The sequence below is a fragment of the Campylobacter sp. RM15925 genome (assembly GCF_012978775.1).
GTDB classification, from domain to species: domain Bacteria; phylum Campylobacterota; class Campylobacteria; order Campylobacterales; family Campylobacteraceae; genus Campylobacter_A; species Campylobacter_A canis.
Genome location: NZ_LIWP01000003.1, coordinates 115,344 through 173,014, shown reverse-complemented (window position 1 = coordinate 173,014; position 57,671 = coordinate 115,344). Strand labels below are relative to the sequence as shown.

Genomic DNA, 57,671 nt, shown 5'->3' with positions numbered 1-57,671 from the left:
CTATGAAAAAAGAGTTAGCGAAGCTATGGATAGAGCAAGCGAGGATATAAAGGCTCAGGCTGTAAAAGCTCTTAATATTGCAATTTTATTAGTTATTATCATAGTTCTTTCGTTTTTATTTAAATTTATCACTAAAAAGACTATAGCTGACAACGAGCGCTTATATACGGCGAACAAATTTATAAATTTGGTAAATATCACTCTTGTTATCGTTATCTTGCTTTTTGCCTATATCGAAAACGTAACTTATCTGGTTACCGTGCTTGGTTTTGCCTCGGCGGGTATCGCTATTGCTATGAAAGATATGTTTATGAGCATGCTTGGCTGGACGGTTATCGTTTTTGGCGGTAGCTTTCACGTAGGGGATCGTATCAAGGTGCGAAAGGACGGTGAAAATTTCGTAGGCGACATCATTGATATCTCGCTTTTAAGGATGACGATTTATGAAGATGTAACTCTAAATACTTATATGTTTAATCGCCGTGCGGGTCGTATCATCTTCGTGCCAAACAACTATATATTTACTGATCTTATAGCCAATTTTTCACACCAAGGCATGAAGACGGTTTGGGACGGTATAGATATAACGCTTAGCTTTGACTCAAACCATAAAAAAGCGATGTATATCATGAAAAATATCGTGCGCAAATACTCCAAAGGCTACACCGATATCGCTAAAAAGCAGATGAGCAAGCTGAGAAATCAATACAGTATTAAAAATCCAAACGTGGAGCCTAGAATTTTTTCTCTGATCGAGCCTCACGGTATGAAAATTTCTGTTTGGTATATGACAAATTCCTTTGCTACGCTAACTCTTAGAAGCACGATAAGTGCCGAGATCATCGAAAGTTTTGCGGCGGAAGACGATATCGTGATAGCATATCCTACTCAGACTATTTATATGGATAAGCGTGTGCAGGCGGCAGAGAAAAAACCGATAGAAAATAGCGAAGAAGTAAGTTTATGAGAGAGAAAATTTACTTTAAAACCTTTGGATGTCGCACAAATATCTATGATACCGAGCTTATGAAAAGCTACATAAAAGACTACGATATCACAAACAACGAAAACGAAGCCGATATCGTAGTGATAAACTCATGCACCGTTACAAACAGTGCAGATAGCGGCACTAGAAGCTATATAAACAGCGTTAAAAAACGTGGCGCAAGGGTAATACTTACAGGATGCGGTGCGGTTAGTAAGGGCAGGGAGCTTTTTGATAAAAGCTCTGTTTTTGGTGTGATAGGGGCTAGTAAAAAGGAAGACATAAATTCGCTCTTAAAATTTAAAAACCCGTTTTTTGAGCTTGGAAATTTAGAAAGTATCGATAAAAATATCGTTACAAACTATGAAAATCACACCAAGGCTTTTATCAAAATTCAAGAAGGATGCGACTTCATCTGTAGCTACTGCATTATCCCCTCGGTACGTGGCAAAGCAAGAAGTATGGATGAAGAAAGCATACTAAAAGAGGCTAAAATTTTATCATCAAACGGCTATAACGAGCTGGTTTTAACCGGAACTAATATCGGCAGCTACGGCAAAGACACAGGCTCATCTCTTGGATATTTGCTTCATAGGCTTGGCAAGCTTAGCGGCATAAAGCGAATTCGCCTTGGAAGTATCGAGCCAAGCCAGATAGATGAGAGCTTTAGAGAAATTTTAAAAGAAAGTTGGCTGGAAAGACATCTTCATATCGCGCTTCAGCATACAAGCGAAGATATGCTTAGGATAATGAGACGCAGAAACAGGGCGCTTAAAGATATTGAGCTGTTTTTAGAACTAGCGGAGCTTGGATTTGCTCTTGGGACTGATTTTATAGTAGGACATCCGGGAGAGAGCGAGCAAATTTGGACCGAGGCACTAGAAAATTTTAAGAAATTTCCACTCACTCACTTGCACTGCTTTGCTTATTCACCAAGAAATAATACTCACTCTGCTACGATGAAGATCGATGTAAGCGGTGATGTGGCAAAAAAGAGGATGAAAATTCTCCAAGAGATAGTGGTGCAAAATAATTTGAAATTTAGAAGTGATAATAAGACAGCTTTAAATATCTTAGTTGAACAGAGAAACGGCGAATTTTATGAAGGATTTGATCAATTTTATAACAAAGCTAAGATAAAAACTAAAAAAGATATACAAAAAGAGTGGGTGGTGTTAGATGAGTATGAGATCAAAAGTGAGGCAAACTATGCGCAAATTTAAACTTGGCAAAAAGGGAATCATTTTGGCTCTAGCCTTAATACTGGCTATCTTGATGCTTAATGTGGTCTTAAGCAACAGACCTAAAAGCCTAATATATGAAAGTTACGAGCAATTACTTGACGGAAATTTGATCAAAAAAGCCATGGTGGCGCAAGATGAGATAATCATAACAACCAGCGGCGGACACAAATACTCTATCGTTAAAGATGGAATCGATATGAATAAATTGGTTCAAAAAGTGCCCGTAAGTATAGATAAAGAGTACCCTATCGTGCAAGAAATTTTAGCGATCATTTTTCTTATCGGGCTTGGTTACGGCGCGCTGTTTTTTTATACAAGATTTAAGCTAAGACAAAAAAACGAAAGCAAAAATAGCGAAAAAGTTAATGTTTATGATTCTGAAAATATCTTTGCAAGCTCGGTGATGCCTGCTATCTCAAACGTAAGCTTTAGCGATGTAGCGGGCATAAGAGACGTAAAATTTGAGCTTAGCGAGATAGTGGATTTCTTAAAAAATCCTATTAAATATAAAAAATTCGGTATCAAAATGCCAAAAGGCGTGCTTATGATAGGACCTCCCGGAGTCGGTAAGACGCTTGTGGCAAAGGCCGTAGCTGGAGAGGCTAACGTACCGTTTTTTTACCAAAGCGGTGCGGCGTTTGTGCAAATTTACGTAGGAATGGGGGCAAAAAGGGTTAGAGAGCTGTTTTTAAAGGCTAAGGCTTATGCTCCTTCGATAATCTTTATCGACGAGATAGACGCAGTGGGTAAAGTGCGCGGCGGAAGTAGAAACGATGAGCGCGAGGCTACACTAAATCAGCTTCTTACCGAAATGGACGGCTTTGAGGATAACTCGGGCGTCATAGTGATAGCTGCAACAAATAGGATCGAGATGATAGACGAGGCATTGCTTCGCTCGGGCAGGTTTGATAGGAGAATTTATCTATCGATGCCTGATTTTTCAGACAGAGTTGAAATTTTAAAATCGTATCTGAAAGATAAAAGCTCTAGCGTATCGCCTGAGGATATCGCTAAGATAAGTGTCGGTTTTTCAGGAGCCGCACTTGCCACTTTGGTTAATGAAGCGGCCATAAACGCACTTAGGAACAACAAAGGCACAATAGATATGAGTGATTTTGAAAGCGTGCTTAATAAAGTCTTGCTTGGTAAAAAACGAGTGCTTAGCTATAGCGACGAAGAGAAGAAAATTCAAGCTCTTTATCAGAGCGCAAAGGCTCTAAGTGCTTATTGGTTTGGGGTTGAATTTGAAAAAATTTCACTTGTGGAAGATCACTTCAGAGCTGCCGAGCGAGAGATAGAGTCCAAGACTCAAATGCTTTCTCGCATAAAGGTATGCTTAGCCGGTATGAGTGCGCTAAAAGAGAGTAGGGATGATGTGTTTTCAAATGCGCATAGCGACATAGCAAAAGCAAAAGAGATCGCTCAAAATATGGTCTTTGAATACGGCATGGGCAAAACCCTTGTGCCAAATCCTGCCGACGTTGAGGCTATACTTCAAGAGGCTTACGGTGAGATATCGGAATTTTTACGCGGTATGAAGGATCAAACGGAAAGAATTTGCGAATACATACTAGCAAATGAAAGTATAGACAAGGCGAGTATTAAAAATATAATACAAAGCTCTTATGAATGATTTGCAATAATATGCTAAAATCGCACATATTTTAAAAACGGAGTAAAATTTATGAAGATAAAAATAGGAATTTTAACGCTTAGCGATAGAGCTAGCGACGGTACTTACGAGGATTTATCAGGGCCTGCGATAAAAGAAGTTTTAGACGGTTGGATAACAAGTGAATGTGAGTATGTATATGAGGTGATTCCCGATGAATTTGAGTTAATCAAAGAAAGACTCATAAACATGAGCGATAACTTAAAATGCGATCTCATACTAACAACAGGCGGCACGGGTCCTGCACTTCGCGACGTAACTCCTGAGGCGACTGAGGCTGTTTGTGAAAAGATGATGCCGGGCTTTGGCGAGCTTATGAGAACCGCAAGCTTAAAGTACGTCCCTACAGCTATTTTATCACGTCAAACCGCAGGAATTCGTAAAAACAGCCTGATAGTAAATTTGCCTGGCAACCCAAAGGCCATTCGTGAGTGTTTAGAGCCGATATTTCCTGCAATTCCGTATTGTATAGACCTTATAGAGGGCGGATATATACAAACCGATGAAAATATAATGAAGGTCTTTAGACCAAAGCAAAAGAAGATTTCTTAATACAATTAAAAGAGAGGCTAAGACTCTCTTTTGTTATTTTTTTTACTTTTTATATAGATATAAATCGCTGTTATAACCGCTAAAATTACGAGTATTGATATGATTATATTTTTAAACAGCTCTTTATCGTAATTTGTCCCTAAATAATATCCCACTGCAAGTAAAATCGCCACCCAAATTCCAGCACCTAGTGTCGTATATAGAGAAAATTTAAGCAGATTCATCTTGGCAAGTCCTGCAGGAAGACTGATGTATTGACGAATTCCAGGAATTAACCTGCAATTAAATGTAGAAATTTCACCGTGCTTATTAAAGAAATTTTCAAATTTTTGCATTTTTTCTTCTGTAATTCCTACAAATTTGCCGTATTTTTCTATCAGACCTCTTCCGAAAAAATAGCACAAGTAGTAGTTAAACACAGCCCCTCCTAAAGAGCCTCCTGTGCCCGCTAAAAAGGCTATAATGATGTTCATTTCGCCTTTGCTTGCAAGATATCCCGCAGGTATCATAACTATCTCGCTAGGAAATGGAAAAAACGAACTTTCCAAAAACATCATGCAAAATATGCCGATATATCCCCAGTCGCTAACGGTCTGAACTATGAAATTTATAATATCGTTAAGCAAAAAAGCCCTTTATAATTTAAATTTAAAGAGAGATTGTAGTGAAATTTGATTTAAAACTTTATTTCAAAAGAGACTTGGTAAGTCTTTTTATTTAAAACACAGGCAATATCGCGCCTTGATAGCGTTTGATTATAAATTCTTTCGCTTGAGGGTTTGCTATGGCATCATCAAGCGCTTTTATCTTATCGCTACTATTGTATTGGTGTAAGGACTATCGATATCTTTCATAACAAGAGCTACTTTTGACGGGGTCATATCCATATCAGGCATTAAATTTGTGCTGATCGCCGCCAGATCTACATCGTCAAATGAGTGCTGGATTTGCGCCTCTTTAAGCTCTATAAATTTTAGGTTTTTAGGATTTTTCACAATATCGTGTAAAGTGGCTTGAGTAGCTTTTTTATATATCTTCATAATGCCATTTTATTGATAATTCTAAGCACTATGTTGCCGTTGCTAGAATCGTATGTGATAGCGACTTTCGAATTTTTTAGACATTTGATGTTTTTTGCAGTAAAAGCCCATCTGTTCAATATGAACGCCTACGGTTTTAATCAAATTTAAGCCTAGGTTTTTATTTTACTCATCAAAATACGGCAAAGGTTGGAATGAATTTGCATCAAGATTGCCTTGATATGTGGCTATATTTTTGGGGTAAAGCAATGAATTATCTCTTTTATCACAAATTTATAAAATTAAAGTTAAAAGCTTTTGTGTGAAAGCAAAGGAGGGCGAACCCTCCAAAAGTAAATTAAAATGACGGAAGTATAGCGCCTTCGTATTTGCTCTTTATAAAGCTTCTGATCTCATCTGAATTTATGGCTTTATTCAAAGCTTTTGTTTTAGAGCTATTTTCATTACCAGCTTTTACTACTACGTAGTTTGTATAAGGACTTTCTGTGCTCTCAAGAGCAAGTGCGTCTTTTGATGGGTTTAGCTTGGCATTTAGAGCGTAGTTTGTGTTGATAACAGCTATAGTTACATCTCCAAGCGTTCTTGGAATTTGCGCCGCTTCGATCTCGCTAAATTTTAGATTTTTAGGATTTTCCACGATATCAAGTGGAGTTTTAAGTGGATTATCGTTTAGTTTGATAAGTCCTGCGCTTGCAAGCACGTCTAGTGCGCGACTTTCGTTTGTAGGATCATTTGGTATCGCTACGGTGTCGCCGTTTTTTAGCTCGTTTAGATCTTTTATTTTAGCCGAATAAACTCCCATTGGCTCAAGGTGAACACCTACTGTTTTAACCAGATGAGTGCCTTTGTTTTTATTAAATTCGTTTAAGTAAGGCAAATGCTGGAAGAAATTTGCATCAAGATCACCGTCTTCGGTTGCTAAATTTGGGATCGTGTAGTCGTTAAACTCTTTTATTTCAAGCTTAAAGCCTTCTTTTTCAAGTAGAGGTTTGGCAACTTCAAGAATTTCTGCGTGAGGAACAGGTGTAGCGCCAACTATGATTGTTTTAGCTTTATCGGCTGAGCTTAAAGTTACTGCAAGTAGTGCACCAAGTAGAATTTTAGAAAATTTCATTTTTTATCCTTTAAATTTTAAATGCAGCTAATTCATTTAAAAGGATAGTATAGGCGAGAAGCTTATTAAATTTCTTTTTAAATGTTTAGCTTGAACTAAGCACTTAAAAAGAAATTTGTGCTTAGCGTTAGTCTTTCGACGACTTAAATTTTACACAACGACACATTTCGCACATATCTGATTTCATTTCAATCCTTTCTTTTGAAATAATTTTGAGATTGTAGATAAAAAATATTTAAAAAAAAATAAAAGTAGCACAAAATGCTACTTTTTTGTTATTTTGTAGAGTAAATTTCCGATTGATTGGAAAATTTGAACCATTATGATTAAGATAACTACGGTATAAAGCATTATGTCAGGCCTAAAGCGTTGATATCCGTAGTTGATCGCAACCGCTCCAAGACCGCCCCCACCGACCGCTCCTGCCATTGCCGAAAAGCCGACTATAACTATCAAAGTAAGGGTTATGGCAGATATTATGCCGGGAAGCGCTTCAACGAACATTATCTTAAATATGATCTGCGAATTTGATGCTCCAAAGCTCTTTGCAGCTTCAATTATACCTTTATCAACCTCTTTTAGTGCGCTTTCAATGAGCCTTGCGATAAAAGGAGCGGCACCTATAGTTAGTGGAACTATCGCAGCCGTAGTGCCTATGCTTGTTCCGACTATCATCTTAGTAAATGGGAAAAGTACGATGATGAGTATTATAAACGGAAAGCTTCTAAGCGTATTTACAAGTATGTCAAGCACGAAATATAGCTTTTTGTTAGGCTTAAGTCCGTCTTTATCGCTAAGCACTAAAAGCACTGCGGGAATAAGCCCAAGTAAAAATGCTAAAAACGTAGAAACCAAGCTCATATAAAGCGTCTCATTTATCGCAGGAAGTAAAATTCGCTCAAACACGCTTAGAAATTTAGAAAAATCTATCCCAAACATTACGCCACCTCCCATAAAACGCCACTTTGCTTGATATACTCTAGCACTTTTTGCTCGTCTTCTTTATCTATGTTTATCACAAGCGAGCCAAGGACGTTTTCGTTTAGCTTTTCAAGCTTGCCCCAGACTATGTTAAAATCGACATTTAGCGTTCGCGCCATATGAGTTATGATACTTTTTTGCGCTACTTCTTTTGGAAAAAACAAGCGTATATTAACACCACTTTGAGGCAAAATTTCAACCTCTCCTAAAAATTCCTTCATCTTCTCATCAGGCTTTAAAAATAGCTCTTCGATGCTTCCTGAGCCTATGATTTTGCCGTGTTCTAGTAGGATCGCTCTATGTGCGGTTGATTTTACCACTTCCATCTCGTGAGTAACGATAACTATGCTTATTTTTAACTCGCGATTGATCTTTTTTAAAAGCTCGAGAATCGAATTTGTCGTATTTGGATCAAGGGCCGAAGTCGCCTCGTCGCTTAGTAAAATTTTAGGATTTAAGGCAAGCGCTCTAGCTATGGCTACGCGTTGTTTTTGACCACCGCTTAGTTCGCTTGGATAGCTTTTTGATTTGTTGCTTAGTCCTACAAGATCAAGCAACTCGCTTACTCTTTTTTGAATTTCGCTTTTTGGATATTTCCAAAACTCAAGCGGCGTTGCGACATTATCAAATACGTTTTTTCTAGCCATCAGGGCAAAATGCTGAAATATCATACCGACATCTTTCCTAAAATGTCTAAGCTCATTTGCGCTGATATCTTTTATCTCTTTGCCATATACTTTAACAGAGCCGCTTTTGTAGCTCTCAAGTCCATTTATGCAGCGAAGCAGGGTGGATTTACCCGCTCCGCTATGTCCGACAAGTGCAAAAATTTCGCTCTCATTTACCGTAAAACTAACATCATCTATGACTCTTGTATCGCCATAGTATTTGATTAAATTCGAAATTTCTATCATTAAATTTTCATGCCTTATTATTTAAATAGAAAATAATAAATTACATAAAACCAACTGAGAAATCCATGTATAATCGCCCATAAAATACTTTTGTTTGCGCCCCACGATAGAGCTACCGCAACAACAGTGCCTAGTGTAAATCCACCAAATCCTAAACCCTTCATGTTCATCCTTTCTACGGTTATTATCTTTTATTTTTAATTAGCAAATGATATATCACATAAAACCAGCTAAAAAATCCATGAATTATAGCCCACAAAATGCTTTTGTTTGCGCCCCAAGAAAGAGCAACCGCTATTAGCGTTCCGAGTGAAAAACCGCCTATTCCAAAATATTGCATTCTTTCTCCTTCCTAAAAATTTATTTGCTGAATTTTTTAAGCTCAGCTTCTACTTTTTCAAACTGCTCTTTTGCGCTTGCAAGACCAGCTTTGTTTGTCTCTATGACATCAGCAGGAGCATTTGCCACAAATTTTTCGTTATTAAGCATGTTTGAAAGCTTAATTATCTCTTTTTCAAGCTTGTTTTTCTGCGCGGTTAATCTGCTTATCATCGCCGACATATCAACTCCTTCAAGCGAGATAAATACCTCTAAATTTTCGCTTACATCGCATACAGCGTCATCTATCTTGCTGCTTACAAATTCAATTTGTTCGCATTTGGCAAGTAGGGCGATATACTCTTTTGCCTCGCTTAAATTTTCGCTTCTATTTAGCTTTACATAAGCCTTTGAGATCTTTGAATTTCCTAGATCGATAGTCGCTTTTGCACGTCTTATAGCTACTATCGCTTCGATTACGAGTGAAAAAATTCTTTCGATCTCTAAATTTTGCCCTTTTATCTCAGGATAGCGCGAGATCATTATCGAGCTAGAGTTTTCTAAATTTGTACCGCTTAGCTCGTGATATAGGTATTCGCTTATAAAAGGCATAAAAGGACTTAGTAGCCTCATCGCCTCTTTAAACACACTTCCAAGCTCTTTTACGCTACTTTTATCGGCTTTGCTAAGCTCGATTCCCCAGTCGCAAAATTCATCCCAAAGGAATTTATAAAGTGCATTTGCAGCGTCATTAAATCGGTAAGCGTCGATATTTTCGCGCACCTGTTTAACGCACTCGTTAAAGCGGCTAGCCATATAAATTCCAAGCTTTGTTTTAAGCTCTATCTTATGAAGATCTTCAAATTTGCTCTCGTTTAACAGTAAGTATTTGCTAGCGTTATAAAGCTTGTTAGTAAAATTTCTTACCAGCTTCATCTTATCTTCGCTAAGCTTTATGTCGCGTCCTTGAACCGCAAGCAAGGCAAGCGTAAAGCGCAAGATGTCCGCACTATACTCCTCAATACTATCAAGCGGATCTATGACGTTTCCAAGGCTTTTACTCATCTTTCTGCCTTGCTCGTCCTTAACTAAAGCATGCAGGTATATATCGCTAAAAGGAAGCTTGCCTAGTGCATTTTGCCCCTGAAACATCATCCTTGCAACCCAGAAAAATAGTATATCAAAGCCTGTTATCAGTAGGTTATTTGGATAAAATTCTTTTAAATCCTCTTCAAACCATTTTTCATCTTTAAGCTCATCGCCGTTACCCCAGCCAAGCGTGCTAAAAGGCCAAAGACCGCTAGAGAACCAAGTATCAAGCACGTCCGGATCTTGATGGAAATTTTTGCTTTTACACTTTCTGCACTCTGTCGGTTCGCCCTCATCAGCCCACTCATGGCCGCAATCATCGCAATAAAAAACGGGAATTTGATGTCCCCACCAAAGCTGGCGAGATATACACCAGTCGCGAAGTTCTCTCATCCAAGCGTTAAAGCTATTTATCCAGTGCGGAGGATAAAATTTAGCAAGCCCTGCGCTTACGTCAGCTATAGCTTGATCGGCTATCTCGCGTTTTACAAACCACTGCTTTGAGATGTAAGGCTCTACGACATTTTTGCAGCGGTAGCAGTAGCCTACTTGATTTTCATAGTCTTCAATCTTTTCGATATTGCCGATTTTTTCAAGCTCTGAAACGATAACATCTCTTGCTTCAAGGCGCTCAAGACCCTTAAACTGCGCGCACTCTTCGTTTAGAATTCCGGCCTCGTCAAAGCATGTGATGAACTCCAAATTATGGCGCTTGCCGACTTCGTAGTCATTCATATCGTGAGCCGGAGTAACTTTAACAAGTCCTGTTCCAAACTCCATATCCACGTGCTCATCGGCAATTATCTCTATCTCGCGGTTTATGATGGGCAAGATTACTTTTTTACCTATCAAATGTTTATATCTTTCGTCGTTTGGATTGACCATTACGGCTGTATCGCCGAAGTAGGTTTCAGGACGAGTCGTAGCGACTACTACAAATTTGCTAGGCTCATCGGCAAAATAATACTTTATATGATAAAGTTTGCCTTTGTTGTCTTTGTGCTCAACCTCGATATCGCTAAGCGCTCCGTCGTGCGTGCACCAGTTTATCATGTAGTTTCCGCGAATGATGGTACCGTTTTCATAAAGCTTTACAAAGGCTTTTTTAACGGCTTTTTTAAGCCCCTCATCCATGGTAAATCTTTGGCGACTCCAAGCAGGAGTTATCCCAAGACGGCGCATCTGATGAACTATCATGCCACCGCTTTTTTCCTTCCATTGCCATACACGATTTACAAACTCTTCGCGTCCTATGCTCTCTTTTGTTATTCCTTGAGCTAAAAGCTGTTTTTCAACGACGTTTTGAGTGGCTATGCCTGCGTGATCAAGTCCAGGCTGCCAAAGCGTCTTGTAGCCGTCCATTCTTTTATATCTTGTCATTATGTCTTGAAGCGTAAAGGTAAGAGAGTGTCCTATGTGAAGAGAACCGGTTACGTTTGGAGGAGGCATCATAATGCAAAATTTACGACCTTCTTTTTGGATATCTTTGTTTGCGTCAATCTCGAAATATCCGCGCTCTTCCCAAATTTTATAAAATTTTTCTTCAACCTCTTTTGCGTTGTAAAAACTCACTTCAAATCCTTTTAGGTTTTATCAAAAATGCTCGATTTTATCAGAATTTTACTAATAGGGCGATTAAATTTATAAAAGTAGGCTGAAATTTAAGGATAATAAAAGCGGCTTTAATTAACAAAGCCGCTTTTTGTGAAGTTATTTTACGACGAATTCTTTTTGAGCTAAATCGTAGTCGCTCATACTCTCATCGTACATATTTTCGGTAATGACTGCAGGAAGCATGCATTTGCCGCTCATCACAACCCTAAGCGGAGTGTAAAGAGTAAACGGTGTCTTATCCTTTTCATTCATGTATCCTGAGCTAAGAGAGTAGAATGTAAGAACTCTATCGTCAGCTATCACGTTATGCTCTACATTTAGCGTATTTGTGGTCGCTTTGGTTCTTAAATTTGGAGCTATGTTTTCGTTTATGATCTCAAAGCAAGGGCTGATTTGCTCGTTTATAACGCCGTTTCTTATGTAATCATCGGTTTTGATCATAAGCTTAGAGTATATCACGTCATTTAGCTTAAGGTTGTTGATATCTATCTCTTTGCCGTCTTTGCCGACAAATTTTCTCGTTATATCAAGCCCTTTTTTATCAAATTTGTGATTTATCCCAAGCGGCTTGTAGGCATAGCTTGTCACTCCAAGATATACGCTTGAGCCTTTTTCAGGCACGATCGTGATCTCAGGCTTGATAGGCGTGATATTTATAGCGCCTAGTCCGTCAAATTTAAGCTCGTGACCGTCGTTGATAAGCTTAAATTTATTCTCGCTGCTTGTGTCTTTGATATATTCTCTAAGTGCTCTTAGTGTAAAGACTCTCTCTTGAGTCGAGTAGAGTTTATCAACTTGTTTGATTAGATAATCCGCCATCTCATCACTAAATGCGTTTTTCTCAAAGTGATTTGCATGTATTAGTAGCATAAATGCGGTGTTTCTTATCCTTGAGCCGAAGTTATCAGGCAGGTCGCTCTCTTTATCGTAAAAAGTTTTACTTATCTCTTTTAGCACTTTTGAGCTTTCTTTGCTTAGCCCTTCATTTTTTAAGATAGCCGCCATCAAATATCCGTCAAGCGCGCTGTTTGTATATCTTTTTTGATCGTAAAGCGCATTTAAAACCGAGCGATCAAGCTTCTTTTGTCCGCTTAAAATATAAGCTGCGTATAGAGCTTGGAAATTGTCGTTTGAGCCAAAATTTTCAAGCCATTTTATCGCTCTTGATTTTACCGCCTTATCTATTTCAAAGCCTGATTTTTCAAGCGTTAAGATAGTATCTATGGCATAAATCGAAGCGAAGTTGTTTGTATAGCTTAGCTCGCTCCAGTATCCAAAACTTCCGTCGCTCTTTTGCATTTTAATGAGGTCGTTAAGTCCTACATTTAAAAATCTCTTAACATCGGCTTCATCGGCTTTTGCCTGAGCTTTGCTTTTGTCTTTGTTTGTTAAAACCATATAGTTTAGCTCTAAAAGCCTTGAAGAGCGTTGCTCTGAGCATCCGTAAGGATAGTTGATAAGCTTATCGCTATTTGCCCCAAGCATGCTTTTTATAGAATTTGACGCATCTATTCTTATGCTCTTAAAATCACTATCAAGAGTTATCGTCTTTTGCTCGCTTGCTTGGAATGATTTTGCAAAAGTACTAAGCGGATAAGGGTGTATAGCATCAAAATTTAGCTTATGACTATAAGTTTCTTTACCGTCATTTGCGCTAAATTTCAGATACGACTTGCCTGTGTCGTTTACGTCAAGTGCAACTGCTATCTTTAAATTTTCATTTGGCTTTAGGCTTATCTTATCTTTTTCAAGTTTGGCTTTTAAATTTGTCTCAAGGATTAAATTTAGCTCCTTGGCTTCGTTTGTGGTATTTATAACTCTTAAGATGTAGTTTATGTTATCGCCTTTTATAAAGTAAGCGCTTTGCGTAGGTTTAAGGATGATATCGTCTTTTACATCAACGGCTTTTACGCTACTGCCTAATTTATTTTCAGTTGCCGCTATGACGGCTAAATTTATCTGAGAGTTAAAGTCGCTTGGAACCTCTACGTCAAAACTAACATCTCCGTTTGCGTCGGCTTTTGCTGTTTGCATTTTGATATAGGTTTTGATGTTTTTCTTATCGACAGGGCTTGCAAATTTCGCCATTCTCATCTCCATTAGAGCCATAGCGCCGTCTCCACCGAAGCTAAGAACTTTGCCTTCTTTTTTAAACCCTGTCAAATTTGAGTAGATGTCAAAGTCAAGAACGAAATCAGCAAGCATCTTGTCGAAGAATTCAAGAGGGCTTTTTAGTTTTTGATTTGTGACTTGAAGCACTCCCTCATCAACGGCAAAGAGAGTAACTTCTGCGTTTGGATCGGTCTTTACGCTTGCTTTAAATTTGGAGTTTGACCTAACCGTTTTTGGTGCATTTACACTTACGTTTAGCATTCTGTGTGATTTATCGGCTTTTGCATAAACCTTATCGTAAGTTCTAAATGGAAGCAGGTCATTATCGGCCACACGCACAATCGTAGCGCTTACATATAATCCTTCAAAGTCAAAATCAAGCTCAAATTTAGCGTTTGCGGAGTTGTTTTGGATATTTACTACTTTGTATTTTTTAACTCCGTCGCTTTCAAGAGTGATGATGCCAAGAGCGTTTTTAAGCACAGAACTTACATCAACGCTCATCACGTCACCCTTTTTGTAGCTTTTTTGATTTAGCTTGATTTGAGCTTTGGCAAGCTCTTTTGTAGGCTGCAAGGAGCTATAGTCCCAACCGCTTACGTCGATACGAACGCTCGCGCTATGTCCGCTTGAAACGTCGCTTATTATAACTTCATAATCACCACTTTGCGTAAAATTATATGTAAAATTATTTGTATCTTGAGATAAATTTTCTACTAGCTCGTAAGAGCTGTTCCATCTTAATACGCCTTGACTATCAAAGTTATAACTCCAAATTTTTCTTTTTATCTCGATAGCCTTTGGAGTATCTTTTATCTCTTCTGATGTAAAAGGATCAATGCTAATGAAGCTGAAATTCACGTTTTCATTGGTGTCTACGTAGTCTTTATCGGCTTTTATGCCCACCATCGATTTAAAAGGATATATGGTTAAATTTTCGCTTGAACTTACGTTTTTGCCGTCATCATTTATGCTAAATACAATCGCGCCTCCGACGATACTTGCGGTATATTCAGGTCTTAAATCGGATATTTTAAAAATCTTGCTTGCCTTGCCGTTGCTATCAAGAGTTACAGGTTTTTCTATCTGGTTTAAGCTGTTGTTTTTTAGCTCGTCGTTGCTAAATTTAAAGTCTTTAAATTTATCGTTTTTATACTCTGTTTGATATAGCTGAAGGCTTACGTTTCCTTGCAAATTTGAAGCAGGCGAGCCAAAGAGATAGTTGCTTTGCAAGTCGGCTTGGATTATCTCGTCTATGCCGTAAATTTTCTTTTTAAGCGCTATGCTGTTTTTTATGCGTTGAGGAGTGAATGACTCAACCGAAAAATTATATTCGCCTATGATTTTATTTGCAAAGATTATCTCAAATCTAAACGAGCCTGTTAAAGCCGAGTTGATAAATTCATCGAAATTTATTACGCCAAGTTCGTTGGTCTGAAAATTTTTATTTAAGATGATTTTATTTTGCGGATCTTTGATTTTGATCTTAACCGGCATCTTTGCAAGAGCTTTAAACAGCTCGTTTTTGATGATTATCTCGCCTTTTATATTTTCTTCAGGTCTTATGATATTGCTTGCAAAATGCACGTAAGCATCGTATTTTTCGGCTCTATCACCGGTTTGAAAATATCCGTTTGAGTTTAGCTTTTCGTTTTGAGCAAGTATTATAAACCCTTGTTCTTTTCCGAGGCTAACGGTTGCGGAAGCTATATCTTTACCTATGCCTTTTTTGTTAAATTTAAAAACACCCTCGTCGTTTGTTATACCTGATGCGATTACGTCGTTTTTGACCGAGTAAATTTTAACGTCGGCATTTGCCACTACGGCATTTTGGCTAAGTCTTGAAGCAAACAAAAACACTTCATCGTTTGAGACTTTTACGTTAAGTCCGATATCGCTTAGATATACCGCTTTTTGTGCTCTTTTATCTTTGTCGTAATAAATCGTTATGAGATATACGCCATCACCGCTATTTGGAAAATCAAGCTTTATTTTATGCTTTAAAATTTCGTTTTTAACTCCGCCCAGCTCGTAGTTTTTGCTTGCAACTTCTTCGACATAAGAGTTTAAATTTGAGCTATTGAAATTTAAAAAATATCTATAATTTTGCTCTTTTAGCTTTTCTACTACTACTTTGGCGGTAGGGGTATTTACGCTTTCTATGCCGATTTCGCCGATGTTTGAGATATAGAGCATATTGTCGCTAAATTTCAAAAACGGATTTAAATCGCCAAATTTTATATCAAAATCAACCCGCTCTCTTACAAGCGCATAGTCATCTCCAAAGCCTTCGTTAAAGCTGATTTGATACTTGGTTTGAGGCTTAAATTCATCACTTGTGATATCTATGAAATAATAATACCCCTCGTTTGCCATACTGTCTGAGTTGTAGTATGTTTCGCTTACTTGAAAGCTCTCAACGCCTTGTATCTTTATAAATTTCTTGATGTTGTTATCGTAAGTTGATATCCAGTCTTTTAAATAAAGCCTAGCAGCTAGTTTGCCGCCCTCAAGACTCTTGGCTTCAAGCATATCAAGGATGAGGGTTCTTGCCTTTGGATTATCGACGAAATTTGGTTCAGAGGAGTCTTGATTGGCGGAAATTATATAGTCATCGTCTAAATTTCCGCCCGCTATATTTTTTAAATTTTTAGATATAAAAAATTCTAAATTTTTAGGCTCTTCAAGTATCTTTATGACAAAACCCTTGTCGCCGTTTTTTGTTATTTTGTATTTTACGTCGTGTTTGGATAGGTTGTCTTTATTGTAAATTTTTACGTTTTTTACGAATTCCTCTTCGGTTAGTTTGTCGTTAAAATTTACCGAAAAATCCTTGCTTGAAAATATAAATAAAGAATCAAGTATAAAATTTCCTCCATAAAAATTAATCGAAGATTCGCTATTTTTGCATGTATAATCAACCCCTTTTCTAAAGCCGTTTTTTGGATATACGATCAGGTAGTCTTGCGCATATTCATATACGGCATCAAGCTCCGGAGTACACTCTAAAAGCTTTTTATGCGTTATGGTGCCGATTTGCGATTTTTTAAACGGCTTATCTTTTGATATGCCAAGCATTATGCTTTCGCCGTTGGCATTTTTAAGCTCACCCGTCAGGATAAAAGCATTGAGATTAAAAGCTAGCAAAAGCATAGCCAGTAAAGACCTTAAAAGCATTAAAACCTCCTTATTTCGATATTTACTTCACTTAAATTTGAATTTTCATCCAGACATCCGATCTTGTGTTTGCCAAAATCTAAAAACAGCATATTATCCATGCCGTTTTGGCTTTTTTGCCACTCGTTTTGATTTAATTTATAATAAATTTCATCACCGATATATGCGTAACATTTTAGCACAACTTTAGTTGTATTATCGTCACTTAATAAAATTTGATTGTTAAACGGCGCAGCTATCAGCGGTCTAAATTTTTTAAACTCATCATAGCAGGGGCTGTTTAGCAAATCATCTTTTGAAATTTGGTTATTTTTAAGCAAAAACGCTATCTCTTCGCTACGAATCATCTTGCACTTATCCTTTGGTAAAACTCCCTTGATGAGCTCGTCTTCTTGTTTGTTTCTGCACTCTTTAAACGCAAAAGCGTCAAGGCAGGTAGGCTCATAAGCTATATTTTCTGGTCTATTTATAAAGCTTAAATTTTCTCTTTGCGCAAGCAGCTTAAATATATCAAAAACAGCCCTTGAAGCATCGTGAATTCCGCTTAGATTGTCTGTTTTTTTACCGTTAAAATTTCCAAACCAAACAGCCACGGTATAGTTTTTATTAACTCCTATGGCGTATATGTCGCGTGAGCCGTAGCTTGTACCCGTCTTAAAAGCTATTTGCGGAGTATCTTTGGCGTATTGCCATATCATCCCAAGGTAAGCTCTTGAGGCGCTTGAGAGCATTTTAGCGGTTAAAAACGCACTTTGCGGGCTTATGAGCTGCATGTCTTTATCTATGATTTTGCCCGCTACTTCAAGCGGTTTTAGCCTGCCTTCGTTTGCGTAGATAGTGTAAAGATGAGCTAAGTTTAAAAGATTCATTTCAGCGCTTCCTAAAGCTATACTCTCGCCGTAAAATTCCTTACTTTTTTGGACTAAATTTAACCTTTTAAGTAGCTCGTAAAGAGAATTTTCTCCAAGTTTGTTGTTTAAATTTACAGAGGGGATATTTAGGCTAAGAGCGAGCGCTTCGGTAGCCGAAACTAGTCCTAGAAATTCGTTGTCATAGTTTTTAGGGACGTATTCTCCAAGGAAAATTTCCGTATCTATCATCTGCATTTTAGGCGTTATAATCCCCTCGTCAAGCCCAAGTGAAAATATAAAAGGTTTTAGAGTTGAGCCAACGTTTCTACTCATTAAAACGCCGTCGTTTTGCCCTTCAAGCGCTCTTTCGTCATGTGAGCCTACATAGGCTATAACGCTCATATTTTCATTGTCTATTATGATTCCTGCGGCATTATGAGCCTTTTTTTGGATAAGAGAATTTGCCGTAAATTTTAGATTCGTATTTAAAATTTTTTGGAAACCAAGATCTAAATTTGAGTTTGATATACCGCTTTTTAGAGCGATTTGAGAGTATTGCTTGGCCTCAAAAGGGGCGCTAAATCTTTGGTTTTTAAAAGGCTCTTGTTTAGCTCTGTTAAATCCGCTCTTATCTATCACTTTAGCTTCGTAAAGTAGCTTTACGACACGGTTTTTAAGCGAGTTTATATTTGATTTTTTATCCAGACGATTTGCGTTTGGGTTTTTAGGAATCGTGCTAAGAAGAGCCATTTGAGCAATACTTAGATCTTTTAGATTTTTATTAAAATAAAACCTCGCAGCCGCTCCAACGCCTTCTATATTGCCGCCATAAGGAGCGAGATTAAAATAAAATTTTAAAATTTCATCTTTTGTGTAGTGCCATTCAAGTTGAAAGGCGGTAAAAATTTCTTTGATTTTATTTGCGTATGTCCGCTCTTTTGGACTCATCATGCGGGCTACTTGCATTGTTATGGTTGAAGCTCCTATGCGGTTTTTGTGGGTTAAATTATGAAGCGCGGCTCTAGCCATTGAAAAAGGATTAAAGCCAAAATGGTAGTAGAAGTATCTATCCTCAAAGAGCAAAACGCTATCTTTTAGCACTTTTGGTATGTTTTTGGCCTCAAAACGCCAAATTTCATCCTTGCTTGGACGCATTGTGATTATCTTGCCGTGTTTATCAAATATAATTACCGAATTTTCTCTTTTTAAAGCGTTTCTATTAAGCGGATAGGCGTAGTCCAGTACCAAAAACAGCGCAAAGCAAACGGCGCAAAAAACTGCTATATAGATGAAAGGCTTGATTAATTTTTTATTCATTGTAAAATTATATCAGATTTTATGATTTGGATTAAATTTATAAAATATCATATATAATTACTAAAATTAATTTTTTTAAAAGGAAAGACATGGATTACCGCATAGAAAAAGACACTATGGGCGAAATTCAGGTGCCAAACGATAAGTATTGGGGCGCTCAAACCGAAAGAAGTTTTGAGAATTTTAAAATAGGCGAAGAGAAGATGCCAAGAGAGGTCATCAAAGGCTTTGCATACCTTAAAAAAGCTTGTGCCGTAGTCAATCACAAGCTAAACAGGATTGATGAGGCAAAAACTAAAGCCATATCACAAGCCTGCGATGAGATTATAGACGGCAAACTGTGCGGAAATTTCCCTCTTGTAGTCTGGCAGACGGGTTCAGGCACGCAGTCAAACATGAACCTAAATGAAGTTATCGCAAACAGAGCCACTGAAATTTTAGGCGAGGACTTTAGAGTAAAAAAACTCGTTCATCCAAACGATGACGTAAACAAGGGTCAAAGCTCAAACGACACGTATCCGACCGCGATGAGAATAGCCTTTGTGATAGAGCTTCAAAAGCAGCTTTTGCCAGCTATTAGCAAGCTTAAAAAGACTTTAGAGAGTAAGAGCGAGAAATTTAAAGATATAGTCAAAATAGGGCGCACGCACCTTCAAGACGCTACTCCGCTAACACTTGGACAAGAGCTTAGCGGATATGTCGAGATGCTAAGAAAAGCGCAGCTTCAAGTAAATGACTCGATGAAATATCTTTGCGAGCTTGCTATCGGCGGAACCGCCGTAGGAACGGGACTAAATTCGCATCCTGAGTTTTCAAATTTAGTAAGCGAAGAGTTAAATAATCTAACCAAAAGCGAGTTTAAATTTATCTCTCATCCGAATAAATTTCACGGGCTTACAAGCCATGACGGCGAGGTGTTTTTAAGCGGTGCGCTTGACGGACTAGCTGCAAATTTGATGAAAATCGCAAACGACATAAGATGGCTTGCAAGCGGTCCAAGATGCGGTATAGGCGAAATTTTTATCCCTGAAAACGAGCCCGGAAGCTCCATAATGCCGGGCAAAGTAAATCCTACGCAGTGCGAAGCGATGACGATGGTATCGGTTCAAGTTATGGCAAATCACTTTGCGGTAACTCTTAGCGCCTCTCAAGGAAATTTCGAGCTAAACGTGTTTAAGCCGGTGCTTACTTATAACTTGCTTCAATCAATCAGGCTTTTAAGCGATGCGATGATAAGCTTTAACGATCACTGTGCTGTGGGGATTGAACCGAATTTAAAAGTGATAGACGGCTATTTGCACGGCTCGCTTATGCTAGTAACTGCGCTAAATCCTTATATAGGATATGAAAATGCGGCTAAAATAGCTAAAACCGCTCATCAAAACGGCACCACGCTAAAAGAAGAGGCTGTAAATTTAGGAATTTTAACGGCTGAAGAGTTTGACAAATACGTTCGTCCAGAAGAGATGACTTATCCTAAAAAATAGACTTAATTTTACCTCGCTTAATGCTTTGGCGAGGTAAAATTTAAAAACCTCTAAAATTTCGCCTTAAATTTCCGATTTATTTGCTAGATTAAGGACTTGATATGAATATAAATTTAAATTTAAGCGGATTTAACTTCTACGCTCCTAAGGGACATCAGAATTTGAATAAGTCAAAACAGCTTTCAAGTGAAATTTTAACCTCTTCAAACGAGAGTAGCGACGAGATGATTAAAAAGCTAAAAGAGATCTTAAAAGAGCTTCAAAAGCAGCTTGAAGAGATAAACGCCAAAATAAAAGAGCTCAGTAAAAACGAAAATCCCTATGTAAAAGAGATTCTAAAGAGCTTAAGCGTCCAAAGCGCTACTATAAACGGTAAAATTTTACAGATAAACTCTCAAATTTTAAAGATTATGCAGCAAAATTTAGGCTAAATTTAAAAAGATACAGGATTCTTGAGATCAGTTTAAATTTTAATCTAAATTTTATTAATTATCTCTCTTATTCATTGTATTTGCCTGCTAAATCCATGATAACTTCAAACAAAAGCTAAAATTAAAATATGGGCTTGTAAAATAACCTAAAATTTAGGAGAATTTGATAATGAATTGCTCTTATAAAGACTATATGCACCATGAACCCATAGAAAGACACTCATTTAGTCATGGTGATCACTCTCACGGTCACTCCCATAATCACTCTCATAAAACGACAAATAAAAAAGCATTGAAGCTAGGTATTATAATTACCGCTGTTGCTATGGCGGTGCAGTTCATATACTCCATACTTACAAATTCTTTAGCGCTTCTAAGCGATACCTTGCATATGTTTTCTCATGTGTTTGCGCTATCTTTGAGCTATTTTGCCATCTGGCTTAGTGAGCAAGAAGGAGCCAAAGAAAGGACGTTTGGCTTCCATAGGGCTGAAATTTTAGCCGCTTTTGTGAATTCTATTACGACTGCGATTTTTGTCGTGTTTATCTTATATGAGGCGATTTATAAGCTAATTAGACCCGAGCCCATAGATGCTAAAACGCTCATAGTCATAGCCGTTCTTGGGCTTTTGGTAAATGCTATAACGGGCTATATTTTACTAAAAGCCGATATGGAAAATATAAACATAAAATCATCCTTTTTGCATATGATGAGCGATCTGCTAAGCTCCGTAGGCGTAGTTATAGGAGGTATTATCGTTTATTTTACGGGCGCTTACTGGATAGATAGCCTGCTTGCTTTGGTTATAGCTTTTATGATAGCAAAGTGGTCTTATTCTCTTATAAAAGCCAGCTTAAATATCTTGCTTGAAACCTCGCCTGTTAAGATTGACGAGGTTAAAAATTTGATTGAAAGCCATGAAAAAGTGCTTCAAGCTCATGATATCCATATAGTTGAAATCACGCACAATATGTATGTTTTAACCTCTCATATCGTTATAAGTAGCGACGACGCTCTTAAATTCGGTCAGATATCAAATGAGCTTTCTTGCGAACTCTTATACGAATTCAACATAGGACACTCGACGTTTCAGCCCGAATATAGCGATACCGTCTGGAAAAAACTCAAAAATACCAATGGCTCTAAAATTTTCGGATAAAAATTATCTTAATTTGTAAAATTTAAATTATCTTTTTTATTTTAGAAAAATTACTATTTTATTACTGTGTTAATACGTTATTGATAAAATCGGCTTGCAAAATATGTTTTTAAATATCTTATAAAAACTCAAAATAAAGCCTATTCTGAATATAATATAAAATATTTATTAAATTTTTTATTTAATTTTTTTAATAAATGTTAAATAAGAAAAATAGTAGTAATATTATGAGATTGCATATGTAATATTATTTTTATATTTTAGGTAATACTTACGCTCTGTAATCACCAAATTTATAACTGTTAATCAAAATTTAAGCTTTTACAAACCATAATTTAATATATGCAAATATGGCAGATTTACTAAATATCTAACTTAAAAGGAGAGAGTATGAGAGAGGATGTCCTAGCTAGGATAAACGAACGTCTTAATCTTTTGGCTAAGATGCCAAGAGTAAAGAATGATAGCTCTATCACCGAGGCTTTAAGGGCAAAAGGCTTTACTCGTCGTGATTTTATGAAGTGGGCGGGTGTAATGACTGCTTTTATGGCGCTTCCTGCATCTATGACGCCTATCGTCGCAAAGGCTGCGGAGTTAAGCGATCGCTTGCCTGTGATTTGGCTTCATATGGCTGAATGTACGGGCTGTTCTGAAAGCTTACTAAGAACAGATACTCCTACGATTGATAGTTTGATATTTGACTATATCTCACTTGAATATCACGAGACTATCATGGCTGCTTCAGGCTGGCAGGCTGAGGAGAATTTGGAGCATGCCATAGAAAAGTATAAAGGAAAGTATATTCTTTTAGTAGAAGGTGGTATCCCTATGGGAGCTACTGAGGGATATCTTACCGTAGGACCTCTTGGCTATACGGGATATTATCATGCAAAACACGCTAGTGAAAACGCCGCGGCGATCTTTGCTATCGGAACCTGTTCTAGCTTTGGCGGAGTTCAAGCTGCTAAGCCAAATCCTTCAAATTCTCAAGCTTTAAGTAAGGCTACAAGCAAACCCGTTATAAACGTCCCTGGCTGTCCTCCAAGTGAGAAAAATATCGTTGGAAACGTGCTTCATTATATTTTATTTGGGACTATTCCTTCGCTTGACGTGTTTAATCGTCCAAAATGGGCTTATGGGCTTAGAATTCACGATCTTTGTGAAAGACGCGGACGCTTTGATGCTGGCGAGTTTGTTCAAAGATTTGGCGATGAAGGCGCAAAAGACGGATACTGCTTATATAAGGTCGGCTGCAAGGGTCCATATACGTTTAACAACTGCTCACGCGAGAGATTTAATCAGCACACAAGTTGGCCGGTTCAAGCGGGTCACGGCTGCATAGGTTGTAGTGAGCCTGATTTCTGGGATACGATGGGACCGTTTGAAGAGCCTATGGGCGATAGACTTTACAATACCGTTTTAGGACTTGGCGCCGATAACGTAAGCGATAAGATCGGTATAGGAGTTTTGGCTCTTGCAGGTATTGGTATGGCAGCGCACGCAGCTATCGCTACTTTTGCAAAAGATAAAGATGAGAAAAAGGCGTAACAATGAGCGAACAAAGAATAGTAATAGATCCTGTAACGAGGATTGAAGGACACCTTCGTGTAGAGGTTGTCGTAGATGAAAATAACGTAGTTAAAGAGGCTTATTCGGGCTCTACCTTATGGAGAGGAATAGAGCAGGTAGTAAAGGGGCGCGATCCTAGAGATGCGGGATTTTTTACACAAAGAATTTGCGGAGTTTGCACATATTCTCACTATAGAGCGGGCATTGTTGCCGTTGAAAAAGCTCTTGGTATAGTTCCTCCGCTTAATGCAGAGCTTACTAGAACACTTATGAACGCAGCTCTTTATCTTCACGACCACGTTGTGCATTTTTACCAACTCCACGGACTTGACTGGGTCGATATCGTCTCCGCGCTTGAAGCAGATCCGAGAAAAGCAAGCGAAGAGGCGTTTAAATACTGCGAAACTCCGTATGCTACGGGAGCCGATAAACTAAAAGAGGTTAAAGAAAAGGTCGCGGCATTTGCCAAAAAAGGAAATTTAGGACCGTTTGCAAACGCTTACTGGGGGCATAGTACATATCGCTTCACTCCTGAGCAAAATTTGATAGTGCTTTCACACTATTTAGAATGCTTAAGCATGCAAAGAACCATAGCTCAAATGATGGCTATATTTGGTTCTAAAAACCCGCATCCACAAAGTTTAACAGTAGGTGGCGTAACCTGCGTTATGGATCTTTTAAGTCCGTCAAGACTTGGTGAATATCTAACCAAATTTAAAGAGACGGTTGATTTTGTAAATCGCGCTTACTATCCTGATATCTTAATGGCAGCTAAAGCTTACGGAAACGAGCCAAGCGTACTAAATGACGTGGGAGTGGCGAATTTCTTATCTTATGATGAATTTTTAGTCGGCAGAAATGATAATCTATTCCAAAGTGGTATAGTTCTAAACGGTGATTTAAGCAAGGTTTATGAAGTAGATGATATGAAAATAACCGAAGAGGCTACTCGCGCTTGGTATAAGGATGATAAACCGCTTCATCCGTATGATGGCAAAACAGATCCGAACTATACGGGACTGGTTGATATGAAGACTCTTGACGGACACGGTAAGATGGTTGATACTAAAGTATTTGACGCTAAGGGTAAATATAGCTGGATAAAGGCTCCAAGATATGAGGGCAAGCCTATGCAGGTAGGTCCTATCGCAAGCATCGTAGTTAACTATGCAAGAGGAAACAAAAGAGTAGTGCCTATCGTGGATAAATTCTTGCAAGAGACAGGACTTCCGATAAACGCTATATTCTCAACACTAGGAAGAACGGCTACTCGTATGCTTGAGGCGAAAGTAGTTGCCGATCACGGTTTAACCGCATTTAATAACTTGATTGAAAATTTAAAAACGGATCAAGAAACTTGCGCTAAATACGTAATAGACAATAAAAAAGAGTATAAAGGCTACTTTGCGGGCAATGCTCCAAGAGGCGCTTTATCTCACTGGTGCAGAATTAAAGACGGCGTTATAACAAACTGGCAAGCGGTAGTTCCTTCGACTTGGAATGCTTCTCCAAAGGATGCAAACGGCATTCGCGGATCATACGAGGAGTGTATAATCGGACTAAAGATAGCCGACTTAACTCAGCCGCTTGAAATTATTCGTAAAATTCACTCTTACGATCCATGTATCGCTTGTGCGGTTCACGTTATGGATACTAAGGGAAATAAGATTAGCGAATACAAAATAAATCCAAATTTGTAAGGAGGATTTATGTCACATCATAAACCCGATCGCATCAGCGAATACGAATTTTCGATAGGTCTTAGGCTTACGCACTGGATTAGATTTGTAGCGATTGCATTTCTAGTCGTAAGCGGGTTTTATATATCTTATGTGTTTATAGCTCCTGAGGTTACTAACGAGCCTACGATATTTTTAAATGCAAAATGGCGCGCGGCTCATCAAGTAGCGGGATTTATACTCATTGCGGTTACGATATTTAAGCTTTATCTTTTTTTCTTTGATAAGCTTAGTAGAAAAGAGCTTGCAAGTATTTATGATTTCTTTAGTCCAAAAGTTTGGATAGCGCAGATCAAATACTACATATTTTTAGGACCGCATCCGCATCTAAGAGGCGTGTATAACCCGCTTCAGTTTGCGTCATATTTGTTCTTTTATCTTGTGCTTTTTGTGATCTGCCTAACAGGCATGGTGCTTTATGTGCATGTTTATCACGAAGGGCTTGGCGGGCTATTTTATGAGCCGATGAGATATTTTGAAGAGCTTATGGGCGGACTTGCAAATGTTAGAACGATTCACCGCGTAGCGATGTGGATCATAATGATATTTGTTCCGGTTCATATTTATATGGCCGTATTTAACGCGGTTAAAGGTAAAAACGGCGCTATGGATGCCGTTGTAAGCGGATATAAATTCGTCAAAGAAGAGCACTGATATATGAAGGTGCTCGTACTTGGCATCGGTAATGTAATGTTCTCCGACGAAGGTGTCGGAGTTCATTTTACCGAAATGATAAAAAGAAACTACAAATTTACTCACGAAACCAACTCTTTAGAATTTGTTGACGGTGGTACCTTGGCGATAGCTTTAACTCCGATTATCGCAGAATTTGACTATCTTATAGTGGTTGATTGCATAAGCGCTGATGAATCAAGCATAGGCGATGTATATTTTTTCGACTACGAAGCGATGCCAAACAAAATTTCTTGGGACGGCTCGGCGCATGAGGTTGAGATGCTTCAGACTCTTCAGCTTATGGATCTAGCCGGAGACATGCCAAAGACTAAAATTTTAGGCGTAGTTCCAAAGCGCATAGAGCCTATGAGCTTTGAACTCTCAGGTGAAATTCAAGCTAGTGCTAAAGTAATGGAAAAAACACTGCTAAAGCACCTTGAAGAGCTTGGGTTTAGCTATGAAAAAATCTCAAATTTAAATATAATAGACCTCGCAAACGAATACAAAAACAAAGGCATCTGATGATACTAGTTTATGAATTTGAGTATGCAAACTCAAATGAAAATTTGGCGTTTTTTCTAAATTTTTATGCTAAAAAAAGTGGATTTTCTTACGGCATAGAGCAAGAAGGTTTATATACAAGGCTTTATTTAGAAGGCGAGCAAGAAGAGCTTTTAAAATTTTCTGATGAAATTTCAACTCTTATACCGCACTTTATATTTTTATCAAATTCTCGTGTTTTTGTAGACGATGAATTAAAAGGCGAGCAAAAAGAGTTTAAAAACACTCTTTCAAACATCACTCCAAAGATGATACGAGATTTTCATGAAGGCAAAATTTTAGCTTGTGAAAACGAAATTTTTAGTGATGTTAAGCTGTTTAAAGATGATATTTTTGAAGCGGTTACAAAAGAAAATTTTAAAGAGCTTTTGGATTTTGCGATTTTAAATTTTAAAAAAGGAGAAGGTTTAAAATTTAAAGATTTGGAGGGAAATTTTGAAATTTTAAACTTTGCTGAGTTAAACGGTAATTTTGATATCCTAATGCCTACCAAGCTTAAAAATTTGCCAAAAATTTTTATATCCGATCAAAATTCGCAAATCGCTCTTGCGAGTTACGAAAAGCCTGTGGTAGAGCTTAAGACAAGCACTCTTTACAGGCAAAACCACTCAAATGCACCGCATTTTTTTGATGTGAAAGCTCCTAGGGACATATTTATCTACGCGATTTGCGAAAGACTTTTTGAAGAGGGTGTAAATTTCGTCGCGCTTAAATGCGATAAAGAGCTTTTTAAAGCTACAGTTTTAGAAAACGAATACATATTTTCAAATGCTCAAATTTATTACAAAAATGGCTTTGGAGACTTCATAGAGGCTTCAAAGGATAAAAATTTAGCCAACTTCTATCTAAGTGCAGATGAATTAGGCATGAAAGATGAAAATAAACTTAGGGTTTTTTTAAGCAAATTTGAAGATGACGAGTTTAAAATTTATACTAAAAATAACGATTTTGAAGTGCTAAATTTACAAATTCCAAGCAGCTTTGAAGAGATTTTTGAAATGATATCAAAAGAGGAGGGCGGAGATAGGCTTGTGTCAAATTTTAGCGCAAATTTTCCTCTTGCAAGCGGAGATATAAATGCCACAAATAGCTTTTTTTCACTATTTTGTATAGTCGGCAAAATTTTTGGCTTTGATGACGATTTTAAAAAAGCGGGCATTAAACTGCTTCAAAACGCGATGGATTTTAACGGACCTAAGGGACCAAGGCTTGATTTTAAAATGGCTTCAAAAACCGGCTTTGACATCGTTAAATTTGTAAGAAGTGGCATGAGCTTTCGCCTAGCGGGCGTTGATGATAAGATTTTAAGCTTTGGCTATCTTGAGTCGTTTGCGCATTTTATAGCCGATTTTTGCGATGTCTTAAGAGAGGATTTTGACTTTAAGCATATCTTGCTGCAAGGATCTTTGTTTGAATGTAAGGCTCTTTCAAATTTGATGACAAAGCACTTAAGAGTAGGCGTTAGCGCAAAATTTAGCAAAGGACTTTCGCTTGAAGAGATGCGTAAAGTATGAAATTTCAGGTCTTGTTCAAGGGGTCGGATTTCGTCCTTTTGTCTATAATTTAGCTCTTAAATTCGCTCTTTTCGGCGAAGTATATAATGATGACGAAGGAGTTAAATTAACTCTTTATGGCGAAGATGAGGCGTTAGCCAAATTTGATAAAGCATTGATAGATGAGCTTCCAAGCCTAGCTAGAATTGATGAGATTTTAAAATTTGAACTTAGCGATGTTAAATTCCATGAGTTTAAGATAATTCCTTCAAAATCGGCTAAAAAGCACGCACCTATCTTGCCTGACTTTGCACTTTGCAGCGATTGCGAGCGAGAATTTTATGATGTCACAAATCCGCGCTATCACTATCCTTTTATAAACTGCACCAATTGTGGTCCTAGATTTTCCATTATCAAATCACTTCCATACGACCGCATAAATACGACTATGGATAAGTTTAAGATGTGTGAATTTTGCGGGAGCGAATACAAAGACCCAACCAACAGAAGATATCACGCTCAGCCGATATCTTGCCCAAACTGCGGTCCAAGCCTAAGTCTAAAAGATAAATTTGGAAAAATCGTAACAACAGGAAATGAGAGTGTAAAAACCGCCGCAGAGCTTATAAATGAAGGTAAAATTTTAGCCGTTAAAGGGCTTGGTGGCTTTCATCTGGTGTGTGACGCTACAAACGAAGAAGCCGTAAATGAGCTAAGAGCTAGAAAACACCGTCCTAAAAAGCCTTTTGCTATCATGTGTAAAAATTTGCAAAATGCTAAAAAACACGTATCTATAAGCCCTGCCGAAGAGCAAATTTTAACTTCAAATTTAAAGCCCATAGTAGTTCTTGAAAGAAAATTTGAGTCAAATTTATCAACTCAAATAGCACCAAATCTTAATAAAATAGGTATATTTTTACCATACACGGGCGTTCATCTTTTGCTATTTGAATACCTAAAAAACGATATTGTAGCGACTTCCGCAAATATTTCAGGCGAGCCTATAATTTACAATGAAGCCAGCTTGCTTGAAAAAATGAGCGACGTGATTGATTACTATCTTGATAATGACCGCGAAATTTGCTCTCCAAGCGATGATAGCATAGTATTTGTTATAGGCGATGAGCCTGTTTTTTTGCGAACCAGCAGGGGGGTAAATCCTAAATTTTTACATACTAATTTTAAAGATAAACGCACTATTTTAGCAGTGGGAGCGGAGTTAAAAAACCAGTTTGCTATATACAAAGATGACGAAGTGATGATAAGCCCTTATATAGGAGATCTTAAAAATATAGCGACTTATGAGAGGTTTTGCTCTTTAATTGAGCTTTTTGCTCAGGTTTATGAGCTTAAATTTGACGAGATAATAGCCGACTTGCATCCTCATTTTTTAAATTTAAAATGGGCGAAAGAGTATGCCACTAAAAACACAGCGAAAATAACTCAAATTCAGCACCATTATGCTCATTTGCTATCGGTTATCTTTGAGCATAGTCTTGATGCGGATAAAAAATATCTTGGTTTTTGCTTTGACGGGACCGGGTATGGAAGTAACGATACGATATGGGGTGGGGAGATTTTACTCATCAATGGCAAACAATATGATAGGATTTTTCATTTTGATGAGTTTTTATTGCTTGGCGGAGAGAGTAGTATTAAAAACATATATAAGATAGCTTACTCGATAATATTAAAATATCACTTGGAGGAAACTGCCGATAAATTTTTAAGCAAATTTGACCCACGTGAGTTAAAAAATTTAAAAACAATGCATGATAAGAAAATAAACTCTGTTGCCACAAGTTCGCTAGGAAGGATATTTGACGCGTTTGGTAGCATTATACTGGGACTTGATACTATAAGTTACGAAGGTGAAGCCGGAATGGAGCTAGAAGCACTTTATGGTGAAAATTTAGATGTAAGCTACAAATTTGAAATAGTGCAAAACAAGATAGAATTTAAACACGCTTTCGCGCAAGCCTTAAAAGATGATAAAGTTATAGCCGCTACAGGCTTTATAAACGGACTTTGTGGAGTGATTGCTAAAATAGCCATGTCAAAAAGATATGATGTTCTACTTTCAGGAGGGGTCTTTCAAAATAGAGTTTTCTTAAAAAAAATAATTAATATTTTTAAAGATAATAACATAAATTATTATTACAATAAGAACTTGCCTACTAACGATTCTTCCGTATCTATCGGACAATTGACGTTTGCATTAATATAAATATAAGATTTATATCATATAATATTAATATAAATTCACTTAAAGGAGTTACTATGGATGAAATTATAAGATTCAGCGTTTCTTTACCGAAACAACTGCTAGATGAACTTGACAAAAAAGTAAGCTCGCAAGGCTATGCGTCCAGAAGTGAATTTACTCGAGATTTGATAAGAGAAAAGATCATTAGCGACAGTTGGAAAAACGCAGATGAAGAGCTTATAGGAGTTCTTACTCTGATATACACTCATCATCAAAACGACCTTGTAGTGAAAATGATGAATATAGAGCATGATGCAGAAATTCATATCACCTGTACGACTCATGTTCACATAGATCATCACAACTGCCTTGAAACGCTAGTATTGCGTGGCAAAGCGGCTTGCATAGAGAAATTTTGCGAAAAGATAGCAGGTCTTAAGGGGGTTAAATTCGCAAAGCTGACCAAAGCTGCCGTTCCTCAATCCTAATTTAAAAACAGGCGAATCAAGCTACAAAATTCGCCTGTTTAAACTCCTATTTTGATATTTTTATTTTATTTCATATTTAGTAACTTAATGATAAAATCGAATATTTATTGAAAATTTATTACTTTTAAAGGCTAAATATTGAGTAGTTTTTCTTTTCGAAAATTTGTAAATCACGAAGCAAGTTCTGGCGTATTATTGATGTTTGCGGCAGTCCTTGCTATTATATTTCAAAATGGATTTTTAAGCGATTTTTATAACTCTTTTTTGCGTATAAATATGGGATTTTCATTTGGCGAATTTGAGCTTAAAAAGCCTCTTATACTCTGGGTAAACGACGGTCTTATGTCGATATTTTTCTTTCTTTTGGGGCTTGAGCTTAAGCGCGAAATAGTAGAAGGTGAGCTAAGAAATATATCTCAGGTTATCTTGCCCGTAGTAGGAGCCATAGGCGGTATCATCGTGCCTGCGCTTATATTTTATTCACTAAATCACAATGACGCTTTTGCAGTTAAGGGTTGGGCGATACCAACGGCCACGGATGTCGCATTTGCGCTTGGTATTATTATGATTTTAGGCACTAGAGTGCCTGCAAGCCTTAAAATTTTCTTAGTTACGCTTGCGATTATCGATGACGTTTGCGCCATTTTGATAATTGCTATTTTTTACAGCGGCGATCTTTCCATAGTTTCTTTTGCTGTTTCTGCAGTGGCTATCCTTGGGCTTTTTGCTCTGAATTTCTTTAAAGTAAATAGACAAGCCGTATATCTTATTTTGGGCATTATACTTTGGGTCAGTGTTCTTAAATCAGGCGTTCATGCTACGCTTGCTGGAGTTATCGCTGCATTTTTTATACCGATTAAGCCCGATACCAACGGCAAATCTATGCTAAAAGATATCGAGCACAACCTGCACGGCTACATAGCGTTTTTTGTTTTGCCGGTTTTTGCCTTTGTAAATGCCGGGATTTCTCTTAAAGGAATAGGCGTAGAGCAACTTCTTCATCCAGCTTCAATGGGCGTTATTTTGGGTCTTTTTGTCGGTAAGCAGCTTGGCGTTTTTGGATTTTGTATGATAGCTATCAAGCTTGGATTTGCAAGATTGCCTAAGTATTCAACCGTGCTTCAGTTTTATGGACTTAGCGTGCTTACGGGCATCGGCTTTACGATGAGTTTGTTTATAAATTCGCTTTCGTATAACGATACTTACGAATTTGCTTACGCCGATAAGCTTGCTATCCTTATAGCTTCTTTTATTTCGGGGCTTGTTGGATATATCATACTTTATTTTGCGGGACGAAATAGAAAAACGGTAAAAGAAAAGAAGATATGAATATACTAAATAAAAATTTCCTTGCCAACGAACTTGTAAAGTGGCAAGAAAGCGGACTTGTAGATCGTTTAACCGCACAGCGCATAGCTCAAAGCTATGGAATTGATTTGCAAAACATAAGCGATAAAAACAGCCTTGTTTTAAAGCTTGTGGCGTATCTGTTCTTTGCGCTTTCTCTCATAACTCTCGTGGGTGCTAATTGGGAAGAGATACCGCGTATAGCTAGGCTTGCTATAGTAGTAAGTGTTACGGCTTTTGTAAATTTAGGCGCGCTTTATATGCTTAAAAAAGGCAATGAATCTCAAAGCACGGCTCTTTTTTTCTTGGGAAATTTTTGTTATGGTGCGGCTATTGCGCTTATAGCTCAAATTTATCATCTTGGAGAGCATATGCCAAATGGCATTCTTCTTTGGGCTATCGGCGCATTTGCGATCGCACTTTCTTCTGAAAAATCGATAATAACGGCTCAAGCACTTATCATCGCGCTAATTTGGTTTGTTTTAGAGCTTGAGCTTAAAACGCTATCGCACGGCATAGTTATATTTTTTGCTTTATCTATATTTTCACTTTTAAAAGAAGAGTCAAGACTGCTTACTTCAGCGCTTTTTGTAGGGATTTTTATCTACTTAGTTTCAGATATCACCAACTATTACGGAGGAAGTGAATTTTGGCTGATAACTAGTAATAACCTCATCTTGCTATCTCTTGGCTATCTGCTTCTTTGTTTAGGAATTTCTTTTGCTTTGGAGCATTTTAATCGCTTTTTAACGGCAGAGTATTTAAGAAAAGCCTCCATATCGATAGGACTATTAACGCTGCTTTTTGCTATGACTACAGAAAGCATTAGGTATTACGGTTATGAACCTCAAATAAATGATGTCTTTATATTCTACAAGGGTTTTTACGGCGCTATGTATCTTGCTTTTGTCTGCGGTGCGCTTGCTTTATCTCTTATATTTAGGCGATTTTATACGGCAGGACTTTGCGCAGTGATGCTTATCTTGCCGCTTGTTATCGGATATGCGTTTGAGTATACCGATGCGATTTATTCGTTTTTAAGCGTATTGGCTGGTGTGGTTCTTATTAAACAAGATTACCTCAAGCTTGGACTATTTGCTATTTTTGCAGTGGCTATCGTTAGATATATTGATCTGATAGGCGATTACATAGGCGCTAGTTTGTTATTTTTAGCCTTTGCGGTTACCGTGCTTGTTGTTTCAAGAAAAAAGAGGGCAAAATGAAATTTAATCTTATTTTTTTAGCCATAATTTTTCAAATTTTAACTCTTTTTGGCATGCTTGGCTATGCTTACGCTCCGATTTATTTTGGAAAAGAGATTAAAGTAGATGTTAGCTTATATGATCCAAGAGATTTATTGCGTGGAAATTACGTAAGTTTAAATTACGACTTTTCAAGACTTCAAGATGATTTACAAAGCGAAAATTTAAAAGGAAATAAAATTTTTGCTATCTTAAAAGAAGATAAAGACGGCATTTATAAATTTGAAAAACACAGCTTTAAAAAGCCTGAAAGCGGAGTATTTTTAGCAGGCAGGATACCATCTTATAGAAATTCGGCTATCTTTGGGGTTGAGGCGTTTTTCTTGCCTGTTAAAAAAGCTCTTGATATGGAAAGAGATATCACTCAAAACGGCGCATTTGCGATTATAAGCGTGATGGATAACGGCAAAGCAAGAGTTAAGGATATAGTTTTAAAGCCAAGCATAGAGCTTGATTTAAATGACGGCGCGAACGAGAGAAATTCTGCACCGAATTTATAACTAGAATATAATAAAATTAAAAAAAGGAAATAAAATGTGTAAAGATTGCGGATGTTCGCTTAGCGGACACACCCATGCCCATACTAACGCTGACGGTACGAGTCATTCTCACTCGCATGATCACGCTAAAGATCACGGTCATGGCTCAAACCACGAGCATATGCATACTCATTCAGACGGCACTACTCATGCGCATTCTCACGATCATGAAGGCGAACACGGACACGGATCAAGTCATGAACATCGTCACGAGCATGCCCATCCTGCGCTAAACGACAGTAAAACAGTCGAGGTAATTACGAAAATTTTATCTCAAAACGATAAAGAAGCCGCGCATAACAGAGCTCATCTTGACGAGCACGGAATTTTGTGCGTAAATTTGATGAGCAGTCCTGGAGCCGGCAAGACTACTTTGCTTGAATCGACCATAAAAAGCGGTAAATTTAAGATAGGCGTAGTCGAAGGCGATCTTGAAACCAACCAAGATGCTGACCGTATCATAGCTGCAGGAGCAAAAGCTCATCAGATAACCACCGGACAATCCTGTCACTTGGATGCCTTTATGGTGCATGAGGGGCTTCATCACTTGCCGTTAAACGATCTTGATCTGGTTTTTGTAGAAAACGTTGGAAATTTGGTCTGTCCGGCAAGCTATGACGTAGGATCGCACTTTAACGTCGTGCTTCTTTCGGTTCCTGAAGGAAGCGATAAGGTGTCAAAATATCCCGTTATGTTTCGCTCGGCGGATCTTGTGATAATAACCAAAACTTCGCTTTTACCACACTTTGACTTTGACGTTAAAAAAGTGATAACAGAAGCCAGAAAGCTAAATCCAAAGGTCGATATCATCGAGCTTGACTCAAAAACTGGCGAGGGTGTAGAGAAGTGGCTTAAGTATCTTGAGCTTAAAAAGGAGCTTAGATAATGTGCCTGTCTATCCCTTCAAAAGTGCTTGAAGTAGATGAAAATAATGTCGCTTTGGTTGAGACCTTAGGCGTGCAAAGACGCGTTAGCCTTGATCTTATCGGTGAGCCCGTGGAAGCTGGCGAATATGTGCTTATCCATGTTGGATACGCAATGGAAAAAATCGACACCAAATACGCGCTAGAAAGCCTTGAAATTTACCGCCGGATAGCAGCCGATATGGCTTCAGGCGAGATAGACGAGGAAGAGGGCGATATGGGACTAAGCGATATGCGAGATAAAATTTGAACCTTATAAATGAATTTAGAGATAAAAATCTCATCTTAGCGCTTTCGAATTTGATTAAAAAAGAGAGCGTTGAGCCGCTAAATATAATGGAAATTTGCGGAGGACACACTCATAGTATCATGAAATTCGGGCTTTCTCAGCTTGTGGGCGAGCATATAAATTTCATCCACGGTCCGGGCTGTCCTGTTTGCGTCATGCCAAAAAGTCGCATAGATGAAGCCATAAAGCTTGCATCGCGCTCTGACGTGATACTTTGCACGCTTGCCGACATGCTTAGAGTGCCAGGCTCTAATACCAGCCTACAAAAGCTTCGCAGCGAAGGAAGCGATATAAGAGCGCTTTATTCTCCGCTTGATTGCATTAAAATAGCTACGCAAAACCCTGATAAAAACGTGATATTTTTTGCTATCGGATTTGAAACCACTACACCTATGAGTGCAAATTTGGTTCAAAAAACAGTTGAGCTCGGTATCAAAAACCTATTTTTTCATATCAACCACATTACAGTTCCTGCGCCTGTTAAAGCCATACTTGAAGATAAAGACGTAAGAATTGACGCGTTTTTAGGACCAAGTCATGTAAGCGTTATCACGGGCTGGGGGATTTACGAAGAAATAGCAAGCGTGTATAAAAAGCCCATTGCCGTTAGCGGATTTGAGCCGCTTGATATCATGGATAGCATACTAAATTTGGTTCGTCAGCAAAATAAAAGCACGCATGAAATTTACAACGAATACGCTCGCGTAGTAAGTAAAGATGGAAATTTAAAGGCAAAAGAGCTTATAAATCGCTATTTTGAGCCTTGCGATTTTGAGTGGAGAGGGCTTGGCAATATCGCAAATAGCGGTATGAAGCTAAGAGAAGAGTTTAGCTATCTTGATGCAAGGGTTAAATTTGACTGCTTTGTTGAGAGCAAAAAAGAGAGCAAAGCCTGTATATGCCCTGAAATTTTGCGCGGGCGAGCTAAGCCGTTTGAGTGTAAAATTTTTGGCAAGGCTTGCACTCCAAAAAGCCCGGTAGGGTCGTGTATGGTTTCAAGCGAAGGAGCTTGTGCAGCGTATTATAAATACGGCGGCATAACGGCTTAAAAAGCCTGCGATTTAAAAGCTTTTGCGTTAAATTTATAGAATTTAGGCTGAAATACACGCAGACCGCAATATCTGATGTATATCATAAATTTGCATTTAGATTGATTTGCAAATTAATTTATCAAGCGAAAAGATTTGCGTGTGATATTAAACTTAGGATATAAAAATGGATAAGATAATGCTAAGCCACGGAGGTGGCGGCGAGGAGATGAATTCTCTTATAAACGATCTGATTTTTAAAATTTTTGATAATGAAATTTTAAGCTCAAGCAACGATAGTGCGATTTTGGATCCGCTAGGCTTTACAAGCGAGAATTTTTTAAAAGAGCCAAAAGAATTAAGCGGGGCTGATGATAAAAAAGCTAGTAAAAAGATAGCATTTAGCACCGATAGTTTTGTCGTTACTCCGATATTTTTTAACGGCGGAGATATCGGTAAGATAGCAGCTTGCGGGACGATAAACGACCTTGCTATGGTTGGTGCAAGAGCGAAATATCTTAGCTGCTCGCTTATCATAGAAGAGGGGCTTAGCTTAAGCGAGCTTGAGCAAATTTTAACCTCTCTTGCTATCACCGCAAAGCAAAGCGGCGCAAATGTAGTATGCGGCGATACAAAAGTAGTTCCGCGCGGTAAATGCGATAAAATTTTTATAAACACTTCAGGAATCGGCGAGATGATAGCGCAGCCTTGCGAGCTTAAAAATTTAAGAGCCGGAGCAAAAATTTTGCTTTCAGGTGATATAGGCAAACACGGAGCGGTGATACTTGCAAGCAGAGAAGAGCTTAGTCTTGAGGGCGAGCTTAAGAGTGATTGTAAGAGCCTAGCGGGTGTTGTTGAAGCGCTTTTTGAGGCAGGAATTAGGCCTTTGTGTATGAGAGACGCTACTAGAGGAGGGATTTGTGCTGCATTAAACGAATGGGCGAAAGATAGCGGGCTTGATATATTTATAAAAGAAGAAAACATAAAAGTAAGCGATGAAGTAGCGGGTGTGTGCGAGCTGTTTGGATTTGAGCCTTACGAGCTTGCAAACGAAGGAACCTTTGTGCTTGCTGTTGATGAAGAAGATGAGCAAAAAGCGCTTGAAATTTTACGCAAATTTGATGCAAACGCAAACTCGATAGGAGAAATTTTAAGCTCCGATAAAGGACGAGTGATACTTCAAAACGCTTACGGCTCAAAGAGATTTTTAGAAGCTCCTAAAGGCGAGCTACTACCTAGAATCTGCTAAATTTAGGATTTAAGATGCATGAGTTAAGTATAGTTCAAAGCCTAGTATCTCTTTGTGAGCAAAATGCAGCTAAGCAAGGCGCAAAAGAGATCACTAAAATCGAGATAAAAGTAGGGCGCTTAAGCGGAGTGGAGCCGCACTATCTTGAAAGCGCCTTTGATGTCTATAAAAACGAAACTATTTGCGCAAACGCCGAGCTTATAATAAACCTTCAAAATGTCGTTGTAGAGTGTGCCGAGTGCGAATTTAGCGGTGAGCTTAGCGAAAACGACTTTACCTGCCCAAATTGCCAAGGACAAAATTTAAAGGTAATTGACGGCGAAGAGATGTATCTCATGCGACTTGAGATGAGATAGCTTGGTGTGATATAAAATTAAAGGGCGATATTTGATAAGACAAGAAATCAGGGATAAATTTAGCAATCTTTTAAAGACAATAACAAAAAATGACACAGATATCATAAGCAGATTAAGCACTATGGTTGATTTTATAAGACCGAAAAATAGCGATGAGACACAGGAGTGCTTGATCGCTATTGATATGCTTGTCGAATTTTTTAATAATAAAAGCAAAGAGAGCGTTGATATCAGCAACGATATAAATTTGTTTTTTATAAAGCTGAAAATTTCTACAAATATAAGCAGTTTTGGGATCTTGTCTAAAAACGGATTTGCTTATGAGATAAAGGAGCGCTTTTATAATAAATTCCTGCCAAGTCCTCCTGATAACGGCGAACTTAGGCATGTGTTTGCCACTTTGTTCAACAAAAAAGACGATTATATCTGGGTGCAAAAGATAGATGATGAAATTTGGGAAAGGTTTTTTGCGGCTCTGTTTTCAAATTCCATTCACATACATCAGGTTAAAATTCACTTTTTCCACGAGCTTTTGTATGCCACGGAGATGATGTCCGTATGGATAGCCGCGCAAGAATTTGACGATAGCTTCGTAAGGCTTGATAAAACTCTTTTAAATAGAGATTCTGCGTTTATAGCGCTTCAAAGAGATATAAGCAAATTTGTTCATAAAAATCAAAAAGACCGCCTTGATATAGACTCTACGACGCTTGATATCAAGCATTTAGAAGTGCTTTTTAATCAATGCGAAAGACAGATAGCTGATCTTAAGAAAAAATCGGTAAGCCTTGGTATATCGCTTCACGGAGCTTATAAGCTGGAGCGCTTAAATCAGATATTAACAAGGATAAGAGATGCGATAGAGCTTATTAAAAAATTTGATACTAAAGAGGCCCACCTTGCTCTTGTGCGACTTTTTAAAGAGGCCGTTAGGAAAAACGCTACTAAAAATTCTCTCACCGAGGCTTATAAACAAAGCAGTCGTATCATCGCTAAAAGCATCACAAACAACATAGGCGAGCACGGAGAACACTATATCGCTGACAGCATAAAAGAGTATATAAAGATGTTTTTAACCTCCGCAGGCGCAGGTATCATCATAGCTTTTATGGCGCTTTTGAAGATCAAGATCGTGCAAGCTGATTTTTCGATAGGGACACAAACTATTCTTTCAAGCTTAAATTACGGCTTGGGATTTGTCTTTATCCATCTTATCGGATTTACCGTAGCAACCAAGCAGCCTGCTATGACGGCATCAACCTTTGCGCAAGAGGTTGAAAGAGATGATGATAACAAAGCAAATCAAAATAGGCTTATAGAGCTTATATTTAAGGTTGCAAGATCTCAGTTTGCCTCGGTGATGGGTAATGTCACTTTAGCTCTTTTGATCTCTTTTGCTATAAGTTACTTTGTGATAAACAGAGGCGGTGTGATTTTAAGTAACGATGAAGCGGGATATTATCTTAAGAATTTAGAGCCTCTGGCGCCGCTTTTATACGCCGGCATAGCGGGAATTTGGCTGTTTTGCTCGGGGCTTATCGCAGGATATTTTGATAATAGAGCCGATTGTTTGCAGCTAAAGCAGAGGTATTTTCATCATCCTTTATTTAAGAAGTTGTTCAAAGAAAACACCAGAGAGAAAATTTCTTACTATTTACACGACCACCACGGAGCTATTATGGGAAATTTTATCTTTGGCATACTTCTTGGCATTACGCCGTTTGTCGGGTATTTGATCAATCTGCCTTTAGATATCGCTCACGTGGCATTTTCAAGCGCGTACTTGGGATACTCATCTACGCATTTAGGAATTTCTACTTATGAGTTTTTATATTATCTATGCTGTGTTTTATCAATAGGACTTGTTAATCTAGTCGTTAGCTTCGTAATCGCTTTAAAAGTCTCCCTTGTCTCAAGAGATACATATATAGGCAACTTTTTTAGCTTTGCAAAGAAGCTGTTTTTAGAAATTTTAAAGCAACCTCACAGGCTTATTTTGCCGTTTAAGGATCGTAAGAAACTATAAAACTCCACTCATCATCAAAGTAGATATTATCACAAGAAGTAAAGATATCAGAAATTTTATCTTTTCTATGGTTACTTTTTTGATAAGCTTGGCACCTGCAAAAGAGCCCATAAAAGCACAAAGTGTAGCGGTAAGAACTAGAGACAAATTTGCATTTATGGCTTGAGTATGGAAATTTAGCCCATAAACGATAAGGCGAGATATATCAACCATAATGGCTATAAAAACGCCTGTCGCTATAAATTCACTCTTGCTCATGCCACACTTTATCAAAAACATACTTCTAAAAGCGCCTTGGTGTCCTGAGAGTCCGCCAAAAAATCCGCTTAAAGCTCCGCCTAACGGCAGAAATTTAGGCTCAAATTTCATCTGTTTAAATTTAGGCGAAATTTCAACTATCACAAAGAGCAGTATGAGCGTGCCTATGATAAATTTTATACTTTCAACCTCTATCTGTTTGCCAAAAATTTCATAGCTAAAAAGAGTATGCGCCGAGCTTAAAAGATTAAGACAAAAAGCTCCTATAAAAGCAAAAATCATTGCAGGAATTCCAAATTTGATTAAAATATTTTTATTAAATTCTCCTGCAAAGAGCGTGCCTTTAAAGATATTGTTTGCAAAATGCACCGTCGCAGTGATCGCAATAGCCACATCAACAGGAAAAAATATCGCCATAATTGGCATAAGAAGCGTGCCAAGTCCAAAGCCGGAAAATAGCGTAAGTAGAGCGGATAAAAGCGCGGCAAGGCTAATCGTAACGATCTCTAAACCCATCTTTTGCCTTGATTATTCAAATATTAAAAACGGAGCCTCAAGCACGTTTTTGATGATATTAAACGGCGACATAAGCGTATCTGCAAGCACTTGAGTGGAATATTTTGGATCATCAAGCGTTCCTCGAACCTTTATGACCGTAGATATGCTTCTATCCTTGCCTAAGATGATTTGATTTACGATAGGGATTGAGCCGATTATGGAGCTTGCGTCTTTTAAAAGCTTTAATTCCAAGTCTATATCGATATTTTTAGTAGCTAAGTCTATAGTGCCGCGACCTGCTATATCAGCACTTGAGCTTTCCAGATCAATCGCTACGAACTCTATCAAATTTCCTTTTTTCTGGAATAAAATTTTGCCGAATTTGATAGGAAAGCCCTTTTCCGTAAAGTCCGGTGTCTTAAAGATAATCAGCGACGGAACCGAATTTAAGAAGGTTAAAAGCCTGTTGTAAAATGTATAGTCGCTTAAATTTGCACCGTGCAATCTTACTTCACCTTTAAAGTCATCCGTGCTTGTTCCTAAAATTCTAAGCTTGAAATTTCCTTTTTCAAAGCTGTTTTTGCCTATTAGAGAATTTACAAATTCTCCGCTAATATCATTTGCTGACATATCGAATTTATCAGCCGTTTTACTGAGGCTTAAAGTGCCGCTGGAAGGCTTTGCTTCAAGCTTCAGGCTATCTTTATCCACGCTTCCGTTATAGCTTAAAAAATCCATCGTTCTATTTATATCATATATCATAATTGATGATTTTATACCGCTAAATTCGATATTGATATCCTTGCTTTGATTGCCATCATCGCTCTTAAGCTCAAAATCCAAATCCTTGATATCCACAAAAGTCTTGCCGTCTTTTACTCTGAATTTAAGCCGGTCCGTATCGCTCTTGCCCGATATTATATTCTTTGAAATTTTGATATCAAAGCTATCGCTGTCATAGTCGCTCCCGTCTTTTTCAACTAAAGGCAGACTAAATTTAGCATCTTTTAAACTCAAATCTATATTTTCAAAATCCTTTGTAACAAGTGTGAAATTTCCGTCCTTTATGCCTATATCTTTAAGCAGGGGGGAGTGGTTGATGACATCTTTTAGGTTGTTTATGGTTATCTTGTTTTCATTACCAAACACCAAATTTACTTTAGGATTTTCTATATCAAGAGTGACATCTTTTTTGCTAAAATCAAGCTTGGCACTTAACGGCAAATTGCCGAATTTGGCTATTTCGTTACCATCTATATTTAGATCAAATTTCTTTACATTGCCGCTTATATCGGCATTTTGCTTAGCTATATCCACATCTACTTTTATATCCGCGTTAAAAAAGTCGATTCCGCTATCGGCGGCATTTACTAAAACCTTATCGTTTGATATATTTATGTCGGCGTTTTTTACGTTAAATTTCGCTCCTGCGATATCTATGACACTATCTTTGGCGTTAAATTTGCCATCTATCTTCATATCAAGCTTATCAAAATTCAGATCAAGCTTAAGTCTTCCCTCTGCCTTACCGCTTTTTTGCTCGATAGGTATATCTATATGATACGCTTTTAGGATGGAATTTACCTGCTTATCAAATGCTGCACTTGCCTTTAGATCAAGTAGTAGTCCCGCACCCTTTTCATCAAAAATTTTATAAATTTCAAGGCTTGTGCCGTTTAAATTTTTACCCTGCCATTTTGGATTTTTAAGGCTAAATTTCAGAGTTTCGTTTTTAAGCTCAACCTTTACTTCTTCTACCGTAGCAGGCGGGAGTTTGGAGTCAAATTTGGCTTTTACGTTTTTAGAAACACCGTTTGCTTTAAGCTCTTTTAAGTAAAAATTCTCGGTTTTTAGGTCAAATTTACCGCTTAAATCCTGCACGAAGTAATTATCCGCAGTCACATATCCGTATATCCAATTTTTCACGTCTTTGTTAAGCTCAAGCTTTGCGCCAAGCTCGTCCATGAAGCCCTTTAGGCTGCTTGCGTTTATGTCGCTTATGGTGTAGTTTAGCATCTCATCTTCAAGTTTTATGTTTGCTTTGCCGTTTAGCTCGTGGCTTGAAAATGTACCGTTAAAATCATAAATATTGTTTTTTATATCCGCGTTTGCATTGCCTGTTAGATTTACATTAAAGTCTTTAAAAGCAAGCCAATAAACATCGATATTAAGTCCGTTTGGCTGAGGAGTAAATGTCGTATCAAGCGTTAGATAAGCCGTGTCGATGTGAAATGCGTTTTCAAAAAATAGGATTGTAAATTCGTTGTTATCGAGTTTAATCCTCTCAAGCAATACCTCTTTAAAGAGCATGTCTATCCAGCCTATATTATCCGTTACTCTAAGCAAGCTATCGTTTGAGCTATCTTCTTTGCTGGTCTTTGGAATTTCTATATTTCTAGCTCTTAGAATTAGTTTTTTATCAAGTTTTATATATAATTGTTCGGCTTTAAATTCGCCAAGATCAATTTTTTCTACGTTAATTCCATGCTTTAACGTAGCTATAAGGATGGTTAAAAATATGATGATGAAGGCTAAAATATGCCAAATTTTTTTCATAATATGCGAGATAATATTCATTTTTTCCCTAAGTTTTCTTCTCTATCTTGCAAGACCCGTTGCAACAAGCGAGGTTATTTTTTTGCCAAAAGGCAGTGTAGGCGAAATTATAACATATCTAAAGTCTAAAAATTTTAACGTAACAGCGCTGGATAAGCATATCTTAGCCTACATAGGACATCCGCAATCAGGCTGGATAGACGTAGGAGAGGGCAAGCTTGCCAAATTTGATTTTTTACACAAGCTAACCACCGCAAAAGCCGCTATGAGCGAGATTACTTTGATACCGGGCGAAACTACGGCTATATTTTTAAAAGATCTTGCCGTAAAGCTAAATTTAAACGAGCGAATTTTAAATGAGATTTATAGCTCATCAGCTCCTCTTGCCGACGGGTTTTTGGTACCTGAAACTTATAAAATTCCTATCGGCATAAATGAAAATCAGCTTATCGAGTATCTTTTAAGAGAGTCTAAGGCGTCTCATGAAAATCTCTCCAAAAAGCTTTTAGGCGCATATGACGAGCAAAAATGGCAAGAAATTTTAATCACCGCTTCAGTTATCCAAAAAGAAGCAGCCGATGAGAGCGAAATGCCTCTTGTAAGCTCGGTTATCCAAAACCGCCTTAAAAAAGGCATGAAGCTACAGATGGACGGAACTTTAAACTACGGGCTTTTTTCACACGAAACAGTAACCCCAAAGCGTATCAGAGAGGATAAGAGCAAATTTAACACTTATTTGCACGAGGGGCTTCCACCAAGCCCAATTTGCACGGTTTCAACTACTGCGATAAAAGCCGCGATAAATCCTGAAAATTCGGAGTATCTATACTTCGTGCGCGACAAAAAGACGATGAAACATAAATTTAGCAAAACTTATGCCGAACATAACGAGCATATAAAATCCCAAAAGTGAATTTATGCCGAAATTTACGTTAAATTTGCTAATATAATCCAAAATTTATAAAGGCTAAATATGAGCGATATTATTTGGACCAAGACCGATGAAGCGCCTGCGCTTGCTAGCTACTCTTTGCTTGCGATTTTAGAAAATTTTTTAAACAAAGCAGACATCAGTATAAAAAGCGTTGATATATCGCTTGCAGGACGTATAATCGCAGCTTTTAGCGATAGGTTAAAGCCTGAGCAAAGAAGCGAGGATTATCTTGAAATTTTAAGCAAGATGACTGATGATAAATTTGCCAACATCATAAAACTTCCAAATATTTCCGCAAGTATCCCGCAACTAAATGCCGCTATAAACGAACTTAGAGCCAAAGGATACGATATCCCTCTTTATGTAGAGGAGCCTAAAAACGATGAAGAAAAGATAGCTAAGCAAAGATATCAAAAAGTGCTAGGAAGCGCGGTTAATCCCGTTTTGCGTCAAGGAAATTCGGACAGAAGATCAATCCCCGCAGTAAAAGAATACGCCAAAGCAAATCCGCATAAAATGGGAGCTTGGAGTAAGGATAATAAAAGCGAAGTAAGCTATATGAGCAAGGGGGATTTTTATTCGAACGAAAAATCATACACTAGCAAAAAAGATGACGTTTTAAGGATTGAATTTACAAATAAAAACGGCGAAAAAAGAGTGCTTAAACATGATCTTAAAATCCAAAAAGATGAAGTTATAGACGCTACTTTTATGAGTGTAAACGCTCTTAAAGAATTTATCAAAGAGCAAATTTTAGATGCGAGCTCAAAAGAGCTTTTGTTTTCGGTGCATCTAAAAGCTACCATGATGAAGGTAAGTGATCCTGTGATATTTGGTCATTTTGTGCGCGAGTTTTTTGATGAAGCGTTTGAGGAATTTAAAGACGAGTTTAAAGCTCTTAAGATAAATCAAAACAACGGATTAAAAGAGCTTTTTGAAAAGATCGCTACTCTTGATAAAGAAGCGCAAGAGAAAATTTTGGCTAAATTTGATGAAATTTATGCCAAGCAGCCTAGTTTAGCTATGGTAAATTCAGATCTTGGCATTACGAATTTGCATGTGCCAAGTGACGTGATAATTGACGCTTCAATGCCCGTGATGATAAGAAACGCAGGCAAGATGTGGGATAAAGACGGCTTGCTAAAAGAGGCTAAAGCGGTGATACCCGATCAAACTTATGCAAGAGTTTATGAGAGCGTGATTGAGGATTTTAAGAATAACGGCGCGCTTGATCCAAGCAAGATAGGAAGTGTGGCAAACGTTGGTCTTATGGCAAAGAAAGCCGAGGAGTACGGAAGCCACGATAAGACTTTTGTAATGAGCCAAGATGGAGTTATAGAGGTTTTAAGCTTAAGCGGTGAAGTTATATTTAAATTTGAAGTTCAAAACGGCGATATATTTCGCATGACGCAGACAAAAGATGACGCGATAAAAAATTGGGTTGAGCTTGCTTTAAATAGGGCCAAAATCACAAATTCCAAAACTATTTTTTGGCTTGATGAAAATCGTGCCCATGATAAAGAAATTCTTAAAAAAGTAAGAGAAATTTTAAACTCAACCGACTTAAAAGAGCTTGATATAGAAATTTTAAGTCCGGAAATGGCTTGCAAAAAGACGCTTGATATAATCCGCCAAGGCAAAGACTGCATAAGCGTAACAGGCAATGTGCTAAGAGATTATCTAACCGATCTTTTCCCTATACTTGAGCTTGGAACAAGCGCTAAGATGCTCTCCGTGGTGCCGCTTTTAAAAGGCGGAGGCGTGTTTGAGACGGGAGCGGGCGGGTCTGCTCCAAAGATAGCCGAGCAGTTTTTTGAGGAAAATCACCTAAGATGGGATAGTTTAGGCGAATTTTTAGCGCTAATTGCAAGCTTAGAGCATCTGGCAAATACAAAAAACAATGAAAACGCAAGAATTTTATCGCTTACTTTAAATCAAGCCGTTGCAAAATGGCTTAAAGAAAATCGCGCTCCGCTTAAAAAGGCGGGAGAGCCCGATAATCGCACGAGCCATTTTTATCTTGCGCTTTACTGGGCGGATGAGCTTGCGCAAAACGGCGGCAAACTCGCTGGTAAATTTCAAAATTTGGCCAATGCGCTAAAAGAAAACGAAAGTGTTATAAACAAAGAGCTTTTAGAAGTGCAAGGCGCTAAGATGGATATCGGCGGGTATTATAAATTTGATGATAAACTGGCGCAAATCGCCATGAGACCAAGTAATACACTAAATCAAATCATAAGAGAGGTTTAAATGAAAATTTCAGTTATCGGAGCGGGAAATGTCGGTGCAAGCGTAGCTAGCGCATTGGTTTTAAGAGAAGTTGCGGACGAAATCGCACTTGTTGATATATTTGGTAACGTTGCGGCGGCTAAGGCTATAGATCTTGCTCAAAGTGCTGCTGTTTTTGGTATCGATGTGAAGGTTGAGGGCGGAGATGATTTTTCGCTTTTAAAAGATAGCGATATAGTAGTAATCACCGCAGGAAGCCCTAGAAAAGAGGGTCAGACTAGAGAAGATCTGCTTCTTAAAAACGCAGGCATCGTAAAAAGTAGCGTTGAAAATATCGTAAAATTTGCGTCAAATGCGATAATTATAACGGTAACAAACCCGCTTGACGTGCTAAATTTCGTTGTTTATAAAGTAAGCGGCTTTGATAAAAAGCGCATTATCGGTATGGCGGGCGAACTTGACTCGGCAAGGCTTAAATTCGAGATAAGTCAAAAAACAGGACTTAAAAATTCAGAGTTTAATGCCCATATCATCGGCTCTCACAACGACGACATGCTAGTTTTAAAAGAAAATGTCAGCGTAAATTTAGACGAAGCAAGCTTTAACGAAGTGGCTCATGAAGCAAAAACAGGCGGGGCTAAGATAGTAAAACTGCTTGGCACATCGGCGTATTATGCACCGGGAGCTGCGGTAGCCAAGATGTGTGAGGCGATAGTTAAAGAGCGCGATGAGTGGCTAAGCTGCTGTGTGGTCTTGGATGAAAATTTAACTTGCGGCAGACGAGTAAGGCTTGGCAAAGACGGAATCAAAGAGATAAAAGAGCTTAGCCAAAACGAAAAAGAGGCTGTGCAAAAAAGCCAAGATGATATTAAGAAAAATATAGAATTTCTTATCCAAAGTAAATTTTTCTAAGTAAAATGAACATTCACGAATATCAAGCAAAAGCTATTTTAAAGGAATTTGGCATAAACGTAGCGGGCGGCAAGCTCGCTTACTCAAGCGATGAGGCATTGCAAGCCGTAAAAAAGCTAAAGGGAGACAAATTCGTCATTAAAGCTCAGATTCATGCTGGCGGTCGGGGTCTTGGCGGTGGCGTAAAGATAGCTAAAAGCCTAAGCGAAGTTGAAAGTATCGCAAAAGATATGCTTGGCATGAGCCTCATAACTCCCCAAACCTCAAAAGATGGTAAGGTCGTTAGAAAAATTTATATTGAGGAAGCGCTTGATATAAGCAAAGAAATTTATCTAAGCCTCGCCTTTGACAGAAAAGAGGAAAACATAAGCATAATCGCCTCAAAAGAGGGCGGAATGAGTATAGAAGAGACCGCCAAGGATCATCCCGAGCTAATCAAAAAAGTAAATGTAGATCCGCAGATCGGACTGCGCGACTTTCATATCTTAAATTTGATAGGATTTTTTGGATTTAGCAAGGAGTTAAGCCTAAAATTTAGCGAAATTTTAAAAAAGCTTTATCAAATTTATATAAGCAAAGATGCGAATTTGATAGAGATAAATCCTTTGGTTTTAACTTCTAAGGATGAATTTTACGCGCTTGATGCGAAGATGAGCTTTGATGACAGCGCCGTTTTTAGGCATAGCGAAATTTTAGCCCTTAAAGATGACGATGAAGAGGAGCCAAGTGAGCTTGAAGCCAAAAAAAGCAGGCTTAACTACGTCAAGTTAGAAGGCAATGTAGGCTGCATAGTAAATGGTGCCGGGCTTGCTATGGCTACTATGGACATCGTCCAAAACGCAGGCGGAAAGAGCGCAAATTTCTTAGACGTAGGCGGTTCGGCAAACCCTGCAAGCGTGGCAAAAGCCTTTGAGATAATACTTCGCGATAAAAATGTAAAATCGATATTCGTAAATATCTTTGGCGGTATCGTAAGGTGCGATAGGATTGCCGGCGGAATTTTAGAAGCGGCTAAAGAATTTGAGCTAAAAACCCCTATCGTAATCAGACTTCAAGGGACAAATTCGAGCGAGGCTATGGATATGCTAAAAAGTGCGGAGTTAAAGAATTTGCATGTAGTTGAAAATTTGCTTGATGGCGCAAAATTAGCCGTTAAATTCGCAAATGAAAAAGATTTAATATGAGCATATTAATAGATAAAAACACGAAAGTTATCGTGCAGGGCTTTACAGGTAAGGAAGGGACATTTCACTCTCAAAGCTGCTTAGAATACGGCACGCAAATTTTAGGCGGAGTAACTCCTTTTAAAGGAGGGCAAACTCATCTAAATTTGCCCGTTTTTGACACGGTAGAGCAAGCCGTAAATGCGACAAAAGCCGATACTAGCTTAGTCTTTGTGCCAAGCGCCTTTGCAAAAGACGCTATCATCGAAGCTGCGGACGCCGGTATAAAACTAGCCGTAGTTATCACCGAGCATGTTCCTGTGCTTGATATGCTTCACGCTAAAGCCTACGCGATCAAAAAAGGAATGCGTATCATAGGACCAAACTGCCCTGGTATCATAAGCTCAAACAAGTGTAAACTGGGTATCATGCCAAGCTCTGTCTTTAAGCGAGCTCAAACAAACATCGGCATCATATCCAAATCAGGCACCTTAACCTACGAAGGCGCAAACGAGATCATCAAAGCGGGGTTTGGAATTTCAACAGCAGTAGGCATAGGCGGAGACGCCGTTATAGGCATGGCTTACGAGGAGCTTTTAGAGCTTTTTGAAAATGATGATGATACTAAAGCGATACTTTTAATAGGAGAAATCGGCGGAGATCTTGAAGTGAAAGCATGCAAGATGATAAAAGAGAAAATTTCAAAGCCGATAGTTGCCTTTATCGCAGGAAATTCCGCTCCAAAAGGGCGTAAAATGGGTCATGCGGGAGCTATTATAAACGGCATAGAAGGAAGTGCGGAGTATAAGATGAAAGCACTTAGAGAAGCAGGCGTTCTTGTCGTGGATACTCCTACTGATATAGGGGCGAAATTTAAAGAGATAATAAAAATTTAAAGCGCAGCGGATATATTCGCTACTTAAATAAAAACTAAAATAAATTTTATCTATTTTTTGAAATCTTAAATTTAAGCAAGATTATATAAAATTGCTGAATTTGGAAATTTTAAGCAAGGAAAACAGATGTTGATAAAAGAGGGTGTCGCAGTTTGGGTTGATACGACTCGCTGTAAAGCCTGTGATATATGTGTTAGTTATTGTCCTGCAGGTGTGCTTGGCATGAGGCTGGAGCCAAGCGCCGTGCTTGGCAAGATGATAGAGGTAGTGCACGAAGAGGCCTGTATAGGCTGTAGGGATTGTGAGCTACACTGTCCTGATTTTGCGATTTATGTAGCCGATAAGGGCTTTAAATTTGCTAAACTTAGCGCAGAGAGTAAGACTAGGGCCCAAGCCGTAAAAGCCAACCGATATGAAAAGCTAGGAGCCTAATATGAGAGAGATCATATCAAGCGGAAATGAGCTCGTTGCCCTAGCTGCGATAGATGCGGGATGTAACTTTTTTGGCGGCTATCCGATAACTCCTTCAAGCGAGATAGCTCACGAGCTAAGCGTTCTTTTGCCAAAAAACGGTGGAAAATTTATACAAATGGAAGATGAGATAGCGGGAATTTCAGTAGCACTTGGAGCCGCTATGAGCGGAGCTAAGGCTATGACGGCAAGCTCGGGACCCGGGATCTCGCTTAAGGCCGAACAGATAGGGCTTGGATTTATCGCCGAAATTCCGCTCGTGATAGTAAACGTAATGCGCGGAGGACCAAGTACGGGACTTCCTACACGTGTATCACAAGGCGATATCTTGCAGGCAAAAAACCCGAGCCACGGCGATATAAACAGCATAGTTATCGCTCCTGCAAGCTTAGAGGAGTGCTACACTGAGACTATTCGAGCCTTTAATCTAGCCGAGCGTTTCATGACGCCTGTGTTTTTACTGCTTGATGAGACGATAGGACACATGCACGCTAAGGCGATTTTGCCTGAACTTAGCGAGCTTGAAATTTATAATAGAAAGCAGTTTGAAGGCGAGGCAAGCGAGTATAAGCCTTACAAAGCCGCAAGCGATGAGCCCGCGACTTTGAATAAATTTTTTAAAGGTTACAGATATCATATCACGGGGCTTCATCACGGCGAAACCGGCTTTCCAACAGAAGACGGCAAGATAGTAGAATACAACATAAACAGGCTGTTTAACAAGATAAATGCTCACACCGACGAGATAGACTCTTTTGAGGAGTATAGACTAGATGACGCCGAAATTTGCATCATAGCTTACGGAAGCGTGGCAAGAGCCGCTAAAGAAGCGGTTGAAATTTTACGCAAAGAGGGCTTGAAAGTAGGGCTGTTTAAGCCTATTACGCTATTTCCAGCAGCAAAAGAAAAGCTAAAAGATATCAGTGTAAAATTTGAGAAAATTTTAATCTGTGAGCTAAATTTAGGTCAATACACCGGTGAAATTCAAAAGGCAACGCTCAAAGAGAGCTTTAAAACACTTCACAAGGCAAACGGACGACCGATCAGCCCGCAAGAGATCATCGCCAAGATAGGGGAGTTTTAAGATGGCATTTAACTACGATAAATATCTAAGAATAGACAAGATGCCGACCCTTTGGTGCTGGGGATGCGGTGACGGCGTGATACTTAAGGCGGTCATTCGCGCTATAGATAAGCTTGGCTGGGATATGGATGATGTTTGCGTGGTTTCAGGTATCGGCTGCTCCGGACGATTTAGCTCATATATGAACTGTAACACCGTTCATACGACGCATGGACGCGCGATAGCCTACGCGACAGGCATAAAGCTGGCAAATCCTGACAAACATGTTATAGTGGTGACAGGCGACGGAGACGGGCTTGCTATAGGCGGCAACCACACCATACACGGCTGTAGGCGCAATATCAATTTAAACCATATCCTTATAAACAACTTCATCTACGGGCTTACAAACTCCCAAACCAGCCCCACTACTCCTCGCGGAATGTGGACGGTGACGGCTCAGCATGGAAACATCGATCCAAGCTTTGATGCCTGTAAGCTTGCAATCGCCGCTGGAGCGACATTTGTAGCTAGACAAAACGTCATAGAAGCTACGAAGCTCGAGAAAATTTTAGCAGACGGCTTTGCTCATGACGGATATAGCTTCTTTGACGTGTTTTCAAACTGTCATATAAATTTAGGCAGAAAAAACAAGATGGCTCAAGCCGTTCAAACACTTGACTGGATTGAGTCGCTTTGCGTAAGCAAAACCAAATTTGATGCTCTTAGCGAAGATGAGCAAAGGGGCAAATTTCCGCTTGGAATTTTGCATCACGACACAACCAAAACCGAATACACCAAAGCCTACGATCAGGTGATAAAAGCCGCTAAGAGTAGAGAGAAAATCGACTTTGGAGCGATGATATGAAAAGACAGCTTAGATTTGTAGGTGTGGGCGGTCAAGGTGTTATACTTGCCGGAGAAATTCTAGCCGCAGCCAAGATAGAAGAGGGCGGATACGGGGTTAAGGCTTCTACTTACACATCGCAGGTTAGAGGAGGGCCGACGAAGGTTGATATCTTGCTTAGCGAGGATGAAATTTTATATCCTTATGCAAACGAAGGCGAGATAGAATTTATGCTTGCGACGGCTCAGGTAAGCTTTGAGCTATTTAAAGATGGTGTTAAAAACGGCGGTATCATCGTCATAGAGCCAAATTTGGTTCACGCAAGCGATGAGGATAGAAAGAGGTGGCAAATTTATGAAATTCCCATCATCACTATCGCAAAAGACGAAGTTGGAAACGTCATAACCCAAAGCGTCGTTGCGCTTGGTGTGGCGGTTGAGATGAGCGGGTGTATGGATGCAAATTTAGTGCGCGAAGTTATGCTCTCAAAGGTGCCGCAAAAGGTGCATGAGGCAAACGCAAAAGCTTATGAGTTAGGTATAAAATACGCAAAGGAGATACGAAAATGATAGGAATATTTTACGCAACAGGCAAGGGCGACACGCAAAAAGCGTGCGAATATGCGGCAGCTAAGTTGGGTGACGAAGTTAAAGTAATAAAAGCGGTTAAAGATGTAGTGCAATCAAGCGAATTTGAAGGCTTTGATCTTTTGATACTGGCTAGCTCAAGTTATGGATTTGGCGAGCTTCACGATGACTGGAAAGCAAAGCTAAATTTGCTAAAAGAGACAAATTTAAAAGGCAAAAAGGTAGCCTTAATAGGAGTTGGCAATCAAGAGCGCCACGGCGATAATTTCTGCGGTGGGATAGTTGAGTTTTTGCCTTTTGTAAAGGGGTCCACATTGCTTGGCACAAGAGATAGGGGCGGATATAAATTTGATTACTCATCTGCATTTATAAACGGTAAATTTATCGGACTAGTACTTGATACGAAGGGCGACAAAGAATACGAAAAACGTATAGATAAATGGGCAAGCGAGATAAAAGCTCAAATTTAACTTTCAAATCCGCTTGGTTTGTGTCATCACTTGCCAAGCGGAAATTTATTGCTTTTTATTGAGCTCTTCTTTTGGTTTAAATTTATCCGGATTTGATAGATAGTGCGTAAGTTTAGCTAGAGAATTTAAAAACAGTATATAAAAAATCAAAGGAAGACAAAACGTAAAAGCAGATACAAGCAATAAACCATAAAGTAAATCACTGGCCGGCTTTAATAATTCTATATAGTAATAGCTCCCCGACATACTTCCTTCATTCCAACCTTGAACATTAAATAATAGTAAAAGATGCAATATAATAAGCACTGTAAAGAGTATAGAGTGGTGGAGTTTCTTAAATATCGAAATATTGGCATATATAAAGCATATTACTAAATTTATGATCATCAAATATATTATAGGAAATCCTTCTCCAAATAAAAATGTTAAAGCAACTGCTATTACAAGAATAGTAGTATCTAATCCCGTTAAAAAAGCTTTTTTATCTGATTTGATCTTGATTTTTAATTCATCTTCATTTTTCATGCTTCTGTCCTTATTTATACAAAACAGATCCCAATCTCACCATATTTGAGCCGCATTTTATAGCTAGTTCAAAGTCGCTACTCATCCCCATAGAGCAAATTTTAGCTCCATACTGCTTAAGCTCTTCATAAATTTTGCGCGTAGTTTCAAAGCTTTTTTGGATAGTCTTTATATCATCTACGTGCGCGCCGATACTCATCACACCCACGGGACGCAAGAATTTACAGCTCTCTTTGATAGATAAAAACGTCTCCACCGCCATTTTGGTTTCCACACCCTGTTTACTCTCCTCCTCGGCTGAGTTTATCTGAAGCAGACACTCAAGCTCAAAGTCTAGCCTTTTATCTACTTCAAGTGCAGTCTTAAGACTTTCGCAACTTTGCCAAAGAGTAGGGCGCAAAGATATGAGTTGATTTATCTTGTTGCTTTGAAGGCGACCGATAAAGTGCCATTTTATAGGATTTTGTGGCAAAATTTCAGCTAAAATTTGCTGTTTGTTTTTAAGTTCTTGAACTCTATTTTCGCCAAAATCAACTTGCCCCTCATTAAAAAGCTCTAAAACCTCTTTTGTAGTTACGTTTTTACTAACGGCAACTAGATTTACGACTTCATTTAGACCGGCGCTATCAATACGTTTTAAAATTTCTTCTAAGTTGTTCATTGTCCGCTACCGCTTAATCTTAAAATATCATTAAACGTTGCAAATATCATAAGCGTTAGCAGCAAAGCCCAGCCGCAGTAAGTAAGTCCGATATAGACTTTTTCATTCATCTCGCGGCGAAAAATCAGCTCATAAAGGTTAAAAAGTATATGTCCGCCGTCAAGTGCAGGGATGGGCAGCAGGTTTAGCACACCTAAATTTACCGATATCAAAGCCGTGATGATGAGCAGTGTTGAGATACCGATTTTAGCTGCTTTTGATGTGATATCGGCTATTTGGATTATCCCACCCATATCCTTCATCGGCACGACACCTTCGATCAGTTTGCCTATACCTACAAATATGAGCTTTGAAGCCTCAAGCGTCTCTTTGTATGCAAATTTGATCGAGTCAAGACCTGTGTTTTTTAAATTTATTATCTCTCCGCTTGGAGATATGCCGATGAGCGGTTTTTGGATTTTCTCTCGAAATAGATTTAGGCTATCGCCTATCTTTGGAGTTAAATTTATGGTTAAAATTTTGCTTTCCCGCTCTATCTCTATCGTTGTAGGCTTTGGTAAAATTTGCTTAGTTATCTGGTCCCACTCGCGGATAGTAACTCCATCGATGCTTAAAATTTTATCGTTTTTCATAATGCCTGCTTGTAAAGCTGCCGAATCAGGCATAACGCTTCCCACAACGGGAGCAAGTCTATCTACGCCGATATATCCAAGTGCGATAAAAAGCAAAAACGCCAAAGCGAAGTTAAAAAACGGTCCTGCAAAGAGGATAAAGATACGCCCAAGAGGAGTGAGTTTATTGTAGCTGTCATCATCCATACTTTTTGCCGCAGGGTTTGAGTCGTCTTGCCCCTTTAGACTTACATAGCCTCCAAGCGGGATGGCTGATATGGCGTATTCGGTCTGTCCGATCTTCTTTGAGTATAGGCTCTCGCCAAATCCGACGCTGAATTTAAGAACGCCGACCTTAAGTATCCTAGCAGCCGTAAAGTGCCCAAGCTCATGAAAAAATACCAAAAACGAGATGGCAAAAACCGTTATAAAAAAATACCAAGAGTAGGCATAAACGCCTGCAATTAAGAGTAAAATAACAAATATTATGCTTTTCAAATTCTACCTTTCAATCTTATCGCTAAGTAAAACAGCGATAAATTTCGTGTTAGGGTTGGCATCAAGAGCCAATTTAAGGCTCATAGTAAGCGGAACTGCCAAAAACATACCGCCGATACCGAATAAAAATCCCCAAAAAAGAAGGCTAAGCAGCACAACAAGAGTGCTTATGCCAAGCCCTTTGCCAAGAAATCTCGGCTCAATAAAATTTCCGATAGCTAAATTCACGACAAGATATAGTATCACGGTCCAAAACGTCGTGCTAATATCGTTTATAAGAAGCGAAACAAGTATCGCAGGAAAAGCCGCTATGATAGAGCCGATAGTCGGGATAAAGTTTAAAACAAAAGCGACAATCCCCCAAAGCGGAGCGTAAGGTACGCCAAGCATCTCAAGCCCTGCAAATATAAAAACTCCCGTCGCGAAAGAAGCTATGGTCTTTATCTCAAGATAGCGCTTTAAATTTGAGATAAAGGTATCTACGATCATCTCGGCTTGCGGGTTTTTACTGGCAAAATAATCAACCTTTTGCCTAAATATGTGCGTTTCAAAAAGCATGAACGTAACCAGCAAAAATATAAAAAAACTCTTTGAAGCAAGCTCCGTGCTGCTTCTTAAAAGCGTGCCGAGGTTTGCGAAAATTTTATTCGGGTCATAATCGCTTGGGATGATCTTTTGAACATCTTCAATCCCGTATTTAGCCAAAATGCTTATCACCTGATCGTTGAAAATCTTAAATTTAGCTTGAAGCTCCGGAAGATGTCCTAAAAGCCCATTTATGGTACTTATAACGGTATTTGTAACAAAGCCCAAAGATACAAAAATAACCCCCACAACCAAGATAAACGCGACTATTCTTGGTAGCTTTAGCTTCTGAAGCTGATTGATCGCAGGAGAGATAACGATAGCTATAAAAACAGCTATCAAAAACGGCAAAACTATCGTGCCTGCAGCCTTAAGGCCTGCAGCAACCACAACAAAGCTTGCCAAATATACTATAAATACATTGCTTTTCAAAAAATTCCTTTAAAATTTAGGAAATTATAATTTAAAATTTTAAATAGGTTCGGGTGATAAAACCAAATTTACTTATCCGATTTAATATAAGCAAAAATATACTCAAATCCCGAATATAGCGTTAATCCAACCGCTATCCAGAGTAGTAAATTTGCAAACGGCCACTGCATTATCAAAAATCCTATGGCTATCATTTGAAATACTGTTTTTACTTTTCCCGCCATTGAAGCTGCCAAATTTAGCCCTTCGGCCGCTATAACCACACGAAAGCCGGTTATGAAAAATTCACGAATCAAGATGAGGTATATCGCCCAAGGACTTGCTCTATCCATCATCATAAGCCCCAAAAATGCAGCTAAAGTCAGCATCTTATCAGCCAAGGGATCAATTATAGCGCCAAGCTTGGTCTTTTGATCCCACGCTCTTGCGATATAGCCGTCAAAAAAATCGGTTACACTAGCGATAACAAAAATAAGTCCCGCAAAATAATTTATCCAGCTGATATGCACATCTTCAAAATGCGTGTTTGCATTTACGAGGATATAAAACATCGCAGGCGCTAGTAAAATGCGTAAAAACGCAAGTAAATTCGGTAAATTTAAGCTCATTTAAATGTCGTTCCGCCGTCTATTATAAATGTATGTCCAGTTATCCAACTAGCCTTGCTTGAGCAAAGAAATAAGCATGCTCCGGCCAGGTCTGTCGGCTGTCCCATGCGATTTAGCGGGCTAAGCTTAGCCGTCATATCGCGCACTTCTTCGTAGTTGGTAAAAGCTCTTAGCGCGTCCGTTTCGATAGGTCCTCCGCTTACCACATTTACTCGGATGTTTTTTTCTCCAAGCTCGGTTGCGGCATATCTTGCCATAGCTTCAACGGCCGCTTTTGAAGCTCCGTGCCCCGCATAGTTTTCGATATAGACCAAATTTCCCGTTGAGCTAAGAGATATTATGCTTCCGCCGCCAGTTTTTTCCATCCTTTTTGCAGCCTCTTGAGCGCCTACTACGAAGGCATTTACGGTGGCCGTGAAGATATTATTTATCCCTCTTGGGCGAAGCTTCATAAATTTCGTGTATCCGCCCGCAACCGCGCGCCCTGAAATGATAGCGTTTGATATAAAAAAATCAACACGATCAAAGTCATTATCAATCTGCTCAAAGAGATCTTTATAAGTTTCAGGTTCAAGTATGTTTAGTCCGTAAGCTTTTGCTTTTATGCCGAAATTTTCTTCAAGCTCCTTAGCTTGCGTGTTTGCAAGCTCTTCGTTTGAGTTGTAAGTAAAAGCTATATTTGCTCCGATTTTGGCAAATTCCTCTACGATTGCTCGTCCTATACCTCTTGTGCCTCCGCTTATAACTAGCGTTTTTCCTCTAAATTCATCTGCAAATTTATCCACTATCAAAATCCTTTTATCTCGTATTGTTTCATAGTCTCTTCTATGTTTTTTAAATTTTCACTACTTGGCGCACAAAGCGGCAGTCGATACTCAAGCGTTTCAAGAAGTCCCGCGATATACATAGCCGCTTTTATAGGGATCGGATTGCTCTCGCAAAATAGCATTTTATTGATATTGTAAAGCTTATCGTTTATCGCTTTTGCCTTGATATACTCCTCATCAAGCGCTAAGTGCGTAAGCTCTGAAATTTTATCCGGAAGCAAATTTGAAGTTAC

Annotated in this window: 51 protein-coding genes (2 of these 51 cut by a window edge); 33 read left to right on the top strand and 18 right to left on the bottom strand. The window is 38.5% G+C overall.

The window, feature by feature from the left end; all coding sequences use genetic code 11:
- The 4 genes in view from CDOM15925_RS03110 to mog are tightly spaced (at most 51 nt apart) and all read left to right on the top strand, a layout consistent with a single transcriptional unit that may run on beyond the window.
- Positions 1 to 967 carry the 3' portion of a mechanosensitive ion channel domain-containing protein gene (locus CDOM15925_RS03110; RefSeq protein ID WP_169940989.1) on the top strand. It extends 626 nt beyond the left edge of the window, so the window shows 967 of its 1,593 coding nt (coding positions 627–1,593); its start codon lies off the left edge, out of view; it ends in the stop codon at positions 965 to 967.
- Positions 964 to 2,208: a tRNA (N(6)-L-threonylcarbamoyladenosine(37)-C(2))-methylthiotransferase MtaB gene (gene mtaB, locus CDOM15925_RS03105; protein WP_169940987.1), complete on the top strand. Its 1,245-nt coding sequence runs from the start codon at positions 964 to 966 to the stop codon at positions 2,206 to 2,208. The genes CDOM15925_RS03110 and mtaB overlap by 4 nt, the downstream gene beginning before the upstream one ends.
- On the top strand, positions 2,195 to 3,862 hold the full coding sequence (locus CDOM15925_RS03100; protein ID WP_169940985.1) for an AAA family ATPase: 1,668 nt from the start codon (positions 2,195 to 2,197) through the stop codon (positions 3,860 to 3,862). Before mtaB ends, CDOM15925_RS03100 begins: the two co-directional genes overlap by 14 nt.
- Before the next feature lie 51 nt (positions 3,863 to 3,913).
- The gene (gene mog, locus CDOM15925_RS03095; protein WP_169940983.1) at positions 3,914 to 4,453 is read left to right on the top strand and encodes a molybdopterin adenylyltransferase; all 540 of its coding nucleotides are present in this window, start codon (positions 3,914 to 3,916) and stop codon (positions 4,451 to 4,453) included.
- 17 nt (positions 4,454 to 4,470) lie between these two features.
- Here the strand turns inward: mog and CDOM15925_RS03090 are convergent, their stop codons facing one another.
- The 9 genes from CDOM15925_RS03090 to pbpC form a co-directional block, all read right to left on the bottom strand.
- Positions 4,471 to 5,079, bottom strand: coding sequence for a DedA family protein (locus tag CDOM15925_RS03090; protein WP_169940981.1), 609 nt, complete (start codon positions 5,077 to 5,079; stop codon positions 4,471 to 4,473).
- Positions 5,080 to 5,256: 177 nt separating this feature from the next.
- On the bottom strand, positions 5,257 to 5,493 hold the full coding sequence (locus CDOM15925_RS03085) for a MetQ/NlpA family ABC transporter substrate-binding protein (RefSeq protein WP_169940979.1): 237 nt from the start codon (positions 5,491 to 5,493) through the stop codon (positions 5,257 to 5,259).
- 337 nt (positions 5,494 to 5,830) lie between these two features.
- Positions 5,831 to 6,607: a MetQ/NlpA family ABC transporter substrate-binding protein gene (locus CDOM15925_RS03080; RefSeq protein WP_169940977.1), complete on the bottom strand. Its 777-nt coding sequence runs from the start codon at positions 6,605 to 6,607 to the stop codon at positions 5,831 to 5,833.
- Positions 6,608 to 6,871: 264 nt separating this feature from the next.
- Positions 6,872 to 7,546, bottom strand: coding sequence for a methionine ABC transporter permease (locus CDOM15925_RS03075; protein WP_169940975.1), 675 nt, complete (start codon positions 7,544 to 7,546; stop codon positions 6,872 to 6,874).
- The gene (locus CDOM15925_RS03070) at positions 7,546 to 8,502 is read right to left on the bottom strand and encodes a methionine ABC transporter ATP-binding protein (RefSeq protein ID WP_169940973.1); all 957 of its coding nucleotides are present in this window, start codon (positions 8,500 to 8,502) and stop codon (positions 7,546 to 7,548) included. The genes CDOM15925_RS03075 and CDOM15925_RS03070 overlap by 1 nt, the downstream gene beginning before the upstream one ends.
- 184 nt (positions 8,503 to 8,686) lie before the next feature.
- Entirely contained in the window at positions 8,687 to 8,842 is a 156-nt protein-coding gene (locus tag CDOM15925_RS03065; RefSeq protein WP_169940971.1) for a hypothetical protein, read from the bottom strand.
- Positions 8,843 to 8,862: 20 nt separating this feature from the next.
- Positions 8,863 to 11,481 carry a valine--tRNA ligase gene (locus CDOM15925_RS03060; RefSeq protein ID WP_169940969.1) on the bottom strand — a complete coding sequence of 873 codons (2,619 nt, stop codon included), beginning with the start codon at positions 11,479 to 11,481 and terminating at the stop codon, positions 8,863 to 8,865.
- Positions 11,482 to 11,619: 138 nt separating this feature from the next.
- Positions 11,620 to 16,812: an alpha-2-macroglobulin family protein gene (locus CDOM15925_RS03055; RefSeq protein ID WP_169940967.1), complete on the bottom strand. Its 5,193-nt coding sequence runs from the start codon at positions 16,810 to 16,812 to the stop codon at positions 11,620 to 11,622.
- The gene (gene pbpC / locus CDOM15925_RS03050; RefSeq protein ID WP_169940965.1) at positions 16,812 to 18,980 is read right to left on the bottom strand and encodes a penicillin-binding protein 1C; all 2,169 of its coding nucleotides are present in this window, start codon (positions 18,978 to 18,980) and stop codon (positions 16,812 to 16,814) included. Before pbpC ends, CDOM15925_RS03055 begins: the two co-directional genes overlap by 1 nt.
- Positions 18,981 to 19,069: 89 nt before the next feature.
- Between pbpC and fumC the strand changes: the two genes are divergently transcribed.
- The 19 genes from fumC (at position 19,070) to CDOM15925_RS02955 (ending at position 39,807) form a co-directional block, all read left to right on the top strand.
- On the top strand, positions 19,070 to 20,467 hold the full coding sequence (gene fumC, locus CDOM15925_RS03045; RefSeq protein ID WP_169940963.1) for a class II fumarate hydratase: 1,398 nt from the start codon (positions 19,070 to 19,072) through the stop codon (positions 20,465 to 20,467).
- 101 nt (positions 20,468 to 20,568) lie between these two features.
- Positions 20,569 to 20,898 (top strand): hypothetical protein, encoded by a 330-nt coding sequence (locus CDOM15925_RS03040; RefSeq protein WP_169940961.1) that lies wholly within the window; start codon positions 20,569 to 20,571, stop codon positions 20,896 to 20,898.
- Between the two features lie 169 nt (positions 20,899 to 21,067).
- Positions 21,068 to 22,057 (top strand): cation diffusion facilitator family transporter, encoded by a 990-nt coding sequence (locus CDOM15925_RS03035; protein WP_169940959.1) that lies wholly within the window; start codon positions 21,068 to 21,070, stop codon positions 22,055 to 22,057.
- Positions 22,058 to 22,447: 390 nt separating this feature from the next.
- On the top strand, positions 22,448 to 23,605 hold the full coding sequence (locus tag CDOM15925_RS03030; RefSeq protein ID WP_169940957.1) for a hydrogenase small subunit: 1,158 nt from the start codon (positions 22,448 to 22,450) through the stop codon (positions 23,603 to 23,605).
- Between the two features lie 2 nt (positions 23,606 to 23,607).
- Positions 23,608 to 25,326, top strand: a complete 1,719-nt coding sequence (locus CDOM15925_RS03025) for a nickel-dependent hydrogenase large subunit (RefSeq protein ID WP_169940955.1) — start codon at positions 23,608 to 23,610, stop codon at positions 25,324 to 25,326.
- A 9-nt stretch (positions 25,327 to 25,335) separates the two neighbouring features.
- Complete coding sequence (gene cybH, locus CDOM15925_RS03020; protein WP_169940953.1) at positions 25,336 to 26,019, top strand: Ni/Fe-hydrogenase, b-type cytochrome subunit; 684 nt, start codon at positions 25,336 to 25,338, stop codon at positions 26,017 to 26,019.
- Positions 26,020 to 26,022: 3 nt separating this feature from the next.
- Positions 26,023 to 26,562, top strand: a complete 540-nt coding sequence (locus CDOM15925_RS03015) for a HyaD/HybD family hydrogenase maturation endopeptidase (protein WP_169940951.1) — start codon at positions 26,023 to 26,025, stop codon at positions 26,560 to 26,562.
- A complete protein-coding gene (locus CDOM15925_RS03010; RefSeq protein WP_169940949.1) occupies positions 26,562 to 28,115 on the top strand; it encodes a hypothetical protein in 1,554 nt (517 codons plus the stop codon). Before CDOM15925_RS03015 ends, CDOM15925_RS03010 begins: the two co-directional genes overlap by 1 nt.
- Positions 28,093 to 30,321, top strand: a complete 2,229-nt coding sequence (gene hypF, locus CDOM15925_RS03005) for a carbamoyltransferase HypF (protein WP_169940947.1) — start codon at positions 28,093 to 28,095, stop codon at positions 30,319 to 30,321. The genes CDOM15925_RS03010 and hypF overlap by 23 nt, the downstream gene beginning before the upstream one ends.
- 53 nt (positions 30,322 to 30,374) lie before the next feature.
- Positions 30,375 to 30,788 carry a nickel-responsive transcriptional regulator NikR gene (nikR, locus tag CDOM15925_RS03000; RefSeq protein WP_169940945.1) on the top strand — a complete coding sequence of 138 codons (414 nt, stop codon included), beginning with the start codon at positions 30,375 to 30,377 and terminating at the stop codon, positions 30,786 to 30,788.
- Between the two features lie 138 nt (positions 30,789 to 30,926).
- On the top strand, positions 30,927 to 32,117 hold the full coding sequence (gene nhaA / locus CDOM15925_RS02995) for a Na+/H+ antiporter NhaA (protein WP_169940942.1): 1,191 nt from the start codon (positions 30,927 to 30,929) through the stop codon (positions 32,115 to 32,117).
- Positions 32,114 to 33,358 (top strand): DUF2157 domain-containing protein, encoded by a 1,245-nt coding sequence (locus CDOM15925_RS02990; protein ID WP_169940941.1) that lies wholly within the window; start codon positions 32,114 to 32,116, stop codon positions 33,356 to 33,358. The genes nhaA and CDOM15925_RS02990 overlap by 4 nt, the downstream gene beginning before the upstream one ends.
- Complete coding sequence (locus CDOM15925_RS02985) at positions 33,355 to 33,897, top strand: GDYXXLXY domain-containing protein (RefSeq protein ID WP_169940939.1); 543 nt, start codon at positions 33,355 to 33,357, stop codon at positions 33,895 to 33,897. Before CDOM15925_RS02990 ends, CDOM15925_RS02985 begins: the two co-directional genes overlap by 4 nt.
- Before the next feature lie 34 nt (positions 33,898 to 33,931).
- A complete protein-coding gene (hypB, locus tag CDOM15925_RS02980) occupies positions 33,932 to 34,822 on the top strand; it encodes a hydrogenase nickel incorporation protein HypB (RefSeq protein ID WP_169940937.1) in 891 nt (296 codons plus the stop codon).
- Positions 34,822 to 35,109: a HypC/HybG/HupF family hydrogenase formation chaperone gene (locus CDOM15925_RS02975; RefSeq protein WP_169940935.1), complete on the top strand. Its 288-nt coding sequence runs from the start codon at positions 34,822 to 34,824 to the stop codon at positions 35,107 to 35,109. The genes hypB and CDOM15925_RS02975 overlap by 1 nt, the downstream gene beginning before the upstream one ends.
- Complete coding sequence (gene hypD / locus CDOM15925_RS02970) at positions 35,106 to 36,197, top strand: hydrogenase formation protein HypD (RefSeq protein ID WP_169940933.1); 1,092 nt, start codon at positions 35,106 to 35,108, stop codon at positions 36,195 to 36,197. The genes CDOM15925_RS02975 and hypD overlap by 4 nt, the downstream gene beginning before the upstream one ends.
- 166 nt (positions 36,198 to 36,363) lie before the next feature.
- Positions 36,364 to 37,425 (top strand): hydrogenase expression/formation protein HypE, encoded by a 1,062-nt coding sequence (hypE, locus tag CDOM15925_RS02965; protein ID WP_169940931.1) that lies wholly within the window; start codon positions 36,364 to 36,366, stop codon positions 37,423 to 37,425.
- A gap of 14 nt (positions 37,426 to 37,439) precedes the next feature.
- A complete protein-coding gene (gene hypA / locus CDOM15925_RS02960; protein ID WP_169940929.1) occupies positions 37,440 to 37,781 on the top strand; it encodes a hydrogenase maturation nickel metallochaperone HypA in 342 nt (113 codons plus the stop codon).
- Between the two features lie 31 nt (positions 37,782 to 37,812).
- Complete coding sequence (locus CDOM15925_RS02955) at positions 37,813 to 39,807, top strand: transporter-like protein (RefSeq protein ID WP_169940927.1); 1,995 nt, start codon at positions 37,813 to 37,815, stop codon at positions 39,805 to 39,807.
- Here the strand turns inward: CDOM15925_RS02955 and CDOM15925_RS02950 are convergent.
- Both CDOM15925_RS02950 and CDOM15925_RS02945 read right to left on the bottom strand, forming a co-directional pair.
- Positions 39,802 to 40,581: a sulfite exporter TauE/SafE family protein gene (locus tag CDOM15925_RS02950; RefSeq protein WP_169940925.1), complete on the bottom strand. Its 780-nt coding sequence runs from the start codon at positions 40,579 to 40,581 to the stop codon at positions 39,802 to 39,804. The genes CDOM15925_RS02955 and CDOM15925_RS02950 overlap by 6 nt on opposite strands.
- A gap of 12 nt (positions 40,582 to 40,593) precedes the next feature.
- Entirely contained in the window at positions 40,594 to 43,140 is a 2,547-nt protein-coding gene (locus CDOM15925_RS02945; protein WP_169940923.1) for a YhdP family protein, read from the bottom strand.
- On the opposite strand from CDOM15925_RS02945, the gene mltG reads away from it, so the two are divergent.
- The 10 genes from mltG (at position 43,070) to CDOM15925_RS02895 (ending at position 52,691) form a co-directional block, all read left to right on the top strand.
- The gene (gene mltG / locus CDOM15925_RS02940) at positions 43,070 to 44,032 is read left to right on the top strand and encodes an endolytic transglycosylase MltG (protein ID WP_169940921.1); all 963 of its coding nucleotides are present in this window, start codon (positions 43,070 to 43,072) and stop codon (positions 44,030 to 44,032) included. The genes CDOM15925_RS02945 and mltG overlap by 71 nt on opposite strands.
- Positions 44,033 to 44,092: 60 nt before the next feature.
- Positions 44,093 to 46,303, top strand: coding sequence for an NADP-dependent isocitrate dehydrogenase (locus CDOM15925_RS02935; protein ID WP_169940919.1), 2,211 nt, complete (start codon positions 44,093 to 44,095; stop codon positions 46,301 to 46,303).
- Complete coding sequence (locus CDOM15925_RS02930) at positions 46,304 to 47,194, top strand: lactate/malate family dehydrogenase (protein ID WP_169940917.1); 891 nt, start codon at positions 46,304 to 46,306, stop codon at positions 47,192 to 47,194.
- A gap of 5 nt (positions 47,195 to 47,199) precedes the next feature.
- Positions 47,200 to 48,378, top strand: a complete 1,179-nt coding sequence (gene sucC / locus CDOM15925_RS02925; RefSeq protein ID WP_169940915.1) for an ADP-forming succinate--CoA ligase subunit beta — start codon at positions 47,200 to 47,202, stop codon at positions 48,376 to 48,378.
- Positions 48,375 to 49,253: a succinate--CoA ligase subunit alpha gene (sucD, locus tag CDOM15925_RS02920; RefSeq protein WP_169940913.1), complete on the top strand. Its 879-nt coding sequence runs from the start codon at positions 48,375 to 48,377 to the stop codon at positions 49,251 to 49,253. Before sucC ends, sucD begins: the two co-directional genes overlap by 4 nt.
- 126 nt (positions 49,254 to 49,379) lie before the next feature.
- Complete coding sequence (locus CDOM15925_RS02915) at positions 49,380 to 49,685, top strand: 4Fe-4S binding protein (protein WP_169940911.1); 306 nt, start codon at positions 49,380 to 49,382, stop codon at positions 49,683 to 49,685.
- A 1-nt stretch (position 49,686) separates the two neighbouring features.
- Complete coding sequence (locus tag CDOM15925_RS02910) at positions 49,687 to 50,808, top strand: 2-oxoglutarate synthase subunit alpha (protein ID WP_169940909.1); 1,122 nt, start codon at positions 49,687 to 49,689, stop codon at positions 50,806 to 50,808.
- A gap of 1 nt (position 50,809) precedes the next feature.
- Complete coding sequence (locus CDOM15925_RS02905; protein WP_169940907.1) at positions 50,810 to 51,655, top strand: 2-oxoglutarate ferredoxin oxidoreductase subunit beta; 846 nt, start codon at positions 50,810 to 50,812, stop codon at positions 51,653 to 51,655.
- A complete protein-coding gene (locus tag CDOM15925_RS02900; RefSeq protein ID WP_169940905.1) occupies positions 51,652 to 52,203 on the top strand; it encodes a 2-oxoglutarate:acceptor oxidoreductase subunit OorC in 552 nt (183 codons plus the stop codon). The genes CDOM15925_RS02905 and CDOM15925_RS02900 overlap by 4 nt, the downstream gene beginning before the upstream one ends.
- On the top strand, positions 52,200 to 52,691 hold the full coding sequence (locus tag CDOM15925_RS02895) for a flavodoxin domain-containing protein (RefSeq protein WP_169940903.1): 492 nt from the start codon (positions 52,200 to 52,202) through the stop codon (positions 52,689 to 52,691). Before CDOM15925_RS02900 ends, CDOM15925_RS02895 begins: the two co-directional genes overlap by 4 nt.
- A 45-nt stretch (positions 52,692 to 52,736) precedes the next feature.
- Here CDOM15925_RS02895 and CDOM15925_RS02890 read toward each other — a convergent pair whose 3' ends face one another.
- The 7 genes from CDOM15925_RS02890 to dapA form a co-directional block, all read right to left on the bottom strand.
- Complete coding sequence (locus tag CDOM15925_RS02890) at positions 52,737 to 53,216, bottom strand: hypothetical protein (protein WP_169940901.1); 480 nt, start codon at positions 53,214 to 53,216, stop codon at positions 52,737 to 52,739.
- 10 nt (positions 53,217 to 53,226) lie between these two features.
- Complete coding sequence (locus CDOM15925_RS02885; RefSeq protein WP_169940899.1) at positions 53,227 to 53,877, bottom strand: YggS family pyridoxal phosphate-dependent enzyme; 651 nt, start codon at positions 53,875 to 53,877, stop codon at positions 53,227 to 53,229.
- Entirely contained in the window at positions 53,874 to 54,986 is a 1,113-nt protein-coding gene (gene rseP / locus CDOM15925_RS02880; protein WP_169940897.1) for an RIP metalloprotease RseP, read from the bottom strand. The genes CDOM15925_RS02885 and rseP overlap by 4 nt, the downstream gene beginning before the upstream one ends.
- 3 nt (positions 54,987 to 54,989) lie before the next feature.
- Positions 54,990 to 56,003 (bottom strand): AI-2E family transporter, encoded by a 1,014-nt coding sequence (locus CDOM15925_RS02875; RefSeq protein ID WP_169940895.1) that lies wholly within the window; start codon positions 56,001 to 56,003, stop codon positions 54,990 to 54,992.
- Positions 56,004 to 56,071: 68 nt separating this feature from the next.
- Positions 56,072 to 56,611 (bottom strand): CDP-diacylglycerol--glycerol-3-phosphate 3-phosphatidyltransferase, encoded by a 540-nt coding sequence (pgsA, locus tag CDOM15925_RS02870; RefSeq protein WP_169940893.1) that lies wholly within the window; start codon positions 56,609 to 56,611, stop codon positions 56,072 to 56,074.
- On the bottom strand, positions 56,608 to 57,396 hold the full coding sequence (locus CDOM15925_RS02865; RefSeq protein WP_169940891.1) for an enoyl-ACP reductase: 789 nt from the start codon (positions 57,394 to 57,396) through the stop codon (positions 56,608 to 56,610). The genes pgsA and CDOM15925_RS02865 overlap by 4 nt, the downstream gene beginning before the upstream one ends.
- Before the next feature lie 2 nt (positions 57,397 to 57,398).
- A protein-coding gene (dapA, locus tag CDOM15925_RS02860; RefSeq protein WP_211436657.1) for a 4-hydroxy-tetrahydrodipicolinate synthase crosses the window boundary here: on the bottom strand, positions 57,399 to 57,671 show its 3' end. It continues 597 nt past the right edge of the window; the window shows 273 of its 870 coding nt (coding positions 598–870); the start codon falls outside the window, past its right edge; the stop codon is at positions 57,399 to 57,401.

What these genes read in the sequence shown, in the direction of transcription:
- CDOM15925_RS02975 (WP_169940935.1), top strand. Translation starts at nt 34,822, where the DNA reads ATGTGCCTGTCTATCCCTTCAAAAGTGCTTGAAGTAGATGAAAATAAT.
- CDOM15925_RS02915 (WP_169940911.1), top strand. Translation starts at nt 49,380, where the DNA reads ATGTTGATAAAAGAGGGTGTCGCAGTTTGGGTTGATACGACTCGCTGT.
- CDOM15925_RS03080 (WP_169940977.1), bottom strand. Translation starts at nt 6,607, where the DNA reads ATGAAATTTTCTAAAATTCTACTTGGTGCACTACTTGCAGTAACTTTA.
- hypE (WP_169940931.1), top strand. Translation starts at nt 36,364, where the DNA reads ATGGATAAGATAATGCTAAGCCACGGAGGTGGCGGCGAGGAGATGAAT.
- fumC (WP_169940963.1), top strand. Translation starts at nt 19,070, where the DNA reads ATGGATTACCGCATAGAAAAAGACACTATGGGCGAAATTCAGGTGCCA.
- mog (WP_169940983.1), top strand. Translation starts at nt 3,914, where the DNA reads ATGAAGATAAAAATAGGAATTTTAACGCTTAGCGATAGAGCTAGCGAC.
- CDOM15925_RS02990 (WP_169940941.1), top strand. Translation starts at nt 32,114, where the DNA reads ATGAATATACTAAATAAAAATTTCCTTGCCAACGAACTTGTAAAGTGG.
- CDOM15925_RS02930 (WP_169940917.1), top strand. Translation starts at nt 46,304, where the DNA reads ATGAAAATTTCAGTTATCGGAGCGGGAAATGTCGGTGCAAGCGTAGCT.
- nikR (WP_169940945.1), top strand. Translation starts at nt 30,375, where the DNA reads ATGGATGAAATTATAAGATTCAGCGTTTCTTTACCGAAACAACTGCTA.
- CDOM15925_RS02910 (WP_169940909.1), top strand. Translation starts at nt 49,687, where the DNA reads ATGAGAGAGATCATATCAAGCGGAAATGAGCTCGTTGCCCTAGCTGCG.
- CDOM15925_RS03015 (WP_169940951.1), top strand. Translation starts at nt 26,023, where the DNA reads ATGAAGGTGCTCGTACTTGGCATCGGTAATGTAATGTTCTCCGACGAA.
- sucC (WP_169940915.1), top strand. Translation starts at nt 47,200, where the DNA reads ATGAACATTCACGAATATCAAGCAAAAGCTATTTTAAAGGAATTTGGC.
- CDOM15925_RS02900 (WP_169940905.1), top strand. Translation starts at nt 51,652, where the DNA reads ATGAAAAGACAGCTTAGATTTGTAGGTGTGGGCGGTCAAGGTGTTATA.
- CDOM15925_RS03070 (WP_169940973.1), bottom strand. Translation starts at nt 8,502, where the DNA reads ATGATAGAAATTTCGAATTTAATCAAATACTATGGCGATACAAGAGTC.
- CDOM15925_RS03030 (WP_169940957.1), top strand. Translation starts at nt 22,448, where the DNA reads ATGAGAGAGGATGTCCTAGCTAGGATAAACGAACGTCTTAATCTTTTG.
- hypB (WP_169940937.1), top strand. Translation starts at nt 33,932, where the DNA reads ATGTGTAAAGATTGCGGATGTTCGCTTAGCGGACACACCCATGCCCAT.
- CDOM15925_RS02895 (WP_169940903.1), top strand. Translation starts at nt 52,200, where the DNA reads ATGATAGGAATATTTTACGCAACAGGCAAGGGCGACACGCAAAAAGCG.
- cybH (WP_169940953.1), top strand. Translation starts at nt 25,336, where the DNA reads ATGTCACATCATAAACCCGATCGCATCAGCGAATACGAATTTTCGATA.
- CDOM15925_RS03075 (WP_169940975.1), bottom strand. Translation starts at nt 7,546, where the DNA reads ATGTTTGGGATAGATTTTTCTAAATTTCTAAGCGTGTTTGAGCGAATT.
- CDOM15925_RS03010 (WP_169940949.1), top strand. Translation starts at nt 26,562, where the DNA reads ATGATACTAGTTTATGAATTTGAGTATGCAAACTCAAATGAAAATTTG.
- mltG (WP_169940921.1), top strand. Translation starts at nt 43,070, where the DNA reads ATGGTTAAAAATATGATGATGAAGGCTAAAATATGCCAAATTTTTTTC.
- CDOM15925_RS02885 (WP_169940899.1), bottom strand. Translation starts at nt 53,877, where the DNA reads ATGAACAACTTAGAAGAAATTTTAAAACGTATTGATAGCGCCGGTCTA.
- CDOM15925_RS02890 (WP_169940901.1), bottom strand. Translation starts at nt 53,216, where the DNA reads ATGAAAAATGAAGATGAATTAAAAATCAAGATCAAATCAGATAAAAAA.
- CDOM15925_RS02950 (WP_169940925.1), bottom strand. Translation starts at nt 40,581, where the DNA reads ATGGGTTTAGAGATCGTTACGATTAGCCTTGCCGCGCTTTTATCCGCT.
- CDOM15925_RS03025 (WP_169940955.1), top strand. Translation starts at nt 23,608, where the DNA reads ATGAGCGAACAAAGAATAGTAATAGATCCTGTAACGAGGATTGAAGGA.
- CDOM15925_RS03065 (WP_169940971.1), bottom strand. Translation starts at nt 8,842, where the DNA reads ATGCAATATTTTGGAATAGGCGGTTTTTCACTCGGAACGCTAATAGCG.
- CDOM15925_RS02935 (WP_169940919.1), top strand. Translation starts at nt 44,093, where the DNA reads ATGAGCGATATTATTTGGACCAAGACCGATGAAGCGCCTGCGCTTGCT.
- CDOM15925_RS03035 (WP_169940959.1), top strand. Translation starts at nt 21,068, where the DNA reads ATGAATTGCTCTTATAAAGACTATATGCACCATGAACCCATAGAAAGA.
- CDOM15925_RS02985 (WP_169940939.1), top strand. Translation starts at nt 33,355, where the DNA reads ATGAAATTTAATCTTATTTTTTTAGCCATAATTTTTCAAATTTTAACT.
- CDOM15925_RS02905 (WP_169940907.1), top strand. Translation starts at nt 50,810, where the DNA reads ATGGCATTTAACTACGATAAATATCTAAGAATAGACAAGATGCCGACC.
- pbpC (WP_169940965.1), bottom strand. Translation starts at nt 18,980, where the DNA reads ATGAATAAAAAATTAATCAAGCCTTTCATCTATATAGCAGTTTTTTGC.
- CDOM15925_RS02945 (WP_169940923.1), bottom strand. Translation starts at nt 43,140, where the DNA reads ATGAATATTATCTCGCATATTATGAAAAAAATTTGGCATATTTTAGCC.
- hypA (WP_169940929.1), top strand. Translation starts at nt 37,440, where the DNA reads ATGCATGAGTTAAGTATAGTTCAAAGCCTAGTATCTCTTTGTGAGCAA.
- pgsA (WP_169940893.1), bottom strand. Translation starts at nt 56,611, where the DNA reads ATGAGCTTAAATTTACCGAATTTACTTGCGTTTTTACGCATTTTACTA.
- CDOM15925_RS03100 (WP_169940985.1), top strand. Translation starts at nt 2,195, where the DNA reads ATGCGCAAATTTAAACTTGGCAAAAAGGGAATCATTTTGGCTCTAGCC.
- sucD (WP_169940913.1), top strand. Translation starts at nt 48,375, where the DNA reads ATGAGCATATTAATAGATAAAAACACGAAAGTTATCGTGCAGGGCTTT.
- CDOM15925_RS03055 (WP_169940967.1), bottom strand. Translation starts at nt 16,812, where the DNA reads ATGCTTTTAAGGTCTTTACTGGCTATGCTTTTGCTAGCTTTTAATCTC.
- CDOM15925_RS03040 (WP_169940961.1), top strand. Translation starts at nt 20,569, where the DNA reads ATGAATATAAATTTAAATTTAAGCGGATTTAACTTCTACGCTCCTAAG.
- CDOM15925_RS03085 (WP_169940979.1), bottom strand. Translation starts at nt 5,493, where the DNA reads ATGAAGATATATAAAAAAGCTACTCAAGCCACTTTACACGATATTGTG.
- mtaB (WP_169940987.1), top strand. Translation starts at nt 964, where the DNA reads ATGAGAGAGAAAATTTACTTTAAAACCTTTGGATGTCGCACAAATATC.